This window comes from Hydrocarboniphaga sp. FW305-C-57 (assembly GCF_058783045.1).
Genome location: NZ_JBYSYG010000006.1, coordinates 225,688 through 283,358 on the forward strand (window position 1 = coordinate 225,688; position 57,671 = coordinate 283,358).

At 65.4% G+C, this 57,671-nt stretch carries 44 protein-coding genes (2 of these 44 only partly in view); 25 read left to right on the forward strand and 19 right to left on the reverse strand.

Annotated elements, in window-relative coordinates; all coding sequences use genetic code 11:
* On the forward strand, positions 1-109 hold the 3' end of the coding sequence (gene htpG / locus AC3WUM_RS14335; RefSeq protein ID WP_492411014.1) for a molecular chaperone HtpG. Its footprint begins 1,760 nt before the window's first position; only the last 109 of its 1,869 coding nucleotides appear in the window; its start codon lies off the left edge, out of view; its stop codon occupies positions 107-109.
* A 92-nt stretch (positions 110-201) separates the two neighbouring features.
* Here the strand turns inward: htpG and AC3WUM_RS14340 are convergent, their stop codons facing one another.
* On the reverse strand, positions 202-876 hold the full coding sequence (locus AC3WUM_RS14340; protein ID WP_007187407.1) for a response regulator: 675 nt from the start codon (positions 874-876) through the stop codon (positions 202-204).
* Positions 873-2,270 (reverse strand): sensor histidine kinase, encoded by a 1,398-nt coding sequence (locus AC3WUM_RS14345; protein WP_492411015.1) that lies wholly within the window; start codon positions 2,268-2,270, stop codon positions 873-875. Before AC3WUM_RS14345 ends, AC3WUM_RS14340 begins: the two co-directional genes overlap by 4 nt.
* 133 nt (positions 2,271-2,403) lie before the next feature.
* Here AC3WUM_RS14345 and AC3WUM_RS14350 point away from each other — a divergent pair, with 133 nt between their 5' ends.
* Entirely contained in the window at positions 2,404-3,606 is a 1,203-nt protein-coding gene (locus AC3WUM_RS14350) for a DUF3047 domain-containing protein (RefSeq protein ID WP_492411016.1), read from the forward strand.
* Positions 3,607-3,707: 101 nt separating this feature from the next.
* Here the strand turns inward: AC3WUM_RS14350 and AC3WUM_RS14355 are convergent, their stop codons facing one another.
* From AC3WUM_RS14355 to trxB, 3 genes are all read right to left on the reverse strand, one after another.
* The gene (locus AC3WUM_RS14355) at positions 3,708-4,184 is read right to left on the reverse strand and encodes a C40 family peptidase (protein WP_492411017.1); all 477 of its coding nucleotides are present in this window, start codon (positions 4,182-4,184) and stop codon (positions 3,708-3,710) included.
* Positions 4,184-4,792, reverse strand: coding sequence for a glutathione S-transferase family protein (locus AC3WUM_RS14360; RefSeq protein ID WP_492411018.1), 609 nt, complete (start codon positions 4,790-4,792; stop codon positions 4,184-4,186). Before AC3WUM_RS14360 ends, AC3WUM_RS14355 begins: the two co-directional genes overlap by 1 nt.
* 157 nt (positions 4,793-4,949) lie before the next feature.
* The gene (gene trxB / locus AC3WUM_RS14365; protein WP_492411019.1) at positions 4,950-5,903 is read right to left on the reverse strand and encodes a thioredoxin-disulfide reductase; all 954 of its coding nucleotides are present in this window, start codon (positions 5,901-5,903) and stop codon (positions 4,950-4,952) included.
* Between the two features lie 220 nt (positions 5,904-6,123).
* Between trxB and AC3WUM_RS14370 the strand changes: the two genes are divergently transcribed.
* From AC3WUM_RS14370 to AC3WUM_RS14410, 9 genes are all read left to right on the forward strand, one after another.
* Entirely contained in the window at positions 6,124-7,299 is a 1,176-nt protein-coding gene (locus AC3WUM_RS14370; protein WP_492411020.1) for a PQQ-dependent sugar dehydrogenase, read from the forward strand.
* A 143-nt stretch (positions 7,300-7,442) separates the two neighbouring features.
* Positions 7,443-8,729, forward strand: a complete 1,287-nt coding sequence (alaC, locus tag AC3WUM_RS14375; protein ID WP_492411021.1) for an alanine transaminase — start codon at positions 7,443-7,445, stop codon at positions 8,727-8,729.
* Positions 8,726-10,036: a homoserine dehydrogenase gene (locus AC3WUM_RS14380; protein WP_492411022.1), complete on the forward strand. Its 1,311-nt coding sequence runs from the start codon at positions 8,726-8,728 to the stop codon at positions 10,034-10,036. The genes alaC and AC3WUM_RS14380 overlap by 4 nt, the downstream gene beginning before the upstream one ends.
* 70 nt (positions 10,037-10,106) lie before the next feature.
* Complete coding sequence (thrC, locus tag AC3WUM_RS14385) at positions 10,107-11,240, forward strand: threonine synthase (protein WP_492411023.1); 1,134 nt, start codon at positions 10,107-10,109, stop codon at positions 11,238-11,240.
* Positions 11,241-11,440: 200 nt separating this feature from the next.
* Entirely contained in the window at positions 11,441-12,022 is a 582-nt protein-coding gene (locus tag AC3WUM_RS14390; RefSeq protein WP_492411024.1) for a CvpA family protein, read from the forward strand.
* Between the two features lie 19 nt (positions 12,023-12,041).
* Complete coding sequence (gene purF / locus AC3WUM_RS14395) at positions 12,042-13,562, forward strand: amidophosphoribosyltransferase (RefSeq protein WP_492411025.1); 1,521 nt, start codon at positions 12,042-12,044, stop codon at positions 13,560-13,562.
* A gap of 197 nt (positions 13,563-13,759) precedes the next feature.
* A complete protein-coding gene (locus tag AC3WUM_RS14400) occupies positions 13,760-14,980 on the forward strand; it encodes an O-succinylhomoserine sulfhydrylase (RefSeq protein ID WP_492411095.1) in 1,221 nt (406 codons plus the stop codon).
* Between the two features lie 230 nt (positions 14,981-15,210).
* On the forward strand, positions 15,211-15,507 hold the full coding sequence (locus AC3WUM_RS14405) for an SWIB/MDM2 domain-containing protein (protein ID WP_492411026.1): 297 nt from the start codon (positions 15,211-15,213) through the stop codon (positions 15,505-15,507).
* 127 nt (positions 15,508-15,634) lie between these two features.
* The gene (locus AC3WUM_RS14410; RefSeq protein ID WP_492411027.1) at positions 15,635-16,423 is read left to right on the forward strand and encodes a ferritin-like domain-containing protein; all 789 of its coding nucleotides are present in this window, start codon (positions 15,635-15,637) and stop codon (positions 16,421-16,423) included.
* 6 nt (positions 16,424-16,429) lie between these two features.
* On the opposite strand, the gene AC3WUM_RS14415 is transcribed toward AC3WUM_RS14410, so the two are convergent.
* The 4 genes from AC3WUM_RS14415 to dusA are packed head-to-tail and all read right to left on the reverse strand — an operon-like array spanning position 16,430 to position 19,337.
* Complete coding sequence (locus AC3WUM_RS14415; protein WP_492411028.1) at positions 16,430-17,158, reverse strand: UDP-2,3-diacylglucosamine diphosphatase; 729 nt, start codon at positions 17,156-17,158, stop codon at positions 16,430-16,432.
* 27 nt (positions 17,159-17,185) lie between these two features.
* Positions 17,186-17,698: a peptidylprolyl isomerase gene (locus tag AC3WUM_RS14420; protein ID WP_492411029.1), complete on the reverse strand. Its 513-nt coding sequence runs from the start codon at positions 17,696-17,698 to the stop codon at positions 17,186-17,188.
* The gene (locus tag AC3WUM_RS14425) at positions 17,695-18,309 is read right to left on the reverse strand and encodes a peptidylprolyl isomerase (RefSeq protein WP_492411030.1); all 615 of its coding nucleotides are present in this window, start codon (positions 18,307-18,309) and stop codon (positions 17,695-17,697) included. Before AC3WUM_RS14425 ends, AC3WUM_RS14420 begins: the two co-directional genes overlap by 4 nt.
* Positions 18,309-19,337, reverse strand: a complete 1,029-nt coding sequence (gene dusA, locus AC3WUM_RS14430; protein WP_492411031.1) for a tRNA dihydrouridine(20/20a) synthase DusA — start codon at positions 19,335-19,337, stop codon at positions 18,309-18,311. The genes AC3WUM_RS14425 and dusA overlap by 1 nt, the downstream gene beginning before the upstream one ends.
* A gap of 256 nt (positions 19,338-19,593) precedes the next feature.
* Here dusA and AC3WUM_RS14435 point away from each other — a divergent pair, with 256 nt between their 5' ends.
* Complete coding sequence (locus tag AC3WUM_RS14435; protein WP_492411032.1) at positions 19,594-20,514, forward strand: hypothetical protein; 921 nt, start codon at positions 19,594-19,596, stop codon at positions 20,512-20,514.
* The gene (locus tag AC3WUM_RS14440; protein ID WP_492411033.1) at positions 20,511-21,554 is read left to right on the forward strand and encodes an ELM1/GtrOC1 family putative glycosyltransferase; all 1,044 of its coding nucleotides are present in this window, start codon (positions 20,511-20,513) and stop codon (positions 21,552-21,554) included. Before AC3WUM_RS14435 ends, AC3WUM_RS14440 begins: the two co-directional genes overlap by 4 nt.
* A gap of 72 nt (positions 21,555-21,626) precedes the next feature.
* On the opposite strand, the gene AC3WUM_RS14445 is transcribed toward AC3WUM_RS14440, so the two are convergent.
* From AC3WUM_RS14445 to AC3WUM_RS14470, 6 genes are all read right to left on the reverse strand, one after another.
* Positions 21,627-22,988, reverse strand: coding sequence for a heavy metal sensor histidine kinase (locus AC3WUM_RS14445; RefSeq protein WP_492411034.1), 1,362 nt, complete (start codon positions 22,986-22,988; stop codon positions 21,627-21,629).
* Positions 22,985-23,674 (reverse strand): heavy metal response regulator transcription factor, encoded by a 690-nt coding sequence (locus tag AC3WUM_RS14450; protein ID WP_492411035.1) that lies wholly within the window; start codon positions 23,672-23,674, stop codon positions 22,985-22,987. The genes AC3WUM_RS14445 and AC3WUM_RS14450 overlap by 4 nt, the downstream gene beginning before the upstream one ends.
* Before the next feature lie 22 nt (positions 23,675-23,696).
* Entirely contained in the window at positions 23,697-25,115 is a 1,419-nt protein-coding gene (locus AC3WUM_RS14455; protein WP_492411036.1) for an efflux transporter outer membrane subunit, read from the reverse strand.
* Between the two features lie 653 nt (positions 25,116-25,768).
* Positions 25,769-28,915 carry an efflux RND transporter permease subunit gene (locus AC3WUM_RS14460; RefSeq protein WP_492411037.1) on the reverse strand — a complete coding sequence of 1,049 codons (3,147 nt, stop codon included), beginning with the start codon at positions 28,913-28,915 and terminating at the stop codon, positions 25,769-25,771.
* Between the two features lie 2 nt (positions 28,916-28,917).
* Positions 28,918-30,057, reverse strand: coding sequence for an efflux RND transporter periplasmic adaptor subunit (locus tag AC3WUM_RS14465; RefSeq protein WP_492411038.1), 1,140 nt, complete (start codon positions 30,055-30,057; stop codon positions 28,918-28,920).
* 526 nt (positions 30,058-30,583) lie between these two features.
* On the reverse strand, positions 30,584-31,555 hold the full coding sequence (locus AC3WUM_RS14470) for a tRNA dihydrouridine synthase (protein WP_492411039.1): 972 nt from the start codon (positions 31,553-31,555) through the stop codon (positions 30,584-30,586).
* Between the two features lie 561 nt (positions 31,556-32,116).
* Between AC3WUM_RS14470 and AC3WUM_RS14475 the strand changes: the two genes are divergently transcribed.
* Together AC3WUM_RS14475 and AC3WUM_RS14480 are read left to right on the forward strand one after the other, a co-directional pair.
* Positions 32,117-32,398: a DinB/UmuC family translesion DNA polymerase gene (locus tag AC3WUM_RS14475; RefSeq protein ID WP_492411040.1), complete on the forward strand. Its 282-nt coding sequence runs from the start codon at positions 32,117-32,119 to the stop codon at positions 32,396-32,398.
* Positions 32,399-32,459: 61 nt separating this feature from the next.
* Positions 32,460-32,639, forward strand: coding sequence for a DUF4113 domain-containing protein (locus tag AC3WUM_RS14480; RefSeq protein WP_492411041.1), 180 nt, complete (start codon positions 32,460-32,462; stop codon positions 32,637-32,639).
* Positions 32,640-33,037: 398 nt separating this feature from the next.
* On the opposite strand, the gene AC3WUM_RS14485 is transcribed toward AC3WUM_RS14480, so the two are convergent.
* The 3 genes from AC3WUM_RS14485 to AC3WUM_RS14495 form a co-directional block, all read right to left on the reverse strand.
* The gene (locus AC3WUM_RS14485) at positions 33,038-36,448 is read right to left on the reverse strand and encodes a thrombospondin type 3 repeat-containing protein (protein ID WP_492411042.1); all 3,411 of its coding nucleotides are present in this window, start codon (positions 36,446-36,448) and stop codon (positions 33,038-33,040) included.
* Positions 36,449-37,317: 869 nt separating this feature from the next.
* Complete coding sequence (locus tag AC3WUM_RS14490) at positions 37,318-39,147, reverse strand: TonB-dependent receptor (protein ID WP_492411096.1); 1,830 nt, start codon at positions 39,145-39,147, stop codon at positions 37,318-37,320.
* Positions 39,054-40,274 carry a TonB-dependent receptor plug domain-containing protein gene (locus tag AC3WUM_RS14495; protein WP_492411043.1) on the reverse strand — a complete coding sequence of 407 codons (1,221 nt, stop codon included), beginning with the start codon at positions 40,272-40,274 and terminating at the stop codon, positions 39,054-39,056. The genes AC3WUM_RS14490 and AC3WUM_RS14495 overlap by 94 nt, the downstream gene beginning before the upstream one ends.
* A gap of 328 nt (positions 40,275-40,602) precedes the next feature.
* On the opposite strand from AC3WUM_RS14495, the gene AC3WUM_RS14500 reads away from it, so the two are divergent.
* From AC3WUM_RS14500 to AC3WUM_RS14520, 5 genes are all read left to right on the forward strand, one after another.
* Complete coding sequence (locus tag AC3WUM_RS14500) at positions 40,603-41,253, forward strand: c-type cytochrome (RefSeq protein ID WP_492411044.1); 651 nt, start codon at positions 40,603-40,605, stop codon at positions 41,251-41,253.
* The gene (locus AC3WUM_RS14505) at positions 41,250-42,536 is read left to right on the forward strand and encodes a cytochrome c (protein ID WP_492411045.1); all 1,287 of its coding nucleotides are present in this window, start codon (positions 41,250-41,252) and stop codon (positions 42,534-42,536) included. The genes AC3WUM_RS14500 and AC3WUM_RS14505 overlap by 4 nt, the downstream gene beginning before the upstream one ends.
* A gap of 138 nt (positions 42,537-42,674) precedes the next feature.
* Complete coding sequence (locus AC3WUM_RS14510) at positions 42,675-43,712, forward strand: hypothetical protein (protein WP_492411046.1); 1,038 nt, start codon at positions 42,675-42,677, stop codon at positions 43,710-43,712.
* Positions 43,713-43,841: 129 nt separating this feature from the next.
* Positions 43,842-45,221, forward strand: coding sequence for a glutathione-disulfide reductase (gene gorA / locus AC3WUM_RS14515; RefSeq protein ID WP_492411047.1), 1,380 nt, complete (start codon positions 43,842-43,844; stop codon positions 45,219-45,221).
* A gap of 117 nt (positions 45,222-45,338) precedes the next feature.
* Complete coding sequence (locus AC3WUM_RS14520; RefSeq protein WP_492411048.1) at positions 45,339-47,831, forward strand: membrane-bound PQQ-dependent dehydrogenase, glucose/quinate/shikimate family; 2,493 nt, start codon at positions 45,339-45,341, stop codon at positions 47,829-47,831.
* A 604-nt stretch (positions 47,832-48,435) separates the two neighbouring features.
* Here the strand turns inward: AC3WUM_RS14520 and AC3WUM_RS14525 are convergent.
* On the reverse strand, positions 48,436-50,664 hold the full coding sequence (locus tag AC3WUM_RS14525; protein ID WP_492411097.1) for a glycoside hydrolase family 3 N-terminal domain-containing protein: 2,229 nt from the start codon (positions 50,662-50,664) through the stop codon (positions 48,436-48,438).
* 190 nt (positions 50,665-50,854) lie between these two features.
* On the opposite strand from AC3WUM_RS14525, the gene AC3WUM_RS14530 reads away from it, so the two are divergent.
* The 5 genes in view from AC3WUM_RS14530 to AC3WUM_RS14550 are tightly spaced (at most 51 nt apart) and all read left to right on the forward strand, a layout consistent with a single transcriptional unit that may run on beyond the window.
* A complete protein-coding gene (locus AC3WUM_RS14530) occupies positions 50,855-52,147 on the forward strand; it encodes a glucoamylase family protein (protein WP_492411049.1) in 1,293 nt (430 codons plus the stop codon).
* Positions 52,148-52,149: 2 nt separating this feature from the next.
* Positions 52,150-53,490 carry a glycoside hydrolase family 15 protein gene (locus tag AC3WUM_RS14535; protein ID WP_492411050.1) on the forward strand — a complete coding sequence of 447 codons (1,341 nt, stop codon included), beginning with the start codon at positions 52,150-52,152 and terminating at the stop codon, positions 53,488-53,490.
* The gene (locus AC3WUM_RS14540; RefSeq protein ID WP_492411051.1) at positions 53,490-55,289 is read left to right on the forward strand and encodes an ABC transporter ATP-binding protein/permease; all 1,800 of its coding nucleotides are present in this window, start codon (positions 53,490-53,492) and stop codon (positions 55,287-55,289) included. The genes AC3WUM_RS14535 and AC3WUM_RS14540 overlap by 1 nt, the downstream gene beginning before the upstream one ends.
* Positions 55,286-57,550 (forward strand): CocE/NonD family hydrolase, encoded by a 2,265-nt coding sequence (locus AC3WUM_RS14545; RefSeq protein ID WP_492411052.1) that lies wholly within the window; start codon positions 55,286-55,288, stop codon positions 57,548-57,550. Before AC3WUM_RS14540 ends, AC3WUM_RS14545 begins: the two co-directional genes overlap by 4 nt.
* Before the next feature lie 51 nt (positions 57,551-57,601).
* A protein-coding gene (locus AC3WUM_RS14550; protein ID WP_492411053.1) for a type II toxin-antitoxin system RelE/ParE family toxin crosses the window boundary here: on the forward strand, positions 57,602-57,671 show its 5' end (the start). The gene runs 209 nt beyond the window's last position; 70 of the gene's 279 nt are visible here — the first part of the coding sequence; its start codon is at positions 57,602-57,604; its stop codon lies beyond the right edge, outside the window.

Below are 57,671 nucleotides of genomic sequence, written 5' to 3' on the forward strand. Positions count from 1 at the left end.
TCAGGCGGTGCTCGCCGAGGGCGGCCAGCTCGACGATCCGGCCGGCTTCGTCAAGCGACTCAACAAGCTGATTCTCGGCCAGGGCGGCGGTCGCATCCTGCTGGGTTGATTGGCTTGGCCTGAAACTGAAAACGGGCGCTGCATGCGCCCGTTTTTTTATCGCAGCGGGGCTTCGATTGGCTTATCGCGTATCGGCAGCTTTCACGGTGACGGGCGCGCCGGCGCATTCCCCAGGCCGCAGGACATGGCGAGCTGGGCCAGTTCTATATCGTTGCTCACCTGCAGCTTGCGCTTGATCTGGTAGTGCAGGTTCTGCACGGTCTTGGTACTCAAATGCAGCGCCTGGGCGATGCGTTCCACGCTGTGCAGGTCCACCATCAGCAGCAACACGTCGAATTCGCGCGGCGTCAGTTCTTCGAGTGGCGAGCGTCCACCGCATACGCTGGCAAGGGCCAGCGCCTGCGCGATATCCGGGCTCAACACCTGGCGCCCGCCCATCACGTCACCGATGGCGCGCAGCAGCACGTCGGGCGTGCTGTTCTTGGTGACGTAGCCCCAGGCTCCCGAGCGCAGCGCCGCGAGCGCGAAGTCCGGCGATACATGCATGCTGAACACCAGTACGCGCGCCGAAGGTTCTATCAGCAGCACGCGCCGGATGGCATCCAGGCCGCTGGCGCCCGGCATGGTGATGTCGGTGATAAACAAGTCGGGACGGTGCTCGCGATACAGGCGATAGGCTTCGTCCGCATGATCGGCTTCGGCGACCACGCTGACTTTTCCGTGGCGTTCCAGCAGATGCCGGTAGCCGGCACGGACCACCGCGTGATCGTCCGCCAGCAGGACGCGCCAGGGTTGCGGGGTTCCGGGGCCGCTCATGCCGGGTTCCCGGCGGGCAGGCGGGCGCAGACGTCGAATCGTGACGCCGTCGCCTGGATCTCCAGGCAACCGCCGAGCGAGCGCAGGCGTTCTTCCAGCAGCTGCAGGCCCATGCCGCTGCCACGGCTGACGATTCGGTCGCCAGGGACATCGTTGCTGACACGGGCTTCCACGCCACGGGGACCGCAGTGCAGCGCGATCTCGGCGCGCTGGCTGTCGCCCGCATGGCGCGCGATGTTGCTCAGGCATTCCTGCATCACCCGGTACAGGCAAAGCGCCTGTTCGCCGCCAATGCCCGCCAGATCATGGCCGGCAGTGGCCAAGTGCAGCTGCGGACGTCCGCGCAGACGCGCGCGCCAGCCGGTGCCGAGATCGTTGAGCGCCGAGACCAGTCCCTGCTGTTCGAACAGCGGCGGCCGGACGCGCAGCAGCAGGCTGCGCAGGGCCACCTGGGTCTGCTCCACCGTCTGATCGATTTCTTCCAGATCGTTTTCGTCCATGGCCTCGCCGTCGCCGATGCGCATGCGCAGCAGCGCGACCGCCACCGCGGTAGCGGCGACGGACTGGCCGACTTCCTCGTGCAGTGCGTGGGTCAGTTCGCGGCGCTCGTCCTCCTGGATGCGGATCAGTTTGGAGGTGAGCTGGTCGCGCAGGTCCGAGGCCTGCTTCAACCGCAGTGCCAGCTGCCGTACGCCGTCGGAAATGTCGCGGAACTCGCGAACCTGATAGCGCGGCAGCTGCTCCGGCACGGGCACGCCGCTACCGGCGAGGCGATCCAGTGCCGCGACGATCTGGCGGGTCGGGCTCAGCGCGTGGCCGATCATCCAGAACACCAGCGCGTCCAATGCGATGATGGTGAGTGCTGCTAGGCCGGAGAGTTTGCGCACGGTGTTCCACTCGGCGTCGAACAGGCGCTGCGGGTCTGGCGTGAAGCGTGCGGTGCCGGCGGTCTGGCCCCAAAGCCGTACCGGCCGTTCGAGCGTGGGCGCGACCGGGATCAGCCCGGCAAGCCAGCGCGGCAGGCGGTGATGTGCGCGGGTGGCCGGCTCGGTTTCGCAGCCATGTTCGTCTTTGCGCCCGTTCATCGCGACATAGCGGATGCACAAGGGCTCCGGCATGGCGGCGGCGATGCGCGAAAGCTCCGGGGAACGCTCGCCGGCCGCCGCCGCGGTCATCTGCCAGGCCAGATCGAGCTCCATGTGCTGTGCCAGTCGGTCCGCGCGCTGCTCGAGTTCGCTGCGGGTGCGGCTGGCGGCACTGGCGATCACGGCGAGGCTGACCGCGGCCCAGCACAGCAGCCCGAGCAACGTCATGCGTATCAGTAGATGCCACTTCAGGCTCATGTCTGCTTCCTCTTCTGCAGCGATCCCGCTCGCCCGGCGCCATTGTTTCATGTGATGTCGCGTCTGCCGCGACATCGGTTTCACGCGGGCAAATTGCCCGGCATGCGGGAGTCAGTTTTCGGTAGCGGCCTTCGGGCGGCGATCACTATCGTGCCGACACCAAGACAAGACGGAGGAGCGGGCGATGACATTCGTTTCAGGAGGAAGGCACGGCCGGTTGCGGGCAGTTTGGCTGGCAGTTTGGCTGGCGGTCGCTGCGGGTTCGGCGCAGGCGGCGGTGCCCTTGAGCAAGACCACGGTCGAGGCATTCGATACCCAGTTCAGGCAGGCCGTCGCGCCGCTGGCGGGCAAATCCGTACGTGATGCGAAAGTGCTGCAACTGAGCGCCGACGTCGACGGCTGGCTCGACACCGGAATGGCCCTCGACGCGGGCGACCGCGTCACGATCGTCGTCGGCGGCACGGTATGGCTGTCGCGTGCCTACCAGCTCGGCCTGGATCAGCCGCTGGTGGCCTGGGCGCGTATCGGTGCGCGGGGACCGGTTTTCCACGGAACGCGCCATACCGATACGTTCACCGCCGATCGTGGTGGCACACTGCAACTCAAGACTTTCCCGACGCGCTGGCTGAGCCGCGACGGACGTTACCTGCCGCAGCCCCAGCCCTTCAACGCCGATGGCGGCGGAACCGTCAGCGTGGGGCTGATCCGCTGGACACGGCAGGCCGATCCGGTGCAGGCACTGGCCACGCTGGATGCGGCTTCGGCGCCCTGGGTGCAGGCCGAGCGGGAACGCCTGGCGCATCCGCCCACCGTGCCGGCGGGCTGGTCCTACCTGTGGGAGCTGGGTCCGGCGGAAATCTTCCACGAGCGTTCGGCCAACGGTGACGGCGGCCCGCGCAGACGCATGGACGTACACACGCAAGCGGACGTCGCCATCCTTCAGCGTCCCACGGACCAGGCGCTGACGGACGATCTCAAGCTGTCCTGGCGCTGGAAGGTCGACATGCTGCCCGGGCTTGCCGCGGAAGACACGGCCGCCACGCACGACTACCTGAGCATCGCGGTGGAGTTCGACAACGGTCGCGATCTCACCTATCTGTGGAGCCGTAAATTGCCGGCGGGAACCCACTTCGCCTGTCCGCTCGAGGCCTGGGCGGATCGCGAGACCCACATCGTGGCGCGCAGCGGCGAAGCCGAACTCGGCCGCTGGCTCAGTGAGGAACGCTCGCTGCTGAAGGACTATGCCAAGGCCGTCGGCGGTCCTCCGCCCAAGCGTGTGGTTCGCGTCTGGCTCATCGCCAACAGCGTGTTCGGCCGTGGAGAGGGCAAGGCGGAATTCGGCGACATTCGCCTGGCCACGCCCAGTCACACGGCGACGGTATGGTGAGGTCCGGGCGCAGCCTGGCTATCGGGCGACTTTAGCCGTCGTCGAACGGGCGGCAGCATCCTGAAGGGTGTTGCCGCAGTCTCGCGCTTCGGGGTTTCGTTCTAGGGGATTACGCGAACCGCATTGACGAAGCGCTTCTCCCACCACGGATCGCCGACGCTCGCGACGATCACGGTGCGTCCGGTTGCCGGTGCATGCACCGCCTCGCCGTTGCCGAGATAAATGGCGACGTGATCGACGTTTCCGCCGCTGCGGCCGAATCGGTAGAACAACAGATCGCCCGGCTGGGCCTGGCTGATCTTGATGGTCCTGCCGGCGTCGTGCTGCTCGCGCGTCGAACGCGGCAGGCTCACGCCGGCCTGCGCGTAGACGTAGCGCGTGAGCCCGCTGCAGTCGAAGCCGTCCGGCGTGGTTCCTCCGTAGCGATACGGCCGGCCGATCTGTCCCGTGGCTTCGAACACGATGGTCTGACGCGTGTCGCTGATCTGCGCCGGAATGTCGCCGCCGCCGAAACCCGCGCAGCCCGCCAGCAGCATCGCCAGTGCGATGCCGAGCCAGATGCGTCCGGTCTTCAACATCAAACCGGCGGGGCGGTGAGCTGCATCGACGGACGCTGGGCGAAGTTCGCGTACCAGGCAGCGAGCGCGTCGCGGCCGGTTCTCCACTCGATGTAGGGCAGGCGGAAGTCGAGATAGCCCAGCGCGACGCCGATACTCACTTCGACCAGGCTCGGCGCCTCGACCTCGAAGCTCGAAGTCTGCTGTTCGAGCAAATCCAGGGCGCGGCTGATCAGCGCGGCCTGGCGATCGAGCGAGGCCATGTAGACGATGCTTTCGGGCCGGCGTTTTTCCATCACCGTGGCGACGCTCGCATCGATGATGCCGTCGGCCGTGACCTGGCAGCGCAGTGCCGCCCAGCGCTTGCTTCCACGCGGCAGGCCGGTGAGCCCGCGGCCGCGCGTGAGCAGGTATTCGGCGATCAGCGCCGAATCGGGGAGCACCTCGTTGCGCTCGGTGACGAGCACCGGAATCTTCGACAAGGGATTGACGGCCAGCAGTTCCTCGGGCGAGGAGTGCGGATCGACGTGGATTTCCTCGATCAGATCGGAGAGCCCAAGCTCTGCTGCGATGACCCGGACCTTGCGCACATACGGCGACGTCGGGCTGCAATAGAGCTTCATCTTCATGCGGTAAGTCCGTAGGGCGAAAGCAGAAGGCTGACCGGCGCACGCGTTTTTGACAAGCCTCCTTTCGGTCGTAGCGCGGACGGTCGAGTTCCGCCGCGCGCCGTCCCTCAAATGAAAAAGCCCCGGGAGTGCCGGGGCTTCGGGTGCGGCGTGACGGCTACTTGACGTCGAGCTTGTCGAGGTAGCGCTCGGCATCGAGCGCGGCCTGGCAGCCCGTGCCGGCACTCGTGATGGCCTGGCGGTAGATGTGGTCCATGACGTCGCCGGCCGCGAACACGCCCGGAACGCTCGTCGCGGTCGCATCGCCTTCGGACCCGCTGTGGACCTTGATGTAGCCGCCGTTCATGGTCAGCTGGCCTTCGAAGATGCCGGTGTTCGGCGAATGCCCGATGGCAATGAACACGCCGCTCAGCGCGATGTCGCGCGTTTCGTTGTTCTGCACGTTGCGCACGCGCATGCCGGTCACGCCCGAGCTGTCACCGAGCACTTCGTCGAGCGTCGAATTCCAGATGATCTCGACCTTGCCCTCCTCGACGCGCTTGTTGAGCTTGTCGTGCAGGATCTTCTCGCCCTTGAACTTGTCGCGGCGATGCACGACGGTGACCTTCCTGGCGATGTTGGCGAGGTAGAGCGCCTCTTCGACCGCGGTGTTGCCGCCGCCGATCACGGCGACTTCCTGGTTCTTGTAGAAGAAGCCGTCGCAGGTCGCGCAGGCGCTCACGCCCTTGCCGCGGAATTCCTGCTCCGATGGAATGCCGAGGTACTTGGCGCTCGCGCCGGTGGCGATGATCAGCGCATCGGCCGTGTACTCGCCGGCGTCGCCGCGCAGCTTCAGCGGCTTGCTCTTGAGGTCGACCTCGTGGATGTGGTCATAGATGAATTGCGTGTCGAAGCGCTCGGCATGCTTCTGCATGCGCGCCATCAGGTCCGGGCCGAGCAGGCCTTCGACGTCGCCGGGCCAGTTGTCGACCTCGGTGGTGGTCATCAGCTGGCCGCCCTGTTCGAGACCCGTGATCAGCGCCGGCTTGAGGTTGGCGCGAGCGGCGTAGACGGCCGCCGTATAACCGGCCGGGCCGGAGCCGAGAATGATCAGGCGATGATGCTTGCTCATCTTCTTCTGCCTTTGTTTGTTCGATTGTTGAGGTTGCGGAATATGGGGGCTTCGAGCGCGGACGCAATGGTCGCGTCGGGTGCAAATACGGTTACTGTTGCGAACGGACGGTCGTCGCCGCCGGGTCGGCCCGCATTCTAGCGCTGCCGACTCGGGGCGAAGGTTTCGGCGACCGCGAACGCTCACTGGTTCTTCGGAAAAACAAGCATAGGGATTGGCCATGAATCTGTTGCGCAAGACTTCCTCGCTCGCCGCCGTCGCCGGCGTCGTTTTCGGCCTGGCGTTCTCGTGGAGCGAGACCGCCGCCACCGCGGCGGCGCAGCAGGCGCCCGGGGCCGAGCTCAGGCTGCCGCCCGGGTTTTCGATCGAGGTCTGGGTCGACGAGGTGCCGAACGCACGCACGCTCGCGCTCGGTGACAAGGGCACCCTGTTCGTCTCCTCCCGCGAGGCCGGCAAGCTCTACGCGCTGAGCGACACCGATGGCGACGGCCGCCCCGATCGCAGGATCGTGCTCGCCGAAGGGCTCAACCGGCCGACCGGCCTGGCGTTCCACGACGGCGATCTGTTCGTCGCCGAGATCGACAAGCTCTGGAAGCTGCCGGGCATCGAGTCCAAGCTCGATCACCCGCCCAAGCCCGTGACGATCCGCGCCGACCTGCCCGACAAGACGCATCACGGCTGGCGCTTCATCGACTTCGGGCCCGACGGCAAGCTCTATCTGGCGATCGGTGCGCCGTGCAACGTCTGCAAGCCCGAGGCGTTCACGGCCGGCGGCGACAAGCTCGAGTTCGCCTCGATCACGCGCATGGACTCCGATGGGCGAAATTGGGAAGTCGTGGCGCGCGGGGTGCGCAATTCGGTCGGCTTCGGCTGGCATCCCAAAACCAGGCAGCTCTGGTTCACCGAAAACGGTCGCGACATGCTCGGCGACGACACCCCGTTCTGCGAACTCAACAAGCTCAGCAAGACCGGTGAAGATTTCGGCTTCCCGTACTGCCACGCGGGCACGGTGTCCGACCCGGATTTCGGCAAGCAGGGCAGCTGCTCGTCCGCGACCGCGCCGGTGGCGCTGCTCGGTCCGCACGTCGCGCCGCTGGGCCTGGAGTTCTACACGGGCACGCAGTTTCCGGCCGAATACCGCGGCGATGTCTTCGTCGCCCTGCATGGCTCGTGGAATCGCAGCCGGAAGAACGGCTATCGCGTGCAGCGCGTGCACCTCGACGGCGATCGCGTCGTGGGCCAGGAGCCCTTCGTCGAAGGCTGGTTGCAGAACCAGAACGGAAACGAGTCCGTCAGCGGCCGCCCGGCCGACGTGCTGCAGGCGCCCGACGGCTCGCTGCTGATCTCCGACGACCTCGGTGGCCGCATCTGGCGCGTGCGCTACACGGGCAAGTGAAGCAGGCTGCGATTGCGCGCGTGCCGGGTCGGAAAAGATTGATTTGAAAGGAGCGGCGCGCGACTCGATAATACGCGCCCTCATTTTCCGCCCCGGGTAATCACCCAGAGCGTAGCCAGTTCACCCACCACCCACCTAAAGCCGTGAAAACCAACTTCCCACGCATTCAGCGTCTGCCGCCCTATGTCTTCAATATCGTTGGAGAACTGAAGGCCGCAGCCCGAGCTCGTGGCGAGGACATCATCGATTTCTCGATGGGTAATCCGGACCAGCCGACGCCCAAGCACATCGTCGACAAGCTGGTGGAAGCTTCGGTGCGCGGCACCGACAGCGACTACGTGCGTCCCGAGCTCATCGACGAAGACGGCACGCACACGCATCGCTATTCGCTGTCCAAGGGCGTTCCGCGCCTGCGCCGGGCGATGGCCCGCTGGTACAAGACGCGTTACGACGTCGATCTGAACCCGGATTCCGAGGTCATCGCGACGATCGGCTCCAAGGAGGGCCTCGCGCACCTGGCCTTCGCCACGCTCGCCCAGGGTGACGTCGTGCTGGTGCCGAATCCGGCCTATCCGATCCACCCGTACGGCGTCGTGCTCGCGGGTGCCGACGTCCGCCACGTGCGCTTCACGCCCGAAGTCGATTTCTTCGAAGAACTCGAGCGCGCGGTCAAGGAAACCTGGCCGGCGCCGAAGATGCTGATCCTGAATTTCCCGGGCAATCCGACCGCCCAGTGCGTGGATCTCTCGTTCTTCGAGAAGGCCGTGGCGTTCTGCCGCGAGCACGAGATCTGGCTCGTGCACGACCTCGCGTATGCCGACATCGTGTTCGACGGCTACAAGGCGCCGTCGGTGATGCAGGTGCCGGGTGCCAAGGACGTGGCGGTGGAATTCTTCACGCTGTCCAAGAGCTACAACATGCCGGGCTGGCGCGTCGGCTTCATGGTCGGCAATCCCACGCTCGTCAACGCGCTCGCGCGCATCAAGAGCTACCTCGACTACGGCATGTTCACGCCGATCCAGGTCGCCGCGATCGCCGCGCTCGAAGGCCCGCAGGACTGCGTGGCCGAGATCTGCGAGATGTACCGCAAGCGCCGCGACGTGCTTTGCGATGCACTCAACGCGGCCGGCTGGCAGGTCGAGCGTCCGAAGGCGACGATGTTCGTCTGGGCCAAGATTCCGGAAGCCTTCCGCCATCTCGGCTCGATCGAGTTCTCCAAGCTGTTGCTGAGCGAAGCCAAGGTCGCCGTTTCGCCGGGCATCGGCTTCGGTGAATACGGCGACGATCACGTGCGCTTCGCGCTGATCGAGAACGAGCACCGCACGCGCCAGGCCGTGCGCGGCATACGCAAGCTGTTGCAGAAGGGCGCGCCCAAGGATTCATTGAATCCGGCGCCGGCCGTAGAACCCGTCGTGGAGAAAACGTCGTGAGTGTTGCACCGCTGCGTGTCGGTCTGCTGGGGCTGGGCACGGTCGGGCAGGGCGTCATTCGCGTCCTGCAGCGCAACGCCGACGAAATCACGCGACGCGTCGGCCGCCCGGTCGTCGTCACGCACGCCTCGGCCCGCGACACGAGCAAGGCGCGCGAAGTCTCGCTCGAAGGCATCACGATCGTTTCCGATCCAATGGACATCGCGGCCAAGGCCGATGTCGACGTCGTCGTCGAACTGATCGGCGGCACCACCTACGCGCGCGAACTCGTGCTCGCCGCGATCGCGCGCGGCAAGCCTGTGGTGACCGCCAACAAGGCGCTGCTCGCGCTCGAAGGCAACGCGGTGTTCAGCGCTGCGCGCGAGAAGGGCGTGCTGGTCGGTTTCGAAGCCGCAGTGGCCGGCGGCATTCCGGTCATCAAGGCGATACGCGAGGGCCTGGCGGGGAACCGCATCGAAGCGCTCGCCGGCATCATCAACGGCACCTGCAACTACATCCTCACGCAGATGACCGAGAAAGGTCAGGCCTTCGCCGATGCGCTCGCCGATGCGCAGCGCCTCGGCTACGCCGAAGCCGATCCGACTTTCGACGTCGAAGGCGTCGACGCGGCGCACAAGCTGACGATCCTCGCGAGCATCGCCTTCGGCATGCCGCTGAACTTCGATGCGGTGGCGGTCGAGGGCATCACCAAGGTCACGCCGCAGGACATCAAGATCGCGCAGGCGCTGGGCTATCGCATCAAGCATCTGGGCATCGCCAAGCGCACCGACAACGGTGCGGAGCTGCGCGTGCACGCGACGCTGATTCCCGAAGACAAGCTCATCGCCAAGGTCGACGGCGTGCTCAACACCGTGCTGCTGCAGGGCGACGCGGTCGGCCAGATGGGTCTGTACGGCCGTGGCGCCGGCGGCGATGCGACCGCCTCGGCCGTGGTCGCCGATCTCGTCGACGTGGCGCGCTCGATCGGCGCCGAATCCAGGCATCACGTCCCGGCGCTGGCCTTCCAGCCCGAGGCCGTGCGTGCGCTGCCGGTGCTGCCGCTCTCCCAGGTGGCGAGCGCGCATTACCTGCGCATCAACGTCGCCGACGAGCCCGGCGTGCTCAAGGCCATCACCGCCATCCTCGCCGAGCTCGGCATCAGCATCGAAGCGATCCTGCAGAAGGAGCCGCGCGGTGGCGAGGACGCGACGGTGGCCGTGATCACCTCGGTGATTCCGGAATCGCGCTTCAACGAGGCCGTCACGCGCGTGCGCGGTCTGCCGTTCGTGCGCGAGGACATTTCGCGTTTTCGCGTCGAGCATTTTTGAACTTCCTGTTCAAGCCGAGGCCATCCCTGGCCTCGTTTTTCAAAACAAGCAGTCTGCTAGTAGAACTTCCATGACCCGCACCATCACCCGCTACAGCGGCCTCGTCGAACACTACCGTGCCCGTCTTCCGCTGACCGCCGATACGCGCGCGATCAGCCTCGCCGAAGGCCGTACGCCGCTGATCAAGCTCGAAAACCTCGCCAGGGAGATCGGCTTCGAGGGCGAGCTCTACGTGAAGTTCGAGGGCCTCAATCCGACCGGATCGTTCAAGGACCGCGGCATGACCGTGGCGGTGACGCAGGCCGTGCACGAAGGCGCCCGCGCGATCATCTGCGCCTCCACCGGCAACACCTCGGCCGCCGCCGCGGCCTACGCGGCGCGCGCCGGCATCACCGCGTTCGTGCTGATTCCGGAGGGCAAGATCGCGCTCGGCAAGCTCGCCCAGGCGGTCGTCCACGGGGCGGTGGTCGTGCAGATTCGCGGCAACTTCGACGACGGCATGCGCCTGGTCAAGGAAGTGGCCGAAACCTCGCCGGTGGCCATCGTCAATTCGATCAACCCGTTCCGCCTGCAGGGCCAGAAGACGGCCGCCTTCGAGATCGTCGAAGCGCTCGGCCGCGCTCCGGACTACCACTGCATCCCGGTCGGCAACGCCGGCAACATCTCGGCGCACTGGATCGGCTATTCCGAAGTCTCGGGCTTCGAGACCGCGGCCAACGTGCTGACCGCCGAGCTGCGCGGCTACGACCGCAGCAAGCTCACCGACAATCGCCCGAAGATGGTCGGCTACCAGGCCGCGGGCAGTGCGCCGTTTTTGCGCGGCGGCCCGGTGCGCGATCCTGAGACCGTGGCGACCGCGATCCGCATCGGCGATCCGCAGTCCTGGGACCTGGCCTGGGCGGTGCAGAAGGAATCGGGCGGCTGGTTCGACGAATGCGTCGATGCCGACATCCTCGCGGTCCAGCGTCGCCTGGCCGAACTCGACGGCGTGTTCTGCGAGCCGGCGTCGGCGACCTCGCTGTGCGGCGCGATCCGCGACATCAAGGCCGGCAAGATCGCGCCGGGCTCAACCGTGGTCTGCACGCTGACCGGCAACGGCCTCAAGGACCCGGACATCATCGTCAAGGGTGGCCTGCAGGGCGTGGTCGAAGTGCCGGCCGAGCGCTCGGCCGTCGAAAAGGCCCTGCTCGCCCGCCTGGGCTGAACGGCCCCGCCGCTCTCATTCCACGGCCGCCGATCCTTCGACGGACTCGCTTCGATGTCGAATCGCACAGCCCCTTCGGCAGCCGCCGAAGGGCAGGGCCCGGGCGTTCCTGTCTACGCCCGCGTGAACCGGATTCGTGACGCTGACCTCGGTTTGAGTTCAACACAGTGTAAAATGCGTCTTCGCTGCAAGTCGGACGCATGATGATCTGGGTGGATTACGGCATCCTGGCGGTGTTGCTGGTATCGGTCATCGTCGGGCTGGTGCGTGGCTTCGCTCGCGAGGTCCTCGGGCTCGCGACCTGGGTTCTCGCGTTTTGGCTGGCCCTGCGCTTCGCCGCCCCGTTCGGGCACTGGCTCGAAGCCTTCATCAGCGTTCCGTCCGTTCGCAAGATCACCGCCTACGCGCTGCTGTTCCTCGGCGGCCTGCTCGCTGGCGGCATCGTCACCGCGCTGATCGTCCGCGTGATGCGCAGCAACGACGGCATCTCGTCGATCGATCGCACGCTCGGTGGCGGCTTCGGCCTGCTGCGCGGCGGGCTCATCGTCGGCGCCTTCATCCTGCTCGGCAGCGTGACTTCGCTCAAACAGGATCCCTGGTGGTCGCAATCGACGCTGATCCCGCGCTTCGCGTGGCTCGCCGACGGCTTGCGGACCCTGATTCCCGAGCGCTGGATTCTGCAGATTCAGTCCACAGATTCAGAACTGCCCGCCGGCTTGCCGGACGAGCAGCCCGACGGCTCGCGCGAGGGCGCGCCCGTCTCCGGTACGACATCCCTTTAGGTTCATCCCCGAGGTCATCATGTGCGGCATCGTCGGCATCTACGGCCACAACAGCGTCAATCAGGAACTCTACGACGCCCTGACCATGCTCCAGCATCGCGGTCAGGATGCGGCGGGCATCATCACCAACGAAGGCACGCGCCTGCACCTGCGCAAGGAAAACGGCCTCGTGCGCGATGTCTTCAACAAGGATGAGCACATGATGCGGCTGCGCGGACCGGTGGGCATCGGCCACGTGCGCTATCCGACCGCTGGCGCGAGCAGCTCGGCCGAGGCGCAGCCGTTCTATACCAACATGCCGTTCGGCATTTCACTGTCGCACAACGGCAACCTGACCAATGCCGAGGAGCTCAAGCAGGAGCTGTTCGCCGAAGATCGCCGCCACCTCAACACCGAATCCGATTCCGAAGTGCTGCTCAACGTGTTCGCGCACGAGCTGCTCGTGCAGAGCCGCATGAAGCTCACGGCCGAAGACATCTTCGCCGCCGTCTCGGGCGTGCATCGCCGCTGCCGCGGCGCGTACGCGGTGGTCGCGATGATCAGCAACTACGGGCTCGTGGGATTTCGCGATCCGTTCGGCATCCGCCCGGTCTGCTACGGCTCGCGCGATACGCCGAATGGCAAGGAATACATGATCGCCTCCGAGTCGGTCGCGCTCGATGCGCTCGGCTACGAATTCCTCGACGACATCGCTCCGGGCGAAGCGATCTACATCGACATGGAAGGCAAGCTGCATCGCCGCCAGTGCTCGCACAACCCGATCTATTCGCCGTGCATCTTCGAGTACGTCTACCTCGCGCGCCCGGACTCGGTGATCGACGACATCTACGTCTACAAGGCGCGCCTGCGCATGGGCATCAAGCTCGCCGAGAAAATCCTGCGCGAGTGGCCCGAGCACGACATCGACGTGGTGATTCCGATCCCGGACACCTCGCGCGTGGCCGGCGCCGAGCTTGCCGCGCGCCTGGGCGTGAACTATCGCGAAGGCTTCATCAAGAACCGCTACATCGGTCGCACCTTCATCATGCCGGGCCAGGCCCAGCGCAAGAAAGGCGTGCGCCAGAAACTCAATCCGGTCGACGTCGAATTCCGCGGCAAGAACGTGCTGCTCGTCGACGACTCGATCGTGCGCGGCACGACCTCGCAGGAGATCATCCAGATGGCGCGCGACGCGGGCGCCAAAAAAGTCTATTTCGCCTCGGCTTCGCCGCCGGTGCGCTATCCGAACGTCTACGGCATCGACATGCCGACCGCGAGCGAACTCGTCGCGCACGGCCGCACCGTGCCGGAGCTCGAAAAGCTGCTCGGGGCCGATCGGCTGATCTTCCAGGATCTCAACGACCTCGTCGAAGCGGTGCGCCACAAGCATTCGCAGATCGAGCGCTTCGACTGCTCGGTGTTCACGGGCGAATACATCACCCAGGACATCAGCGCCGAATACCTGTCTCAGCTCGAGCTGTTCCGCTCCGATGCGGCCAAGCTCAAGCGCTCGCGCGGTCCGCAGTCGGTCATCGAGCTGCAGAACGCGGGCGTTGGTTGAGGCCTATGCACGCTTGACCCCACGTAAACGCGAGTCCTAGACTCGCGCCGCGCCGATTTGAACCCTGCTTGCGGGCGCAGCGATCGAAGTTCGAAAGAGCTTCTTCGCAAATAAATTCGGCTAAACGGACAGCAGGCCCGTTTTGCTTTTTGAGCAGCGGGCACCGTGGTGCCCATGCGAAGAGAACCGCCATGAGCATCGACGATCAAGACCCCTTCGATTCCGCCGATCCCAGTGAAAGCTGGGGTTTCGGCACGCTCGGCATTCGCCACGCGGAGCTGCGTGGCCCCGAACGCGAACACTCGCCGGCGATCTATCCGACGTCGAGCTATATCTACGGCAGCGCGGCCGAAGCGGCGGCGACCTTCCTGGGTCAGCGCGAAGGCAACGTCTACAGCCGGTTCACCAATCCGACCGTGCAGGCCTTCGAAAAGCGGCTCGCGCGCATGGAAGGCGGCGAGGCCTGCGTCGCCACCGCGAGCGGCATGGCGGCCATCCTCACGCTCGTGCTGACCACGCTCAAAGCGGGCGATCACCTGCTCGTATCGAAAGGCCTGTTCGGCTCGACGATCAATCTGTTCAACAACTACATCGCCAAGTTCGGCATCGAGATCGGCTACGCGACGCTCAGCGATCTCGAATCCTGGCGCGCGGGTTTCAAGCCGAACACCAGGCTCGTCTTCGTCGAAACGCCATCGAATCCGCTGACCGAGCTCGTCGATATCGAAGCGCTCGCCGAGCTCACGCACGAGCACGGCGCTGCGCTGGCGGTCGACAACTGCTTCCTGACGCCGGTGTTCCAGCAGCCGCTCAAGCTCGGCGCCGATTACGTCGTGCATTCGGCGACCAAGTTCATCGATGGGCAAGGGCGTTGTCTCGGCGGCGCGATCGTGGGCGATGCGCAACGCGTGGGCAAGGACGTGTACGGCTTCATGCGCACGGCCGGACCCTGCCTTTCGCCTTTCAACGCCTGGGTTTTCCTCAAGGGACTCGAAACCCTGTCGGTGCGCATGAAGGCGCACGAAGAGAGCGCGTGCCGGCTCGCGCAGTGGCTCGTCGAACAGCCGCTCGTCGCTCGCGTGCTGCATCCTTCGCTCGCCTCGCATCCGCAGCACGACCTCGCCAGGCGCCAGCAGAAGGGCTTCGGTTCGATCGTTTCGTTCGAAGTCAGAGGTGGGCGCGAAGCGGCCTGGAGTGTCATCGATGCGACGCGGTTGTGCTCCATCACGGGCAATCTCGGCGATACGCGAACCACGATCACGCATCCGGCGACCACTACGCACGGGCGCATCAGTGAACAGCAGCGCGCAGAAGCGGGGATTACCGAAGGTTTGATCCGCATCTCAGTAGGTCTCGAAGACATCGAAGACCTCATTACCGATCTGCGACAGGCGTTTTCGCGCGTCAAAGGCTTTTAAGGCAAGTCTGGTCGCTCTTGCATGAGGGTTTGGGCTTCGGATATCGCGCGCAGGCGATCCGCCGTTGCCCTTAGAGCGTATGCGAAACATTGAAAAGCTTGCGCTGAAGCGGCCGGATGCGTTATCCAGTGCGTGTTTTTTAGCGCAAGCCAGCACTCCCGTGTAAGCTTGCGCACCGCTACGCGGTTCCCCCCAAGAATTTGATACCCCGCTCTAATAAGGAGATTTCAATGGCCAGCACCAAGCAAGGCGACGGCAAAGCCACCAAAAAGGCTGCTCCCCGTGGTGGCATTTCGCAGACCGTGACGCCGAGCTCCCAGCTCGCCGAGGTCGTCGGCTCCGCTCCGATCACCCGCGCTGACCTGACCAAGAAGGTTTGGGAATACATCAAGAAGCACAACCTGCAGGACGCCACCAACCGTCGCGCGATCAACGCCGACGCCAAGCTCAAGCCGATCTTCGGCGGCAAGGACCAGGTGACGATGTTCGAGATGACCAAGCTGGTGAACCAGCACGTCTCCAAGTAAGCAGCGGTGTTCTCGAAGCGGGCCGCAAGGCCCGCTTTTTTGTTGCCCGACACATCGCTGATACATCAGCTGACACCTCAGCCGATGTATCGCGCGAGTCCCGATTCGTCCGCGGCGTGACCGACCGATGAAAGATGTTTCATCCATCGAAGCCATACGGCTGGCGCTGATCGAGTGCGAGCCCGCGGTCAAATGCGCGATGGTCGCCGCGATCGGTGAACTCGATGCGGACATCGCGCATCAGCCGCGTCCGCAAGCCTGGCAGCCCGGCCGTCCGCAAAGCCTGCAACTGGTTTCGCCGCGCGACGTGCCCGTGCGTGGGCTCGGCAGCGATGCCGGGCGCGCGGCCCTGCTGCATGCGGTCGCGCATATCGAGTTCAACGCCATCAATCTCGCGCTTGACGCCTGCCTGCGTTTCGCCGGCATGCCGGCGCCGTATTACGAGGACTGGCTCAGCGTCGCGAAAGACGAGGCGCGTCACTTCACGATGCTCGCCGAGCGGCTCGCGATGTTCGGTCATCGCTATGGCGACATTCCCGCGCACAACGGGCTGTGGGAAGCGGCCGAGAAAACCGCGCACGACGTGCTCGCGCGCATGGCGCTGGTGCCGCGCGTGCTCGAAGCGCGCGGGCTCGACGTGACGCCGGGCATGATCAATCGGCTCAACGAAATGCGCGATGCGCAGACCGTCGCGATCCTGCGCGTGATCCTCGACGAGGAAGTACGCCACGTCGCTATCGGCACGCACTGGTTTCGCTGGCTTTGCGAGCAGCGTTCGCTCGAGCCCGATGCGACCTTCCGCAGGCTGCTCGCCGAATCCGACACGCGAATCCGCCCGCCCTTGAACTGGCCGGCACGACAGGCAGCGGGCTTCAGCCGTGGCGAATTGCCGCCCGAGCTGCTTGCGGGGCTCTGAGGCCTCTCAGCTCGCTGCGAGTTCGACGCGCTTGCAGCCTTCGCGCGTGACTTCGAGATATTCGCGGCTGTGCTCGCGCCAATCGGCGAGCACGATGCGCTCGCATGCGCGACCGTCGACGAGCTCGCGATGCACGTCAGGCCGGTGCGTATGCCCGTGGATGATGCGATCGACACCATGGTGCCGGAAGCTTTCGCTGACGGCCGCGTCATTGACGTCCATGATCGCCATGTTCTTGCGCGTCTTGGCGCTCCTGCTCTCGCGGCGCAGGCGATCGGCGATCGCACGCTTGACGCGTCCCGGAATGCGCAGGAACAGCCACTGCACGAAGCCGTTGCGCGAGAAGCGGCGCCAGCGCTGATAGCCGACATCGTCGGTGCAGAGCAGATCGCCGTGCGTGAGCAGCGTTCGACGGCCTTCGATCTCGACCACGATCGGATCGCTCAGCAAGCTCACGCCAGAGGCCTCGGCGAAGCGCTCGCCGACGAGAAAGTCGCGATTGCCGTGCTGGAAGAACACGCGCACGCCCGATTGCGCGAGCGCGCGCAGCGCCGCGACCTCGTCGCCGTACTGCGCAAGGCCGTCTTCGTCGCCGATCCAGGCTTCGAAGACATCGCCGAGCAGGTACACGGCCTCGGCCTCGCGCGCCGGGCCTTGCAGAAACCGCAGAAAGTCCCGCCGCAGCGTCGACGTGCCTGCCGGCAGATGCAGATCCGACAGCAGCAGCGTCGTCACGACGGCGGGACTTCCGGCAGCTGGTGCTTAAGCGAGCTTGGCCGACTTGATGACGACCGGCGTCACCGGCACGTCGCGGCCGAACGGACGGATCGCGCCCGTGGGCGTCTCGGCGATCTTGTCGACCACGTCGAGGCCTTCGGTGACGTTGCCGAACACCGCGTAGCCCCAGCCGTCCTGGCCCGGGTAGTCGAGGAAATCGTTGTCGCCGTGGTTGATGAAGAACTGCGAGCTCGCCGAATGCGGATCGCTCGTGCGCGCCATCGCGATGCTGCCGCGCTTGTTCTTGAGACCGTTCTTGGCTTCGTTCTCGATCGGCGCCTTGGTGCGCTTCTGCGCGTACTGCTCGTCGTAGCCGCCGCCCTGGATCATGAAGCCGCGGATCACGCGGTGGAACACCAGGCCGTCGAAGTGGCCGCTGTTCACGTAGTCGACGAAGTTGGCGACGGTCTTCGGCGCCTTCCCGGCGTCGAGTTCGAGCGTGATGTTGCCGAGCGAGGTTTCGAGAAGAACCTTCACGGGCTGGGTCGAATCGGTCATGGTTGTCTGCTCTCTTCTGGAGGGGTATTGGGGGCGGGGCTCAGCAGCACCGCCTTGTTGATGATGACGGGCGTTTTCGGCACGTCGCGGGGAAACTTGCCGCTGCTGCCGGTCGGCACCGAGGCGATCTTCTCGACCACGTCGAGGCCTTCGCTCACCTGGCCGAACACGGCGTAGCCCCAGCCATCGAAGCTCGGATAATCGAGCTCGACGTTGTGCTGAAGGTTGATGAAGAACTCGCTGTTGGCCGAGTTCGGATCGGCTGCGCGCGCCATCGCGATCGTGCCGGGCAGATTCTGCAGGCCGTTCTTCGATTCGTTCGAGATCGACGGCCGCACGGGTTTGCGCTTGAGTTTGGCGTCGAAGCCGCCGCCCTGGATCAGGAAGCCCGGAATCACGCGGTGGAACACCATGCCGCTGTAATAACCGCGCTTCACGTAATCGAGAAAATTCGCGACCGACTTCGGCGCCTTGTCGGCGTCGAGCGTCAGCACGATGTCGCCCATCGAAGTTTCGAGCTTCACGCGCGGCGCATCGACAGCCAGGGCGCTCGTCGATGCGAGCAAGCTCAGCGACACGAACAGCTTCAGTCCGCGAAGCACGCAGCGCATCAGGCCGCCACCGCATCGCGCTGCGGGCGCGCGAGCGCAACCGCCGCCTGAAGCACGCGCAGATCCGCGCCGGGCTTGTGCGCCTGTTCGGACAAGTGGCGACGAAACGCGCGTCCGCCGCTCTGTCCGCGATACAGCCCGAGAATGTGGCGCGTGATGCGATTGAGCGTGGTGCCGCGATCGAGTTCGCGCTGTACGTAGGGCAGGTAGGCCTCGATGATCGCCTCGCGCGTCGGCGGTTCGACGTCGCCGACTTCGAACAACTCGCGATCGAGCTCGGCGAGCGTGTAGGGATTCTCGTAGGCCTCGCGGCCGAGCATCACGCCATCGACGTACTGCAGATGCTCACGGCACTGGGCCAGCGTGCGGATACCGCCGTTGATCAGCACGGTCAACTGCGGAAATTCCTGCTTGAGCCGGTAGACGTGCTCGTAGGTCAGCGGCGGAATCTCGCGATTCTCGCGTGGCGACAAGCCCTGCAGCCAGGCCTTGCGCGCATGCACGATGAAGGTCGTGCAACCGGCCGCGGCGACGGTTTCGACGAAGCCGCGCATGAAGGCGTAATCCTCGCTGTCGTCGATGCCGACGCGATGCTTGACCGTCACCGGCAGGCGCGTGGCCGAGCGCATCGCGCGCACGCAAGCGGCGACACGATCGGCCTCGCGCATCAGGCAGGCGCCGAAACGGCCTTCCTGAACGCGATCGGACGGGCAGCCGCAATTGAGATTGACCTCGTCGTACTGCCACTGCTCGGCGAGTTCGGCGCATCGCGCGAGCGCATCGGGCTCCGAGCCGCCGAGCTGCAGCGCGAGCGGGTGCTCGCCCGCGTCGAAGCGCAGATGGCGCTCGACATCGCCGTGCAGCAGCGCGCCGGTGGTGACCATTTCGGTGTAGAGCAGGGCGTGCGGGGCGAGCAGGCGGTGGAACGACCGGCAATGCGTGTCGGTCCAGTCCATCATCGGCGCCACCGAGAGCCGGTGAGCCGGATGAGACGCCGACCCCTGCGGATTTTGCTGCTGCGAATGCACCGTCGCCGGTCCTGCCTGAACGAGAAGGGCGTGATTTTATGGGCTTTTGCGTTCGCCCGCCCCCGGGAGCGAAAATGCCGGCCCCTTTCAATGGTTCTCCCATGCGGCTGCTCGTCGTCGAGGATGATCGGCCGATCGCCCCGAGCGGCGAGTGCAAGGGCCTTCGAATCCCTTTCGACCGCCTTACGAAAAGCTCTCAGCGGCGCCGTAGCGGCCGGATTTACAATGACTTGCTCAAAGCTCAGGGACCGGACCCATGGCCGACCGCGCGGTATACATCCATAGCAACGCCAAGCAGCTGATCGGCGCGCTGGTGGCCCAGCACTCCTTGCGCCGCAACAGCGCCGCACCTGGTCGCTTCGACGTCGAGATCATCATGGCCGAGGATTTCGAGTTCCTGCGCAGGCAGGAGGGCAAGACCTATCTGCGCGAAGGCAAGCGCGTCATCTGGACCAACGACGACCTGCAGTCGTTCACGCCGTTGCGCTTCGCGGTGCCGGCGCTGCGCGGCTACCAGGGCCGCGCGGTGCTCATGGACCCCGACATCTTCGCGGTGGGCGACATCAACGAGCTGCTCGACGCCGACATGGGCCAGGCCTCGCTGCTCGCGCGCCGCATGGCGGCCGACGGCCGGCGTCCGCTGCATTACGCCTCGAGCGTCATGCTGCTCGACTGCGCCCGGCTCAGGCACTGGGACGCCGAGGCCGATTTCCAGAAGACTTTCGACGGCACGGTCGACTATCGCGACTGGATGTGGCTGCTCACGCAGCCCGCGGGCTCGATCGGAACCTTCGGCGACGAGTGGAACGACTTCGACCACCTGGACCAGAACACCAAGCTGCTGCACAACACGCACCGCCGCACGCAGCCGTGGAAGACCGGCCTGCGCGCCGATTTCACCTCGCGCGGCACCACCTTCGGCAAGCGCCTCGGCATCAAGGCGCGCAAGGCGCTCGCCGCGATCACGGGCGGCAGCCCGACCGGCTATTACTCGGCGCACCCGGACCCGGCGCAGGAGCGCTTCTTCTTCGGCCTGCTCGGCGAATGCCTGGACAACGGCAGCATCAGCCCCGCGCTGCTCGAAGCCGAGATCAAGCGCGAGCACGTGCGTGCGGACGCGTTCGAGCTCGTGCGCAAGGCCGGGCGAAGGCCGGCTCCCCAGGCGGAGGCTGCTTGAGCGGTGCCAGTGCGCGCCCGGTCTGGGTGCTGCTCGGCCGCCGCGCCGGCGACAACAATCAGGTGATCGCCGCGGCGCAGGCCCTGGGCCTGCCGTTCGAGACGATTTCGCTCAAGTTCAAGGGGCCCGCGCTGCCGAACGTGCTGCTCGGGGCCAGCCTGCATTCGCTGGCGAATCCGCAGGCGATTCCGGCCGGATCGCCGCGCCTCGTGCTGAGCATCGGCCGGCGTTCTCCCGCGGTCGCGCGCTGGATTCGTGCACGCTCGGGCGGCGCCACCAAGCTCGTGCATTTCGGCCGGCCGTGGGGAAGGGCGCAGTGGTTCGACCTCGTCGTCACCACCGCGCAATACGGGCTCGAACCGGCGCCGAACGTCATCTGCAACGCGCTGCCGTTTTTGCGGAAGCGCGAAAGCAGCGAGCTGCCCGCCGCGTTGCGCGAGCGACTCGAGGCCTTGCCGCGGCCGTGGACGGTGCTGCTCGCGGGCGGCAACAGCCGGCCGTACCGCTTCGGGACGGAGGTCGCGCGCGCGCTGGCCGACCGCGCCAACGAACTCGCGCAGGCCGCGGGCGGCAGCCTGCTGTTCCTGCGCAGCCCGCGGACTCCCGAGCCCTGCGCGCAGCTGATCGCCGGGCGCCTGCGCGGCCCGCATTACGTCTACGAGCCGCAGCGCGACGAAAACCCCTATCTCGCGCTGCTCGATCGGGCCGATCGCTTCATCGTCACGAGCGACAGCGCGCTGATGGTGGCCGAGGCCTTGTCGACCTCCAGGCCAGTGCAGGTGTTTCGGCTGCCGCGCGAGCCCGACTGGCGCTATCGCTTCGTCTCCGGATGGAGCGCGCTCGCCACGCACAGCGCGCTGCTGCGCGCGCCGCTGAAATGGCTGCAGCGCAACGGGCTCATCACCTCGACGCGCGAACTCGAAGGCTATTACCAGCGGCTCGACAGCGTGGGCGCGTTTTCGAAAGCCGGAGCGGCGGCGGCGGTCGCGCGCACCGAATGCGAGCGCACGATCGCGCGCATGCGCGGCCTGCTGGCTTAGCTGCCGGGAATCGTAAAAGCGGCGCCATTGTCGGGGCCATGTGCTTCTACGAATCCCGTCTCCGGGCCAGCGTCAGCTCGCCGCGAGCGTGAAGCCGAAGGTATTGATGCCACCCACGCTGCGAGCGAACACCGAGCCGCCGTGCATGGTGGCGATCGCGCGCACGATCGCCAGGCCCAGGCCGTGGTTGTCGCGGCTGCCGCTGCGCGCGCTGTCGAGCCGGTAGAAGCGGTCGAACAGCCGCGCCAGGTGATCGTCGGCGATGCGCGGGCCGGAATTGTGCACGGCCACGCGCACGCCGCTCGCCTCGCTCGCGATCTCGGCGACGATCTCCGAGCTGCGCTCCGAGTGCTGCACCGCGTTGATCAGCAGGTTCGTCATCGCCCGGCCGAGCAGGGCGGTCTCGACCGCGATGGTCGCGTCGCCGTCGATGCGCACCTGCACGCCGGCATCGTCGAGCACGAAGTCGAGATACTCGACGGTCTTGGCGATCTCCTGCGCGAGCGAGACCTGGACGCGATCGCGCGCGCGCTGGCCCTGGTCGGCGCGCGCGAGGAACAGCATGTCGTTGACGATCGCGCGCAGGCGCTCGAGCTCCTCGAGGTTCGATTGCAGGGTTTCCTCGAGCTCGCCGGCCCCGCGTTCGCGCGACAGCGCGACCTGGGTCTGGCCGATCAGATTCGTCAGCGGCGTGCGCAGCTCATGCGCCGCATCGGCGTTGAAGCCTTCGAGCTGCTGATAGGCCGATTCGAGACGGTCGAGCGCGCCGTTGAACGAGGCCGTGAGCTCGGACAGCTCGGGCGGCAGCCCGCCACTGTGCAGGCGCTGCGAGAGCTTGCTCGGGCTCAGGCTGCGCGCCTCGCGCGCGAGGTGTTCGAGCGGGCGCAGCGAGAAATGCGCGATCCAGTGGCCGAGCATCGCCACCAGCAGCATGCCGGCGATCGAAACGCCGATCAGCGCGTAGGTGAACGAGTTCATCGTCTCGATGTAGCGGCCCTTGTCGACCGCCGCGACGAAGCGCACCACCGTCTTGCCGTCGGTGAGCGTGAGTTTGCGCGTGAGGATGCTCAGCGGCGCTTCGTGGCCTTCGAGATGAATCTCGCCATAGCCTTCGTTTCGCGCCATTTCCATGAGCTCGGGCGTGGGCTTGCCGTAGCGAAAGCCCGGATCGTCGCCGAGCACCCAGTAGCGGGCGCTGCCGTTGTCGGGCGTCACCGCATCGAGCCGCGTCACCGCCAGATGCCAGCGCGCGGGCTCGCCGTTGCGCACGATGACCGGCGTGTAGAGATCCATGCGCCGCGTGAGCTCGGCGCGTTCGCTGCGGTCGAGCTCGCGCTGCAGCACGCCGTGCAGCACCACGCCGAACAGCACGAACACCAGAAAGCCGGTGGCCGCGAACATGATCGCGAGGCGGCGCGAGATCGACAGCCTCACGCGGAGTGCTCCTGCGGCTCGCGGACCTCGAGCACGTAGCCCATGCCGCGGATGGTGTGCAGCAGCTTCTGCTTGAACGGATCGTCGAGCTTGCCGCGCAGGCGGCGCACGGCCACTTCGACGACGTTCGCGTCGCTGTCGAAATTGACGTCCCAGACCAGCTCGGCGATCACGGTCTTGGACATGATCTCGCCCTGGCGGCGCGCGAGCGCGGCGAGCAGGGCGAATTCCTTTGCGGTCAGGTCGAGCCGCTGTCCCGCGCGCCAGGCCTTGCGCGCGAACAGGTCGATCTCGAGATCGCCGATGCGCAGCTGCGACACCGCGGCCTGGCGTCCGCGCCGCGTGAGCGCCTGCAGGCGCGCGATCAGCTCGAGGAACGAGAACGGCTTGACGAGGTAGTCGTCGGCGCCGGCCTGCAGGCCGAGCACGCGGTCGTCGATGCGGTCGCGCGCGGTCAGCATGATCACGGGCGTCTGCTTGCGCAGGCGCAGCTCGCGCAGCACCGACAGGCCGTCGAGGCCCGGCAGCATGACGTCGAGCACGATCACGTCGTAATCGATCTCGATCGCCAGATGCCGGCCGCTGATGCCGTCGGTGGCGAGATCGACCGAGTAACCCTGCTCGCTCAGGCCGCGCTGCAGATAGGCGGAAGTCTTGGGCTCGTCTTCGACGATCAGGATCTTCATACGCCTGCGAGTATGCCTGGACTCAGGATTGGGGCGGCGAGTGCTTCGGCACCACACCCATGGTCTGGTACAGCGTCACGAGCCGCAGCGACACATCGGCCGAGGCCGACGACCAGTCGCGCTCCGCGTCGTAGAGGCTGCGCTCGGCGTCGAGCACGTCGATCATCGACAGCAGGCCCTGCGCGTACTGCGTGCGGGCGATCGCCGCCGCCTTGCGCGCCGCATCGGCCGCGTGCCCGAGTTCGGTCTGGCGCAGCTGGCCCTGCGTGTAGAGCACGATCGCCGTCTGCGTTTCCTGCAGCGCGGTGCGCACCGACGATTCGTAGGCCAGATAAGCCTGTTCCTGGCGCGCGTCGGCGACGTCGATCGCGGCGCGGATGCGGCCGAAATCGAACAGCGGCGTCAGCAGGCCGGCGCTGATCGACCAGGTGTTGGTCGAGCTCTTGAAGATGTCGCTGGCGTCGGTCACGCCGATGCCGATCAGCGAGGACAGCGTGAGCTGCGGATAGCGCAGCGTGCGCGTCGCATCGAGCGTGGCGGCCGCCGCGACGAGCCGGCGTTCGGCCGCGCGCACGTCGGGACGCTGGCCGAGCACCTGCGTCGGCGTCATCAGCACAGACAGCGCATCGGTGGTCGGCAGGCTGTCGGACGAGACTTCGCGCGGCAGCAGGGCTTCGAGCGCTTCGGGCGTCGAGGCCGTGAGTCGCACCAGGCGATGGAACGCCGATTCGGCCTGCTCGTGCGCCTGCGGAACCGCGGCGCGGATGGTGGCGAGCAGCGAGTTGGCGCGCTCCACGTCGAGCCGCGAGCCCATGCCCTGGCCGAAGCGGGCCTGGGTAATGCGCGCGGTGCGCGCCTGCGCCTCGACGGTCTTCTCGGCCAGCGATTGCTGCACGCGATAGAGCCGGTACTCGAGATAGCTGCGCGCCACTTCGGCGAGCACGGTCAGACGCACCGCATCGCGATCGGCCTCGCTCGCGAGCAGGTTGGCCACTTCGGCGCGCTGCTGCGAACGCAGCCGGCCGAACAGGTCGAGCTCCCAGTTCACGGTCGGGCCGATGCTGGCCGATTCGCGCAAGCTGCCGCCGAGCTGCAGCGGACGGCCGCGCGTGAAATCGGCATCGAGATTGAGCTGCGGAAGCAGGGCGGAGCGCGCTCCGGCGCGCGAGGCGCGCGCCTCCTGCACGCTGGCCTCGGCGCTGCGCAGATCGAGGTTGCGCGCTTCGGCGCGCTTGATCAGCTCGTCGAGCACCGGATCGCCGAACAGCGTCCACCACGCGGCCGAGCCGTCGGCCGTGAGCTGGGTGACGTCGCCGGCCGGAGCCTCGCTCCAGCTCGCCTGCAGTTCCGCGCTCGGCAGCGTCCTGGGCGTGCTCGCGCAACCCGCGAGCAGTACTGCGGCTGCGGCGAGGCAAAGCAAGGCTGAGCGACGGAGTTTCATGTTCGATCGAGTTGAAGAGCGGCTGCCCCGGCCGCTTTGCAGGAGTCTTCCCCAGTCTCCTCTCCCACTTGTGGGCGAGGGTGGTCTGAAGGACAGGGAGAGGGGCTGCCGGAAAGGTGCGCTCCCTGTGCAGACGCCCCCTCTCTCCCCCGCTGCGCGGGGACTCTCTCCCGCAAGCGGGAGAGAGGAACGGCAAGGCAGGCGCGCCCGGCCGCTTTGCAGGAGCCTTGCCCAATCCCCTCTCCCACTTGTGGGCGAGGGTGGTCCGAAGGACAGGGAGAGGGGCTGCCAGAAAAGTGCGCTCCCTGTGCAGACGCCCCCTCTCTCCCCCGCTACGCGGGGACTCTCTGCCACAAGCGGGAGAGAGGAATGACAAAGCAGGCGCGCCCGGCCGCTTTGCAGGAGTCTTGCCCAATCCCCTCTCCCACTTGTGGGAGAGGGTGGTCCGAAGGACCGGGAGAGGGGCTGCCGGAAAAGTGCGCTCCCTGTGCAGATGCCCCCTCTCTCCTCCGCTGTGCGGGGATTCTCTGCCGCAAGCGGGAGAGAGGAACGGCAGGGCAGGCGCGGTTGCGCGTCGGCTCCGGACATCCCCGATCCACCGGCGCCCTGGAGGGCGAGAGGTACGACACCCGTAAGCTGATTGCGCACGGAGCTCATCGCACGGTCTCCGGCGTGGTGCTCGCGCCGACCATGCCGTCGGGCACCTCGCGATGGAACAGCCGATCGAGCGCCAGGTAGACGACCGGCGTCGTGAACAGTGTGAGCAGCTGGCTCAGCAGCAGGCCGCCGACGATCGCGAAACCGAGCGGCTGTCGCAGTTCCGAGCCCATGCCGAGGCTGAACATCAGCGGCACCGCGCCGAGCAGGGCGGCGAGCGTGGTCATCATGATCGGACGGAAGCGAACCAGGCAGGCCTTGTGCACGGCCTCGCGCGGCGACAGGCCCTCCTCACGCTGCGCATGCAGCGCGAAATCGACCATCAGGATGCCGTTCTTCTTGACGATGCCGATCAGCAGCACGATGCCGATCATCGCCATGATCGAGAAATCGAAGCCGAAGGCCGACAGCATCCAGATCGCGCCGATGCCGGCCGAGGGCAGCGTCGACAGGATCGTCAGCGGATGCACGAAGCTCTCGTAGAGCACGCCGAGGATGATGTAGACGGCGAGCAGCGCGGTGAGGATCAGCACGGGCTGGCTCGCGAGCGAATCCTGGAAGGCCTGCGCATTGCCGCGGAAGCTGCCGCTGTACTCGGTCGGCATGCCGATCTCGGCCTGCAGCGCCTGCACCATGTTGACGACATCGCCGAGCGCATAACCCGGCGCGAGGTTGAACGAAATGTTCGCCGACGGAAACAAGCCATCGTGCGCGATCGACAGCGGCCCTGCGGCGGTCGGCTGGACTCTCGCGAGCGCCGACAGCGGCACCATCTCGCCGGTCAGCGGCGAGCGCAGGCGGAAGTAGTCGAGGCTGTCGATGCGGCCGCGCAGCGCCGGATCGATTTCGAGGATGACCTTGTACTGGTTGGTTTCGGTCTGGTACTCGCTGATCTGGCGCTGGCCGAAGGCATCGTAGAGGGCCTGGTCGATGTCGGCGGTGGACAGGCCGAAGCGCGCGGCGGCGGCGCGATCGATGACGAGCTTGGTGACGGCGGCGCCGAGCTGCAGATCGCTCGAGACGTCGCGGACCATCGGCGAGGACTTCATGCGATCGACGAGCAGGTCGGCCCAGCGCGCGAGGCCGTCGCTGTCGGGGCCTTTGAGCGCGTAGAGGAATTGTGCGCGACCGCCGCGGCTGCCGACGTTGACCTCCTGGTTGGTGCGCAAAAACAGCTGGATGCCCGGAACCTGCGCGGCCTTCGGGCGAATGCGATCGATGAACTCCTCGGAGTTCACGTCGCGATCCTCGATGTCCTTGAGCGAAATCCAGAAGCGGCCGGTCGACACCGACGTGCTCGAAAAGCCCGCGCCGACCGCCTGGATCAGGCCATCGACGGCCGGATCGGCGAGCAGGATGTCTTCGAGCATCTTGTTCTTGACGAGCATGTCCTCGTACGAGACGTCTTCGGCCGCCTGCGAAGTGCCGAGCACGAAGCCGGTGTCCTGGATCGGGAAGAAGCCCTTCGGCACCATCACGTAGCTCGCCACCGCCATGGCGACGGTGATCGCGAACACGCCGAGCATGATGCGCTGGTGCTCGAGCGTCCACACCAATCCGCGATCGTAGAGCGCGATCAGGCGCTCGGAGAATCCGCCGGGTTTGTGTTCCGGAGCGGATTTCATGAAGCGCGAGGCGAGCATCGGCGCGAGCGTCAGCGAGGCGACCACCGAAATGAGGATCGCGGCCGTCAGCGTCAGCGAGAACTCGCGGAACAGCCGGCCGATGGTGCCGCCCATGAACAGCAGCGGGATGAAGGCTGCGATCAGCGAGAAGCTGATCGTGACGACCGTGAAGCCGATCTCGGAGACGCCCTTGAGCGCGGCCGTGCGCATCGGCTCGCCGGCTTCGAGATGACGGTGAATGTTTTCGACGACGACGATGGCGTCGTCGACGATGAAGCCGACGCCGACGATCAGCGCCACGAGCGTGAGGTTGTTGAGCGAGAAGCCCAGCGCGTACATCGCCGCGGCAGTCGCCACGAGCGCGACGCTGAGCACCGAGGCGACGATCGCGGTGGCCGACAGCTGGCGCAGGAACAGGCCCATGACCATGATCACGAGGCCGATCGTCACGCCGAGCGTGATCTCGACCTCGTGCAGCGAAGCGCGCGTGGTGCGCGTGCGGTCGGACAGCAGTTCGAGTTCGACGCCGGCCGGCAGCAGGCTGCGCAGGCGTGGCAGCTCGGCAATGATGCGATCGGCCACTTCGATCAGGTTCGCGCCGGGCTGGCGACGCACGATCACGCCGACGCCGCGTTCGCCGTTGATCCAGGCCGCGAGGTAATCGTCTTCCGAACCCGTGGTGACCTTCGCCACGTCGCCGAGAAACACCGGCACGCCGTTGCGATAGCTGACGACCAGGCCCTTGTAGTCGTCCGGATTGAAGATCTGATCGTTGGTCGCGATCGTCGAGATGCGCTGCGAGCCGTAGAGCGCGCCCTTGGCCTGGTTGACGCTCGCATTGCGGATCGCGGTCCGCACGTCGGCGAGCGTGAGGCCGAAGGCGGCGAGTTTCTCCGGAGCGGCCTGGATGCGCAGCGCCGGCTTGCGCAGGCCATTCAGGTCGACGACCGCGACACCTTCGATCTGCGAGATCTGGCGCGCGATCAGCGTCTCCGCGAGATCGGACAGTTCGATCGGCGTGAGCAGCTCGGACTGCATGCGCAGCAGCAGGATCGGGCCATCGTTCGGATTGACCTTCTTCCAGGTCGGCAGGCTCGGCAGGTCGGACGGCAGGCGCGCGGTGGCCGCGTTGATCGCGGCCTGCACTTCCTGCGCGGCGACGTCGATGCTTTTGCCGAGCGTGAACTGCAGCGTGATGCTGGTGCTGCCGAGCGAGCTGCTCGAGGTCATGTCGGTGATGCCCGGCACGCCGGACAACTCCACCTCGAGCGGCGTGGCGACCGACGAGGCCATCGTCTCGGGGCTCGCGCCGGGCAGCTTGGCGCTGATCTGGATCGTCGGCAGATCGATCTCGGGCACCGCGGCGACCGGCAGCTGCGGAAACGCGAGCACGCCGAGGAACAGGATGCCGAGCGTGAGCAGGACCGTCGCGATCGGGTGGTCGATGAACCAGCCCGACAGCCCGGGCCTGGAGAGTCCCAGCTGAGCCCGGCTCGGTTGCAGATGGGAATCGGACATCGTCAGTCAGCCGCCTTGTTCACGGCGGCCTCGACCTCGCGCACCTGCGAGCCGGCCTTGATGCGCGAATAGCCGTCGATGACGATGCGATCGCCAGCCGCGAGGCCTTCGGTGACGACGACGATGCTGTCGTCCTGGAACGAGGTCTTCACCGGAACCACCTCGGCCTTGCCGTCCTTCACGCGGAACACGTATGCGCCGTTGAGGCCGTGGCGCAGGCTGCGCACGGGCACCACGAGCGCCTTCGGGAACTGGCCCGTGAGCAACTGCACGGTGACGAACTGGCCCGGCCACAGCGAGCCGTCGGCGTTCGCGAAGTCGGCGCGCAGGCGCACCATGCCGGTGGTCGGGTCGACCTGGTTGTCGATCGTCGCGAGCTTGCCTTCGGCGAGCTGGGTGCCGGCTTCGCGCGTGTAGGCCTTGACCGGCGCGGCGGCGCCGTCGAGCAGCGGGCGCAGCGTCGGCAGCAGCTCCTGCGGCAGGCTGAAGATGACCGAGATCGGGGTGATCTGGGTCACCGTCACGAGGCCTTCGGCATCGTTGGCGCGAACCAGGTTGCCGGCGTCGACGCGGCGCAGGCCGACGCGGCCGTCGATCGGCGAGACGATGCGCGTGTACGAGAGCTGCACCCTGGCGGTGGCCACCGCGGCCTCGCTCGAGCGCACGGCGGCGCGCAGGCGCGCGACCGTGGCGGTCTGCTGCTCGACGATCTGCACCGAGACCGCTTCTTCCTTGAGCAGGTTGCCGTAGCGCACCTGATCGAGCTCGGCCGACTTGAGCTGGGCCTGGTTGCTCGCGAGTTCGGCCTCGGCCTGCATCAGCGCGGCGGCATATTCGCGATCGTCGATGCGGGCCAGCAGATCGCCGCGCTTGACCATCTGGCCTTCGCGGAACAGCACTTCGGCGAGCACGCCTTCGACCTGCGAGCGCAGCGTGACGGAGTGCAGCGACTGCACCGAGCCGATGCCGCTGGTCGACTGCGGAACGTCGCGCAGCTGCACGGTTTCGAGCCCGACCGGAATCACCGTCGGCTTGGCGGTGGGCTCGGTCTTCGCTGCGCCGAAGAACCACCAGGCAATAGCGGCCAGAGCGAGCAACACGCAGGCGAGCAACACGGAGCGCTTGCGCAGGGCGGCGGTCATCGATTCATCCTGAAGGAGGCGCCGCACGCTGCGGCGAGGCTAAAAGTAAAGCAATCCGATGGACTTCGGACTGACACAAAGCTTACGGCGTCGTCAGCAAGTTTTCGTGGGCGCACAAGCCCTTACGAAGCTTCTCCATGGACGCGCGGTCAGGCCACGTTGATCCAAGTCTGACTATGGGGGGCTGGCGCGGGGCCAGCAAATGAAATGCGGATGGGGGCGTATAACCGGGGGTTATTGCCGTCCATCGATGACCGCGCAGACGGAGCCGAGGGTGACTCGATGGAGGGTGCGCACTTTCCGGGCCGCCCCTCACCCGTCCTGACGACCTCACCACAAGACGACCTCACCACAAGACGAGCTCACCCAAGACGAGCTCACCCAAGACGACTTCATCGCGAGGTGACTTCACCTCAAGCGGGAGAGGGGACAAGCGAGCGGAATTGTGCTTTTCCTCTCTCCCGCTTGCGGGAGAGAGTCCCGCGTAGTGGGGAGAGAGGGTCCGCTTGAAAAGACGAGCGCTCTCTCAGGCCACCCGCAGCCGTGTCACATCTTCCAAGCCGAGCACGATCCGATCGATCTCCACACAATCGGTCTCGCGGCGCACTCGCGCAAACAGCTCGGCGGCCTCCGCGTAATTGCGCGCCAGCCAGTTGAGCCACTGCTTGATGCGCCCGGGCGCATACATCGCCGGCAGCTTTTGCCGCTGCCGGGTCCAGAAATACCGGACCAGCGGCAGCAGCTCGTCCCAGCCCATCGGCCTGTAGTCGCGGCCCTCGCGGTCGGCGCGAATCTGCAGGGCGAGGTCGGGGCAGGCGACGAGCCCGCGGCCAAGCATGAAATCCTGCATGCCGCTGACCTGCCGGCAGCGCCGCCAATCCTGCAGGTTCCAGATTTCGCCATTCGCGTAGACCGGCCGCGCGATCGCCTCGCTGATGCGCGCGATCCATTCCCAGTGCGCAGGCGGCTTGTAGCCATCGGCCTTGGTGCGTGCGTGTACGACGATCTGCGCGGCTCCGCCGTCGGCGAGCGCGTGCGCGCAGTCGAGCGCCAGGCTGGTGTCCTCATAGCCCAGGCGCATCTTGGCGGTAACGGGAATTTCGGCCGGAACGCTGCGCCGGACTTCACGCACGATCGCATTTAGCAGCTCGGGTTCCTTGAGCAGCACCGCGCCGCCGCGCGACTTGTTCACGGTCTTGGCCGGGCAACCGAAGTTCAGGTCGATCACGGGCGCCCCGAGCGTGCAGGCGAGCGCCGCGTTGTCACCGAGGCAGGTCGGATTGCTGCCGAGCAGCTGCACGCGCAGCGGCGTGCCGGCGCGCGTGCGCGAGCCGTGCTTGAGCTCGGGTCCGAAGCGATGAAACACCGCAGGCGGCAGCAGCTGCTCGTTCACGCGCACGAACTCGGTCACGCACCAGTCGATGCCGCCGACCCGCGTGAGCACGTCGCGCAGGATGTCGTCGACAAGGCCTTCCATCGGCGCGAGAGCGAGTTGCATGGGAGCTGCGTGAAAAACGGGCGCGCATCGTAGCTTGGGAGCAACCGGGCTGCACCCGCAGCTGCGCCCTAACCGCAGCGAAAGAGTCCTGAACCTGTTCCCATGCACCTCGAAGCTGCATGGCTTGAGTACACAAGCTGTACGGCAGAGCCCTTGGGCTCTGGCTATGCCCCATTGAGCTGCACGCTGGAAGCTTGAGAACTGTCGCGAAACAGGTTCCGGGCTCCAAGCGAGGAGGTCTGGACCTCCGCCGTACAGGTCCGGACCTGCCAGCGTGCAGTTATATGGTGCATCGATACAGTTCCCGAGCTTTACGGGAGCACCCGAGAAGTGCAGCGCTGAAGGTGGGGAGCTCTATGGAACAGTTTGCAGTTCTGGAGTGAATCGGGCAGCGGATATGACTGGATTGAGCAAGTCGCAGCGGACTCTTGTTTCAGGACTTTACCTTCGACAATGAATTGGGCATCTCCAATCAATGCGAAGGGGCCCGGAGAGCTAGGACGAAATCGCTGCGTGATTTCGACTGTTTCAGACATGCCCGGCGCCCATACCGAGACCACAATGACGTCTGACTTCGTCGACGAGCTGCGCCGGGCCGTGCTGACCTATGTCAGCCGCGCCGCAGAGCGCTTGCGCGAGCAGCAGCTGCTCGTCGGCGCACTGTATGTCTTCGTCGAAACCAATCCCTTCCGCGAGGATCGCTGCCAATACTCACGCGGCATTACGATTCAATTGCCGCACGCCACCGACGACACACTGATGCTCGCTGTGTATACGCGGGCCGCTATCGACAGGCTAACGCGCCGGCTTTCAGTACAAGAAGGCCGGCACCATGCTGACTGAACTGCGACCGCCGCGGGAACGCCAGCGCACCCCTGTTTGAAGACGAGGCGACGCGCGCCAAGTGCATCGCCTCACTGCCGCGCTCGACAGCGTCAACGCGAAGGCTGGCCCCGACAGCTTGGTCGTCGCTGGCGCCGGGACATCGAGCGGGAACGCCGCTGGAAGATGCAGCGACAGCGGCTCACGCCGCCCCACCACGAGCTGGGACGACTTGCTGGCGGCCAACGCTTCCGCGAGTTAACCCCGGCTTTTCTAATGCTCGTTGATAGTAGCCGCCAGCAGATGATCCAGCGTGCAGGGTAGATGGTGAAAGGCGCGTTGACGAAACCCCGCCGAGTCATGACTGCCTCCGGCATTATCCGGGCGGTTTACTGTCCGACTGCCCCGATCGGCGTACACGCCGATAGATCACGTAGAAGACAATGCCAATGACAGCACCTTCCAGCATCAACAGGGAACCTCCGATTCGACCGGAGCCACCGTGGGTCCCAGTACCTCCCCCCGCTGGAATCGGTTCGCCCGTGATCAGGAAGTATGTACCGTAAGTGATCAGCAGCACTGCGACGGGGGGTAGGAGCCACAACCTCCAACTCAACTTCGATTCACTTTTCATCGTTCTGCTCTCCTAATCCCTAACGATCAAAAGCAACCCTGCTCAGCCATAACCTGCTCATGCGTTTTGCCGGGATAGTAAAAGTATTGCCAACCCACCAGCGTGAAGTCGTACGAGCCGTAGTCAGTAGGGCAAGACACGGTTACCTGCCGCCACTCATACTCCACAGGCTGCGACTCCTTTTCGCCTCGTGCGACGGTGATTTCCATCGTGTCGCCTGGGCCGTGGCTATCAACTCCACCAATGACTGCCGTCAATCCTGGAAAAACCAATGAGATGCCGTCCGGATCGATATTGGTTGGTGACAGGAATTCTTCCTCGCCCGTGGAAATTTTGATATGGACCAATGGCGGCGACTCTACGTTGTTGGTGTCGACCACATACCAGAACCCAGTCCCGGTCATCCGCATCGGAAGTCCAAGCCCCACCCAGGCCCAGGAATTAGCATCGCCGTCCGGTTTGATGTCATGAATACGAAGGGGCCACTCAACTGCGAAGCGTACCTTCGCTGGTATCGTCGCAAGGTCGTACAGGGCCTTGGAGGTGTCCGAGGCGGTTGATCCGAGATCCAGCACGACCGATATGATGTTGAGATATGGAGTCAAGCGCTTCAAGGCCACCTTTCGCAGCAGTTCCGGGTCCGCTACGGCTCCAGCCAGTACTTGATAGATCGGCCCTCGCTGAGATACATCATCTACGATCTGGCTGAGGATCAAGCGGGCTGCGCCTGCGTAGTCGCCGTTGGCGATGTTCGAAGCCACTGCCATATGCAGCGATGGGTAGTAATAGAGACCTGCGCAAATGGCATCGAAAAAAACGTGACCAGGCAACCCGAGAACGGCGGACAGCCACGGGGTCATGATCTGCGAAAGGATCGTCCGCGTCGCTGCATGAATGGCGGGATCGGTGTCGATCGCGGCATTGAACGATGCCCCTCCAGACCCGCCAGCGATCGATTTGACCAGATCGATATCTACATCCCGGAATCGCGGCTGATGGAAGTCCTCCTTTTCTTTGGCGGCATACGATCCGTTCACGACGCTGATCAGCGGGTCTTGTGGCTGTACCAATCGGGGATCGAGCCAACTGGTCGCATGCCCCAGCACTTCGTCACCTGTCTCTCGGTTGAGCATTCGTACCGAGTAATAGAGAGAAGTATCGTTGCGCACGCCGACGTCACCGGTGGGTTTGTCGTCCTTTTCCAGTGCATAGACTTCTAGGTCGAATTGCGCCACAGGCGTGATCGTGGGTAACTCCTCAGTCGATGCCGCCTTTGCTCGAACTGCTTTGGGGGAAGCCAAGCCAAGACGGCTCTGGTTGGGCGTACCGATCTCCGCCGCCACTGCGGATACGGCATCGCTCAGAACGGCTTTTTGAGTCGGCGTATCAAAGTCAGGGAGCTTTGCGTCAGCAGCCAGCGCATTTTCAATTAGCGTTTTCAACGCCTGCACGGCGGCCAGCGCTGCAACCTGGGCCCTTAGCGTGCAAGCCTTCTCGAGATCGATCCCGCCGATCGCCATCAACGGCATAAGCGCCAAGGAAACCGCGGTCGTTTCCACATTGAGGACCGGCGCAGTGTCACCCATCGAAACCAAGCCGCTGAGTACCGTCTCTTCGTCGTCTATTGATGTGCTCGCTGTCGCATATAAACAGTCACCATTCGTCCGGAATGCCGCGCTGCCAGAGGAAGACGCCGGCGCAACATAGTCGCCGTCGGACAAGAGATGGAGATCCGTCACCGCCAAAGGGGCAGCGCTTGGGAGTGAAAGTACCAGCGTGCCATTTCGCGCAGTACTAAATGCTTGCAGGTTGCTGGCGGCGCCTTCACTGAGCACTTGAACAGTACCTTGCAGCGATGTCGCCGACAGTGCGGCGGTGATCGTCGTTGCATTCTGAACCACTGCACTGGGCACAACCTCGCCATCGACGAGCAAGCTTGCAGCGGTGCCGAAGTGATCACCCTTGACGGTCAGCGCAACATTTCCGGTGCCAAGTACAGACACTACTTGACCAATCAACGGCGCATCGTGCGCCAGTATCTTGAGCCCCAGTACATTGGACGACACCAAGCCATCCGTGACGAGCAGTCCCACGGTATCGTCCGCTGCCCAAGGTAGGGTGGGCATGAATGTACCGCTTGAAGTGCTCACCGCGATGTTGGCGATGCGTGAACGGCCGGCGGCGGTGAATCCCAGGTTCTCGGCGACGACGACAAACGTCGGCGTTCCCAGACTTGCAACGTTGTCAGCTCTTATCACGAGAGCATCACCCGCCCTTCCTACTCCTGCTACGAAATTTCCATTCGAGTCCAAGATGCCGGCTTTGATCAGATAGGGACTGTTTGCTGTCCCGGCGGCAAAGCCTGCCACTGGCAGCAAGCGATCCGGATCGTTGACGTCCAGCACAAGGTCGCCGTCATCGTCCAGATCGCGCCAATCAGGAATGCTGTCCTTATCGGTGTCGACGTAGTTTCCGGGTGACGATCCTCTTTCGACCGAGTCCAATATCAGGTTGCCATCAGAGTCTGTGTCGACATAGTTGGGCAAGTCGTCGCCATCCAGATCGTCCGTGCCCTCCACCGCATCCGGAATGCTGTCGTTGTCGGAATCCTTGTCGAGCCAGTCCGGGATTTGATCGCCATCTCGATCGAACAACGCTGGCGACGACGACATTGCAACGGTGAGTTCGGCCAAGTCGGAGATTCCATCCGCGTCTGCATCCAGCGCGTCGACCCGAAGACCAAGCGCCTTTTCGAGTTCGTCGGGAACAAGATCGCCTTCCGAATCGACAAAAATCTGGATCGAATACGACTGCGGATAAATCGCATCAGCTGATGGGCGGATAACGAGATAGTCGTCTGCCGATCCTCCATAGTCTGAAGCGTAGTAGATATTGCCCGGCAGAGCCGACGAATACGCGAGGGCTTCCGCTCCGTTCTTGGGCTTGTAGGTTCCGAGCAAGGACTGAATCGGACCGCCACTGGCATCAATCAGTGACATGTCGACGGCGGAACTGACAGTGGCGCGATAGGCGATGGTCCAAAATACGAATTGACCCGGAGGGATCGTGGGAAAAGGTGGGCGCTTGATAACGTCTACGTCCAGTGGCCCATCGAGCGTTCCTTGGATGGTGATTGGCCATGATTCGGGGACCACGTCAGCATCGATTACGGTGTCGTTGGGCTCGCTCTCGGTGAAGGTGACTTCCGCCCAGCGCGCCGGATCGAAGGGAAACGCATCGTTCTGGTCGAGAACGCTGTCGCCGTCTTCATCGGCATCGGCGAAATTGCCTATCCCATCGCCATCCGAATCGAGGAACTCCCCCGGATCATTCGGGAACGCATCACTAGCATCCGGCAGTCCGTCATCGTCGGCGTCACCTTCCGACTTCGCGGCCGTTCTCAATGCGCTGGCGAGGCCACCAGGAGGCCCTGGCATCGCAAATAGTCCCGCCTTCGGCCGCTCCAATGAAGAAACCCCGTCTGCGGATGTTGGGCCGGACGATGGCTCGCTGCAGGACTGAGTTAGACAGCCCAGCACCACTACAGCCACAAATTTCGCTATGTGAGACATACGATCCCCCTTCCCTGGATTGCGCCACACTACACTGCAACGTTCGCTTGATGGCCCTCTATTCGGCCGCAATGCAGCCAAGCGGGCGCACCGGCCAGACGAGTGGCCGTCAGCGCTAATATTTGGCTGCAGAACGCGACCGACGACACGCTGATGCTGGCCGTCTACGCGCGCGTGACCATCTAACGCCTGTACCGGCTGGTGACGTTCTTCTCTCGGCGCTCAAGCACGCCGATGCTCGCCTCGCGCGCCTCGGCGTGCTGCTTGTCGACGCTGTTGGAGATGGCCAGGGCCGAGAGTTCGCAGAAGTCCGACCAGACCTAGTGCGGACGATGCCGATGGGACTGCTCGCGGACGAGCTGGATGAGCTGCTTTAGATGAGGATATTGATGCTGGCGCACGGGGCGACTCCGATCGACGCAGGCGGATTGCCTGCGCGTGGGTTCGGCACGCCGCAGCCCAGCGGTGGAAGACTCACCGCCGGCGACTCGCTAAGGGGCCGCCAAGCTGCAAGGTCTTCGCCGCTGGGCCCGTTGTGATGAAGTACGAAGGACAGGCAATCCCCATTAATGGATGCGTAAGCTTCCTCGTCAAACAGACCATTCAGAAGTAGAAATTCTGGCGAGTTGTTTGACGGTATTCGACGGTGTTTTGTCGTCGAGTGGCACATGGCTGACCTTCAGATACAAGCCAGAATAACATCGAAACCAAAGCCCGGGTCGTCGTACTCCGGGCTACAGCCGATACCGCAACCCCAACGCGAAAGTCCGGCTGTAGAGCTGCGAGTCCTGGTTGAACAGCCGGCTGTCGCCGTAGTACGTGCTATAGATTTCGTTGGTCAGGTTGGTCGCGTCGAAGGTGACTGTGAAGTTTGGGTTGATGTCGTAGGCCAGCTGCAGGTCCATCGAGGCTTCGCCCGACGAATAGGTTTCGCTTGGCATCGAGCAGCAGTAGTTGTAGCCGGTCAGGAACTTGCCGCGATCGACCCACGAAAGACGCGAGCTCACGCCGTAGCGCTCGTAGGCGAGCGTGACGCTGTAGGCCCAGTCCGATACGCCGGCGACGCGGCTGTTGCGGGTGTCGGTGACTTCGGTGGCGTCGTCGGGATTGCCGTAGACCGGATCGCGCGATTCGCTGTCGATCCAGGTGTAGTTGGCCTGCACGCCGAAGCCCTTGAGCACATTCGGCAGACGATCCGGGAACCACTGGAAGCCGAGTTCGGCCCCGTTGAGCTTGCCCTTGCCGGCGTTCTCAGGCGTCGTCAGCACGTAGTTGCCGTTGAGTTCGGGTGTCCGATCGCTGACCTGGAGGCTGCGATTGACGTTGGTGATGAAGCCGTCCACGTCGCGCCAGAACAGCGTGCCGAAAATGCTCGAGCTCTTGCTGAAATACCACTCCAGGCTCAGGTCCAGCGTCTGCGCTTCGACCGGGTCGAGATCGGGATTGCCGCTCGCCGCATAACCGAAGGTCGCGCCCGTGGAAGTCGCCGGGTTGAGCACCATCGCCGGATTGAGCTGCGCGAAGCCCGGCCGGCCGATGGTCTTGCCATAGGCCAGTCGCGCGATCACGTCGGCCCGCGGCTTGTAGCGGATCACCGCGCTCGGCAGCGCATCGGTGCGGCTGGTCTTGAGTTCGCTCGGTTCCCAGTCCTGTTGCAGCGTGTTGTAGCCGAGATCGGATTCGGCGCGGATCACGCGCAGGCCGGCCTGGCCGTCGAAGCCGCCGATGCCGGTCTGCACGTCGAAGTCGGCCATCACGTAGCCCGCGTAGGTGTTCTCGCGAATGTCGAAGTAGTTCGCGGGATCGAAGGCCGGCGCGCCGTTGAAGCCATACATGGCGCGGCTCGCGGCGACGTTGGCGAGCAGGTAGCGGTAGTCGCCTGTGAGCCATTGCGAGGGGTAGTTCGCTTCGCCAGAGAAGAAATTGCCGGGCGTGGTCTCGTCGCGATCGGGATTCGATGCGAGCGAGGGATCGCAGCTCGCGACAGCCTCGCAATTGGCCTGCTGATTGCCGCTGCGCGATTTCGCATCATGCCGATCGTAGCGAACGCCGAAGCGAATCTTTTCGAGCACGCCGTAATCGACGCGCCAGTCGCCGTCGGCGGTCCAGGTCCAGGCGTCGCCTTTGTTTTTGGTGATGCTGTCGTAGTACCAGGTGTAGCGCCATTGGTTCGGATCGCTCAGGTCGGATTCGTCGATGCCGTCTGTCGCGGGATCGTCGAGGAACTCGAGTGATGGTGTGCCCTTGCCGTCTGCGTTGAAGGCCACGTCCGCTCGATAGCGTGTGCCGTCGAGATTCTGACCCTGCGACAGCTGCGTGTACTTCGTCGTCTGGTAGATGGCTTCTGATTTCAGCGTGAAGGCGTCGGCGAGCTGCCATTCGCCGCCGAGCGCGTACATGTAGTTGTCGGTCTTGGGCCGGGTCGCGTTGACGTTGGTGTAGAGGGCTGGCGCGTCGAGGTAGTTGCGGCTCACGACGTTGCTGCCGTCGTAGGTGTCGAAGTCCTGATACCGATCGCCATTGGTGAACGCGAACAGCTGCGAGTTCGCATCCTTGCCGCGCAGTCCGAAATAGAAGGCTCGAACAGATACTTCGACGTCTCGTTCGGCGCCCATTGCAACGCGATGTTGCCGGCCGGGCGTTCGCGCTCACCATATTTGTCGAAGCCGCCCATCGCGTCGCGCAGCAGCAGGTATTCGGTCGGCGTGCCGTCGACGTCGATCGTCGATCCCGGCGTGGTCGATAGCGCGGTGCCGCGATTTATGATGCGCGTACCGTCGGCGTTAAATTCCGGAATGCGATCGCCTGTCGCCGCATCGTAGGGATCGAGCGAACCGGCCCAGGTGGTCTGGTCCCGAAAGCGCAGGCGCTGATACGACACGTTGACCAGCGCGCCGATTTCGCCGATGCCGGTGTTCCAGCGATTGCTCAGCAGTGCGCTGACGGTCGGATCGGTGGTGTCGCCTTCCTCGCTGTGGATGCCGCGCGCCGACAGCACGAGCTTGCTGCCATCGAAGTCGAACGGTCGCTGCGTGCGCACGTCGATCTGGCCGGCGACGCCACCTTCGATCATGTCGGGCGAGCGCGTCTTGTAGACATTCACGCCGCCGAGCAGGCTCGCCGGAATGTCGGCGAGCGCGATCGAGCGATCGGTGGCCGTGAACACCTGGCGTCCGTTGAGCGTGGTGCTGATGTCGTTGAGCCCGCGGATGGTGACGTTGTTGGCTTCGCCGCTGTCGCGACCGCCGACCTGGATGCCGGTCACGCGCTGCAAGGCTTCGACCGTGTTGTTGTCCGGAAACTTGCCGATATCGACCGCGACGATCGCATCGACGAGCTGCTTGTTCTCGCGCTTGATGTCCATCGCGCGGCCGAGGCTTCCGCGAATGCCGGTGACGACCACTTCGGCGACGCCGTGGTCGCCCGCGGGTAGGATCTGCTGCGCGGCTTCGACAGGCGCTTCGGTTGCCGATTCGTCGGAAGGCTGCGCTTGTGAATCCGCCTCCAAGCTCGGCTCGGCAGCCGGCGTTGCAGCGGGCGCTGGCTGCGCTTGCGGAGTCGGGGCTTCGAGCTGCGCGAGCGCATGACGCGGCAGCAGTGAGAGCAGTAGAGCGGCAGCCGAAGCGGTGGCGACGGATTTGACCTGTGCGCTGCTGGCACCTGGGCGGCCGTGATGGCCTGGGCATGACATATCCGGATCTCCTTTCCCGGTAGATGTTCCGTTGTGCGGGAGTCGGCCGTGGCCGATCGGTCGCCAGTTCCTGGCCTCCCGGCAGCGCGTGCGGATCGATCGGTAATCGAGTCGCTGGAGCATCCTTGCTCGCGCGTCGCTGCAGTGCTGCTACGCACTTTCGCCCGAGTATGGGTAGGCCGTCGCCATATGGGAAGTCATCGCAAGGCTGACAGGCCTGTAGTCCTCATCGGCGGCGTTCAGCTTGAGTCAGGGCAGCGGCAGTTGCGATCATGTGGCCATGCCTAGCCATCGCCAGCTGATCGCTGTTCTCCTGTTCGCGCTTTGCATGGGCGCCGTGCAAGCGCAGAGCCTGCAGTTCGACAGCACCGCCCAGCGCGCCAAGCCCTGCGAGGCCTGCCATGGGCCCGAGGGCAGGGCGACGCCGGATGGCTGGTATCCGCGCATCGCGGGCAAGCCGGCGGGTTATCTGTTCAACCAGCTCCTCAACTTTCGCGACGGTCGCCGGCACAACGCGGCGATGGCCTACATGGTCGATTTCCAGCGCGAAGAATTCCTGCGCGAACTCGCCGATCACTTCGCCGCGCAGGAACTGCCGTATCCGGCTCCCATGCATGTCGAGCGCGATGCGGCCGTGCTCGAACGCGGTCGCAAGCTCGTGCGCGAAGGCGACGCGTCACGCGACATCCCGTCCTGCCAGGCCTGCCATGGCGAGCGCCTGACCGGGCTCGCGCCCGATGTGCCCGGGCTCGTGGGCCTGCCTTACGACTATCTCGTCGCGCAGTTCGGTGCCTGGCAGACAGGCAGTCGCCGCACCGTCGCGCCCGATTGCATGAGCACGATCACGCATCGCCTCACGCCGGCCGATGTCGCGGCCGTTGCGGCGTTCCTGGCGACCACGCCGGTACCGGCCGACTCGCATCCGCAATTGCAGAGCCAGGCGCTGCCCGAGCGCTGCGGCAGCGTGGGCCTGCAATGAAGCGTTCGACGATCGCGGCGATCGCCGCCGCAGCAGCGCTGGTCTGCGTCGCGCTCGTGGTGCTCGCGTATCTCGGCTTGCGCCATGACGAGGTCCACGCCTCGCAAGCGACACGGGACGCGGTCGCGCAGATCGAACGCGGCCGCTACCTGGCCGTGCTCGGCGATTGCAAGGCCTGCCACACGCTGCGCGGCGGCCAGGCCTACGCGGGCGGGCGCGGAACGCCGACGCCGTTCGGCACTTTCTATTCGCCGAACCTGACGCCCGACGCCGAAACCGGGCTCGGCAACTGGACTGCGGACGATTTCTGGCTGGCCTTGCACGAAGGCCGATCGAAGAACGGCAAGCTGCTGTATCCGGTGTTTCCGTACACCAACTACACCAAGATCACGCGCGCCGATTCCGATGCCCTGTTCGCGTATCTGCGCTCGCTGCCCGCGGTGCGCGCGCCGGCTCGCGAACACGAACTGCGTTTTCCGTACCGGTATCGCGCGCTGCTGATCGCCTGGCGCGGATTGTTCTTCCGTCCGGGTGTCTACGAGCCCGACGATGCGCAGAGCGAGCTGTGGAATCGCGGCGCCTATCTCGTGCAGGGGCTTGGTCATTGCAGTGCCTGCCATGAGGCGCGCAACGCGCTCGGGGCCGTGCAGTCGTCGGACAATCCCTCGGGCGGACTCGTGCTGTCGTGGTATTCGCCGTCGCTGCACTCGGTCGAGGAGGCCAGTGTCGCGGACTGGAGCGAGGACGACGTGATCGCATTGCTCGGTGCCGGAAAATCGCGCGATGCGAGCGCATCGGGGCCGATGGCCGAAGTCGTCTTCGAGAGCCTGCAGCACACGAGCGAAGCCGATCTGCGGGCGATGGCGACGTACCTGCGCGCCTTGCCGAAACAGCCCGTGCCTCCACAGAAGGCTTATGTGCGCGTGCCGCAGCCGAGCGTCAAACCAATGATGGAGCGCGGCGCCGAGCTTTACCGCACGCATTGCGCCGATTGCCATGGCGATGCAGGTGAAGGCCAGTCGCCGGTCGCACCAGCCCTGGCCGGTAACCGCGCGCTGTCGATGAGCTCGGCGGTCAACAGCATTCGCATCATCCGCTTCGGTGGCTACGAGCCCGGCACCGAAGGCAATCCGCGTCCGTTCGGCATGCCGCCGTTCGGCACCCGGCTCAGCGACGAAGAGATCGCCGATCTGCTCACCTTCATTCGGGCGAGCTGGGGCAACCGCGGTCGGCCGGTGTCGGAAACCGAGGTGCGCGAGCATCGGAATCTGGACCGCCAATGAACGTGGAAAGCGTCTAACTATTTGATGTTCAATGGCGAATTTTTAGGGAGCATTCAGGCGGAAACGCGCAGCATCCGTTCCAGCAACACACAGAGTCGCATAGCGACAAGCCTCAACTCAGGAACGGAGACGCTCACCATGAATCGCAAGTTTCTTCTTGCTCCGCTGATCGCCGCTTCGATGGCGACGTTCAGCGCCCAGGCCGACAACGCGCTTGGCCTCCAGGGCCTCGGCTCGCGCAACGGCGACAGCAACAACTTCAGCGCGCTGCGCGCCAATCGAGCGAACGCCGTCAATGCATCGCGAGCCGATTCGCTGACGAGTGCGCGCGCCGATTTGCGCGAGCGCATCGCCGATCGCGCGGATGCACGGGCCGACGCGCGCGAAGACCGCATGGACAACAGCCGCGCGCGCGAGCTGCTCGATGGCGATCGGGTCGACAACCTGCGCGAGGCCGCACGCGACCGCCGCGAGAATGCGCAGGAGCGCCGCGAAGATCGTCGCGAGGACCGCCGTGCCGCGGGCCGCGATGTCGCGCGGCTGAATGCCGCCGATAATGGCGACAGCGCGCTGCGCGATCGAATCCAGGATCGCCGTGCGTCCTTGCCGGGACTCGAAGAGGCCGACGCGAGCGCGCTGCGCGACCGTCTGCCGCAGGTAACGACGGACAGCGATCGCGATGGCGACACGCGTACACGCACGCTCACCGTCGCCGGCCAGAATGGGGATTTCAAGATCACCAACGTCGTCGAAGCCAAGCGTCCCGATCCCTCGGATCGCAGCTCGGGCGAGCGTTCGCTCGATCGAACGCTCAACATCGAGAACACGCTCGAAGGCAGCCGCGAAACCAGCGGCGGTGCGCTCGCCCAGCGCGATTCGAGCTCGAGCTTCAAGCGCACGTCCTCGCTGAACTTCGATCGTAGCGGCGAGGTCAAGGCCCGCACGGACGATGCTCCGCGCAGTCGTTCGGTCGAGAATCGCCTGGCGATGCAGACCTCGGGCGAGAGCAGCCTCAGGATCAGCGGAAACGGCTCGGACGACGGCGATATCGAACGCTCCAACAACAACAGCCTCGGGTTCACGCGCACGAGCAGCAGCGAGCGCAGCGGCCTCGAACGTGCCGACCGTAGCAGCGATATCGACTACGACTTCGATCTCGGCAACCGCGGTTCATAACCCAGAGGAGGAAGCCCTTCGACTCCGGTACGCGGGGCCAGTCCCATGACCGGCCAGTTGGATAAAACGCATTGTCACCGTCGACCTCGTCTTCGGTGACAATGCGTTTTTCATGGCCGGAGTTGCCTCATGGCTTACGACGTCGATTTGTTCGTGATCGGTGCGGGCTCGGGCGGGGTGCGGGCCTCGCGGATCGCGGCGCAGCTCGGAGCGCGCGTGATCGTCGCCGAGAACAAGCAGCTCGGCGGAACCTGCGTGAACCTCGGCTGCGTGCCGAAGAAGATGCTCGTCTACTCGGCCTCGTACTCGGACGACTTCGAGCAGGCCGGCGCCTACGGCTGGTCGCTTGGTGAACCGAGCTTCGATTGGCCTACGCTGCTGGCCAACAAGAACCGCGAGATCGCCCGGCTCAATCGCATCTACGGCGAACTGCTCGACAAGGCCGGTGTGCAGACGGTGCATGGAACCGCGCGCCTGCTCGATGCGCACACGGTTCAAGTCGATACGGCGGCGGGGCCACAACGCTACAGCGCCGAGCATGTGCTGATCGCGACGGGTTGCGAGCCCCAGCTGCCCGGGATTCCGGGAATCGAGCATGCGATCAGCTCCGATCAGGCTTTTCATCTGCCGCGGCTGCCCCGGCGCGTGATCGTCGCGGGCGGCGGCTACATCGCCACCGAGTTCGCGGGTGTCTTTCATGGACTCGGCGCGCAGGTCAGCCAGCTGTATCGCGGCGATCTGTTCCTGCGTGGTTTCGACGACAGCGTGCGCCGGCATCTGCGCGAGCAGCTCACGCTCAAGGGCCTCGACCTGCAGTTCAACGCCGACATCGTTCGCATTGAAAAGCGTCCCGACTCGAGTCTCGCGGTGCAGCTCAACGACGGCCGCGTGCTCGATGCGGACTGCGTGCTGTTCGCGACGGGCCGGCGACCGCGGCTTGGAGGGCTAGGGCTCGAGAACACGCGCGTGCGGCTCGACGAGCGCGGCTTCATCGCCGTCGATGCGCGATTCCGCACCGACGAGCCTTCGATCCATGCGGTCGGCGATGTGATCGGCCGCGTGCAGCTCACGCCGGTCGCGCTCGCCGAAGGCATGGCGCTCGCACGCTCGCTGTTCAAGCCGGAAGACTATCGGCCGCTCGATTACACGCTGATCCCGACCGCAGTTTTCAGCCTGCCGAACATCGGCACGGTCGGTTTGACCGAAGCGGCGGCGCGCGAGGCGGGTTTCGAGTTGCGCGTGTTCGAAAGCCGCTTCAAGCCGCTCAAGCTCACGCTGACCGATTCGAAGGAAAGCACCTTCCTGAAGCTCGTCGTCGATGCGCGCAGTGACCGCGTGCTGGGCTGCCACATGGTCGGGCCCGATGCGGGCGAAGTGATTCAAGGGCTCGCGGTCGCGCTCAAGGCCGGTGCGACCAAGGCGATCTTCGACGACACCATCGGCATCCATCCGACCACCGCCGAAGAGTTCGTGACGATGCGTACTCCGCTTGCGGATCGGCCAAGCTGAATCGCGGCTTCAGCTATCGCTCACGCTGCGGGTCCAACATTCGCCGCTCGGCGCAGGCAAGCGCCACCGCTTGTTCATTCGCAGGCGTTTGCGCAGGGAACGCAGGAGTCGCATGTCATGAATTTCGTGCTGGGTTTGCTCGTCTTCCTCGTGGGTCTGGCGATGGGGGTGGGCGGGGCCTGGCTGCTCGCGCTCGAAGGCTCCGCTTATTACCTGCCGGCCGGCTTGGGCCTGATGGTTTCAGGCGTGCTGCTCATGCGCCGGCATCGGGCCGGTGCCTGGGTCTACTGGATCGTACTCGCGGCGACCGTAGTCTGGAGCGCCTGGGAATCGGGCCTCGATTACTGGCGCTGGGTGCCGCGCCTGGGCCTGCTGCTGGGTCTCGGCATTCTCGTCGCCTTGCTCGCGCCGTGGCTGCGCAATGGTCCGAGGCTGCGCAGCGCGTGGCCGCTCGCGGGCGTCTTCGTCATCGTCTTCATCGCAGCGTTCGGGCTTGCGTTCCTGCCTTACGGCGTGACCAGCGGGCCGGCGGTGCCGAGCGCTTCCGAAGGCCAGTCGGTGGCCACCGACGCGACGCCGGGCGGCTTCGTGCAGCCGGCGACGCAGGCCGCGGCCCAGGATTGGGCGGCCTATGGCGGTAGCAACCAGGCCACGCGCTATTCGCCGCTGGCGCAGATCACCAAGGACAACGTCGCGCAGCTGCAGCGCGCATGGATGTATCGCACGGGCGATCTGCCCGAACATCGCTGGGGCGCGGAAACCACGCCGCTCAAGATCGGCGACAGCGTCTACCTGTGCACGCCGCACAACATTCTGATCAGCCTCGACGCGAGCACCGGCCAGGAGCGCTGGCGCTACGACCCGAAGGTGCCCGAGTCCGCGATTCCGTACACGGCGGCCTGCCGCGGCGTTTCGTATTACGTGAAGCCGCCCGCGCAGACGCTGAAGACGAGCGAAGACTCCACCGAACCGAGCGCTGAAGACACCACGCTGGCCGCGACGCCCGTGACCAACGATGTGCAAGCGCCGTTGACGCCGCTGCCGGTGACCCACGGCGAAGCCTGTGCGACCCGCATCATCTCGGGCACGCTCGACGGCCGCGTGATCGCGGTGGATGCGAGAACCGGCCTGCCGTGCAGCGATTTCGGTAACGGCGGGCAGGTCGACATCAAGGAGGGCATGGGCAGCACGCCGGCCGGCTACGTGTCGATCAACTCGCCGCCGACCATCGTGCGCGGCGTGATCGTGACGGGACACCAGGTGCTCGACGGCCAGCGCCGCGATGCGCCGTCGGGCGTCATCAAGGGCTTCGACGCGGTCACCGGCGAGCTGCGCTGGGCCTGGGACATGACGCATCCGGAATGGAACGGCCTGCCGCCAGCCGGCGAGATCTACACGCGCGGAACGCCCAACATGTGGACGATCGCATCGGCCGACGAGCAGCTCGGTTACGTCTACCTGCCGATGGGCAATTCGGCGGGCGATTACTGGAGCAGCTCGCGCACGCCGGCCGAAAGCCAGTACGCCACCTCGCTCGTCGCGCTCGACGTCACCACCGGCAAGCCCGTGTGGAATTTCCAGACCACGCACATCGACGTCTGGGATTACGACCTCGGCTCGCAGCCCGCGCTGATCGATTTCCCGGTCAACGGCAGCAAGGTGCCCGCGGTGATCCTGCCGAGCAAGCAGGGCGATGTCTACGTGCTCGACCGTCGAACCGGCGAGCCGCTCGTCGGTGTCGAGGAGCGCCCGGTTCCGGGCGGTGGCGTCGAGCCCGAGAAGCGCAGCAAGACGCAGCCGTTCTCGACCTACCACACGCTCGCCCGGCGCGATCTGAGCGAAGCCGACATGTGGGGCATGACGCCGCTCGACCAGCTCGTGTGCCGCATCCAGTTCCGCAGCGCGAGCTACCAGGGCATCTACACGCCACCGACGACCGACCGGCACTCGATCGAATATCCCGGCTACAACGGCGGCTCCGACTGGGGCGGCGTGGCGATCGATCCAAATCGCGGCGTCATGATCGCGAACTACAACGACATGCCGAACTACAACCGCCTGGTGCCGCGCGAAGAAGCCGATCGCTACGGCTGGAAGCCACGCGAGGAATTGCCGACGCCCGATACAGGCGGTGCCGAGGGCCAGGGTGACCCGCAGGCCGGCACGCCGTACGCGATCGACGTCGACGCGGGCTGGCGGCTCAAGTTCACCAAGCTGCTCTGCAAGCAGCCGCCTTACGGCGGCATTCGCGCGGTCGATCTCGCAAGCGGCAAGACGCTGTGGGACCGGCCGTTCGGCAGCGCACGCGGCAACGGGCCGTTCGGTATCCGTTCGGGATTGCCGATCGAAATCGGCACGCCGAACAACGGCGGCGCTGTGGTCACCGCAGGCGGGCTGATCTTCATCGCGGCCGCGACGGATGACCTGATTCGCGCGATCGATATCGAAACCGGCGAAACGGTGTGGCAGGACGCTCTACCGGCCGGCGGGCAAGCGACGCCGATGATCTACGAGAGCCAGGGCAAGCAATATCTCGTCATCGTCGCGGCCGGGCATCACTTCATGGAGACGCCGGCTGGAGATTATGTGATCGCGTATGCCTTGCCATAGGCGGTGTCGCGCTTGAAACAGCAGTTGCGTGCACGGCTTGCTTTTCCTCTCTCCCGCTTGCGGGAGAGAGTCCCGCCGAAGGCGGGGAGAGAGGGGCTGTTCGACTAAAGAGCGCACTTACCAGGCTTTCCCTCACCCGGTCCTTCGGCCCACTCTCTCCCGCGAGCGGGAGAGGGGACAAGGCGGCTGAGCGTCATTTCGAAGAGACGCCGGCCGGGATTATGTGATCGCGTATGCCTTGCCGTAGACGCTGTCGCGCTTGAAATAGCAGCTGCGTGTGCGGCTGGTTTTTCCTCTCCTCTCTCCCGCTTGCGGGAGAGAGTCCCGCCGAAGGCGGGGAGAGAGGGGCTGCCCGACTAAAGAGCGCACTTACCAGGCTTTCCCTCACCCGGTCCTTCGGACCACCCTCTCCCGCAAGCGGGAGAGGGGACAAGGCGGCTGAGCGGCATCTCGAAGAGACGCCGGCTGGAGATTATGTGATCGCGTATGCCTTGCCGTAGGCGGTGTCGCGCTTGAAATAGCAGCTGCGTGTGCTGCTGGTTTTTCCTCTCTCCCGCTTGCGGGAGAGAGTCCCGCCGAAGGCGGGGAGAGAGGGGCTGCCCGATTAAAGAGCACACTTTCCAGGCTTTCCCTCACCCGGTCCTTCGGACCACCCTCTCCCGCACGCGGGAGAGGGGACAGGCAGATTGCTAACCAGCTGCAGCGTCTGCACCAGCAGCTTCGCGCGCTCCGCGCTCGGCCCAACCAGAATCTCGACCTCGCCGTGCTCGAACACCGGCTTCAATGCCGCATCGAGAAAGCGCAACTCGCTCGCAGCCACTTCGAGTTCCACGCTGCCGCTTTCACCGGCTTGCAGCGCGATCTTCGTGAACCCACGCAGTTCGAGCAGCGGCCTCGCGACACTCGCGACCTTGTCGCGCACGAACAGGAACACCGTCTCTTCCGCTGCACGCTGGCCCTCGTTGACGAGATCGACCGTCACGCGAATCGTATCGCTCTCGGTGACGCGCTCGGGCGTCACGCGCAGATTGCGGTAGACGAAGCGCCCATAGCCGAGCCCGTGTCCAAATGCATACAGCGGCTCGTTGCTCACATCGAGATACTTGCTCGTGTAGAAATCGTCGGCGTTCATCGGCCGGCCGCTCGGGCGCTGGCCGAAGAAGATCGGTACCTGGCCGAGCGCACGCGGCCAAGTCATCGGCGTGCGGCCGCTCGGCGAGGCCTTGCCGCTGATCAGGTCGGCGATCGCGTTGCCGGCTTCGGTGCCGAGGAACCAGGCCGCGAGGATCGCATCGGCCTTGGCGTCGATCTCCGGAATCACGAGCGGGCGGCCCGAGAACAACACGACGATGACCGGCACGCTGCGCGCGCTCGCACGTTCGAACACGCTCTCGGCGAGCGCGCGCTGATGCGCGGCGAGTTCCGGATACGCGCGGCTCGCGGCTTCGCCGCTCTGGCGCACGCCTTCGCCGATGCAGAGCACGACGGCGTTCGCGTCGTCGACGAGCGCCGTCGCGGCGGTGATACCGCTGCGCTCGTCTTCGAGGATCGGAACGCCGGCCGCGTAATCGATCCGCGCCGCCGGCAAGGCGGTCCGCAGGCCCGCGAGCACGGTCGTGTTCGGCTCGTGTTCGCCGGCCGCCCACCAGCAGCCGCACATGTCGTAGCCCGCGTCGGCGAGCGGACCGATCACCGCGATGCGCTGCGTCGATGCCGGCAAGGGCAGGGTGTCGTGCTCGTTCTTGAGCATGACGACCGAGCGTGTGGCGACATCGCGTGCGAGCGCGCGCCGGTCGACGAGCGCCTGCGGCGCTTCGGGCGTCGAGCCACGGCGATATGGATCGTCGAACAGGCCGAGCTTCTCCTTGAGCTTGAGCACGCGGCGTACGCAGGCATCGATTTCGTCCATCGTCACGAGCCCGCGTTCGAGCGCGACCGGCAGGCCCTTGCGATAGGCGTCGGCCATCATGTCGATGTCGACGCCGGCCTTGAGCGCGAGCGTCGCGGCTTCGACGAGATCGGCCGCGACACCGTGCTTGATCAGTTCGCCGATGGCGTTGTAATCGCTCACGAGCACGCCGTCGAAGCCGAGTTCGCCGCGCAGATAGTCGCGCAGCAGCGGCACGTGCGCCGTCATCGGAATGCCGTTGAGATCGGTGAACGCGGGCATGATGGTTTCGACGCCGGCCTTCACGGCCGCTTCGAACGGAGGCAGATGCACTTCGCGCAGCGTGCGTTCGGAGATGTCGACCGAGGCATATTCACGGCCCGCGTTGACCGGACCGTAAGCGGCGAAGTGCTTGGCGCAGGCGGCGAGCGCGTCCTTGGACGACAGATCGTCGCCCTGGAATCCGCGCACTTTGGCCTCGGCGATGCGCGAATTGAGCCAACCGTCTTCGCCGCCGCCCTCGGCCGTGCGGCCCCAGCGCAGGTCGCGCGAGACGTCGAGCATCGGCGCGAACGTCATCGCCAGGCCATCGGCCGCGCCTTCCTTGGCGGCTTCGCGCGCCGTGCGTTCCCATAGCAGCGGATCGAAGCTCGCGGCTTCGGCGATCGGCAGCGGAAACAGGATGCGATGGCCATGAATGATGTCGAGGCCGATCAGCAGCGGAATGCCGAGCCGCGTCTGCTCGACCGCGATCTTCTGCATTTCGTGGGTCGGGCCGGGGCCGACCATGTTGAGCAGGTTGCCGACGCTGCCGTCCTTGATCGAGTCGGTGGAGTCTCCGACGATGATCGGCCCGGTGACCGCGTAACCGGAGGCGGTCATGGTGAGCTGGCCGAGTTTTTCGGTCAGCGTCATCTGGCTCAGCAATTGTTCGATTCGGCTCATGCGCGCATCGTCCTTGAGTGTGTCGTGCGGTATTTCGTCCATGATAGGCCGTCGTGCCGGCCCTGTGGCGCAGACAGCGCAGGCTCATGAGGATCGCGTAGAGATCATGTGCTCTGCATTAATATTCGCAGAATCGAGTCGTGCTTCGAGCCCGCAGCGGGCCGACTGACAGAACAACAAGGAGTAGCCATTGAGCTCAGCGGATCAGCAGACCAGCGTCGAAAGCTTGCTCTCGCTCGATGACGAAGCCCTCATCGAGGCCGTGCAGAGGCAGACCTTTCGCTTCTTCTGGGAGGGCTCGCATCCGCAGAGCGGCCTCGCGCCGGACCGGCGCACGATCCGCGCGGCCGACGGCCGCGAGCCCTTCGACGATCTGGTGGCCATCGGCGGCTCGGGTTTCGGCGTCATGGCGATCATCGTCGCGGTCGAGCGTCAGTGGATATCGCGCGAGGCCGCGGTGCAGCGAATCAACGCGATGCTCGACGTGCTCGTGCGTGCCACCTGCTATCACGGCGCCTATCCGCATTTCATGAACGGTGCGACCGGGGCGACGATTCCGTTCAGTCGCAAGGACGACGGCGGCGATCTCGTCGAAACCGCCTTGCTGCTGCAGGGCCTGCTGTGCGCGCGTCAATACTTCACGCAGGACGTTCCGGCCGAAGCCTCGATCCGCAATCGTATCAACTGGATCTGGGACGACATGGAATGGACCTGGTACCAGCAGGACGGCCGCAAGCTGTTGTATTGGCACTGGAGCCCGAACAACGGCTGGGGCATGGATCACGAGATCCACGGCTGGAACGAATGCCTGATCGCCTACGTGCTCGCGGCGGGTTCGAATCGCTATCCGATCGATCCGGTCGTCTATCACCGCGGCTATGCGAGCGGCCGCGATTTCATCAACGGCAAGACTTACCACGGCATCGAACTGCCGCTCGGACAGCCTTACGGCGGCCCGCTGTTCTTCGCGCATTACTCGTTCTGCGGGCTCGATCCGCATGGCCTGCGTGATCGCTACGCAGACTACTGGGACTTGTGCTCGCGTCACGTGCGCATCAACCGTGAGCATTGCGTGATCAATCCGGGCCAGTTCAAGGGCTATGGCGCGGACTGCTGGGGCCTCACGGCGAGCGACGATCCGGACGGCTATTCGGCTCATGCGCCGGACAACGACAACGGCACGATCTCGCCGACCGCCGCGCTGTCGAGCCTGCCGTACGCGCCTGCCGAGGTCGTGCAGAGCTTGCGTGGTTTTCTTCGCCGCTACGGCGACAAGGTCTGGCAGCGTTACGGCTTCGTCGATGCTTTCAATGAAGGACGCGACTGGTTCGCCGACACCTTCCTCGCGATCGACCAGGGGCCGATCGTGGTGATGATGGAGAACCATCGCACCGGCCTGCTCTGGAAGCTGTTCATGAGCGTGCCCGAAGTGCAGACCGGCTTGCGCCGGCTCGGTTTCAGCAGCCCGTACCTGGGTTCGTGAGCATGAGCGGAAAATCGCCCGAACCTTCGTTGGAGCAGTGGATCGAGCGGCAATATCGCGACTCGGCGAGCGCGATGCTGCGCAGCTTCTCGGCCATCGATCTGGTCAAATCCCGGCCCGGCTTCGGCACGCAGGTTCGTGCCGCGAAGGGTTCGATCATCGCCTCGCCGGTGCTCGGCGCCTACGATCCCGACCCGGATTACTTCTTCCACTGGTTCCGCGATTCGGCCGTCGTGATCGAATCGCTGCGCCTGCTCTACGAGGACCGCAGCATCGGCGACGAGGCGATCGCGCATCTGCGCGACTTCGTTGCGTTCAATCTGTCGCTGAATACGCTCGATGGACGCAGGCTCGTTGACGATAAAAGCTGGCGCGGCAAGGCGGCGGCCGATTTCGTCAAGTTCCTGCGCGACGACGAAGACCTCGCGCAGGCGCATGGCGAGGCCGTGGTCGGCGAAACGCGCGTCAATCCGGATGCCACGCTCGATATTTCGAAGTGGGCGCGGCCGCAGCACGACGGCCCGCCGCTGCGCGCACTCGCGCTGCTCGGCTGGGTGAGCGCGCATCGTCTCGACGACAGGCTCGCGGCCGATCTCGCAGCGCTGATCACCGGCGATCTCGACTTCACGATGCGGCACTGGCGCACGCCCTCGTACGACATCTGGGAAGAAGAGCGCGGCCTGCATTACTACACGCTGCGCGTCTCGGCCGCCGCGCTCGAGCGAGGCGCCGGCTGGCTGCGCAGCCGCAACGAGCCCGAATTCGCGCTGGCCTGCGCGACCGAGAGCGCGGCGATCCGCAAGCTGCTCGACAGCTACTGGCTCGAGGACGCCGGGCACTTCCGCTCGCGCGTGCTGAGCTCGGGCGAGCGATCGAGCAAGGAGCTCGACATCGCGGTCATCCTGTCCGCGATCCATGCACCCGACGGCGCGCAGCAGCATTCGGTGCACGATGCGCGCATGCAGTCCACGCTCGGCGAACTCGAAGCCCTGTTCGACCGGCTCTACGCGATCAACCGCGATCGCCCGGCAGGGCGAGGCGTCGCGATGGGCCGCTACGAAGGCGATGTCTATTACTCGGGCGGCGCCTACTTCTTCTCGACGCTCGGCGCGGCCGAGTTCTGCTACAAGGCGGCGCCAGGCTCGCCCGACGCGCAGAGCTGGATCGATCGCGGCGATGCCTTCCTGCAAACGGCGCGCGCCTATACCGGAGCGCAAGGCGAGCTCTCCGAGCAGTTCGACCAGAACAGCGGCGAGCAGACTTCGGCCAAGCATCTGGCCTGGAGCTATGCGGCGCTGATCTCGACCGTCGTCGCACGCCGCGCCGCGCTGGCGGCTCGCTGATGGCGAAAGCCAAACGAAAATCCAGGGACGAGGCCGACGATCTCGTCGCGGCCGAAATGGAGACGGTCGCCGAGTCCGGGCTCGGCAAGCAGCTCGGCCTGATCCTGCAGGCGCTGCGCAGCTCGGCGGTCGCCAAGGTGCTGCTCGTACTGATCGTCTCGCTCATCGTCGTGGTGCTCGCGACGGCTTATGGACAGGTGTATCTGAACCGCTGGAACCAGCCGTTCTACGATGCGCTCTCGCGCCGCGATCTGAAGGATTTCATGACGCAGCTCGGCGTGTTCTTCATCATCGTCGGCTGCCTGCTCGTGCTCAACGTGGTCCAGCGCTGGATCGTCGAGCACCTGAAGCTGCGCCTGCGCGAAGGGCTCACGCGCGATCTGATCGACCGCTGGATGCAACCGCGGCGCGCGTTCTGGCTCGCGAACTCCGGGTCGATGGGCGCCAACCCGGACCAGCGCATGCAGGAAGACGCGCGCAAGTTCACCGAGCTGTCGGCCGATCTCGGCGTGGGCCTGCTGCAGGCGACGATCCTGTTCGTGACCTTCGCGGGCGTGCTCTGGGGCCTGTCGACGGACTTTTCGTTCCGCATCGGCGACGCCGATTACGCGGTGCCGGGCTTCATGCTCTGGGCCGCGATCGCCTACGCACTGATCGGATCGCTGCTGAGCTACTGGGTCGGCCGCAGCCTGATCGGCAGCAATGCGGAGCGCTATGCGCGCGAGGCCGATCTGCGCTTCGCGCTGATGCGCGCCAACGAGCATCTCGACGGCATTTCGCTCGCGCGGGGCGAAGCCGACGAAGGCCGGCGCATCAACCGCTATCTCGACGACACCTTGCGCTCGATGCGCAGGCTCGCGACCGAGCATACGAACCTGACCTGGGTCACTTCGGGCTTCGGCTGGATCACCAACATCGCGCCGACGCTCGTCGCGGTGCCGCTGTACTTCACCGGCAAGATCTCGTTCGGCGGCCTGATGATGGCCGCAGCGGCGTTCACGCAGGCGCAGTCCTCGCTGCGCTGGTTCGTCGACAACTTCAGCACCATCGCCGATTGGCGCGCGGGCCTGCTGCGCGTCGCGAGCTTTCGCCAGGCGCTGCTGATGGAGCAGGGGATCGACCAGATCGAGCGGCGCATCGCGTACGTGCAGAGCCCGGACGAGAGCTTGAGCATCGAGAGCCTGCAGGTCGAAGCGCAGAGCGGTCGCGAGCGCGTCGAGGAAAGCCCGGTGCGCATCGAGGCGGGCCGGCGCGTGATGGTGAGCAGCGCGCCGGGGACCAGCAAAACCATGCTGTTCCGCGCGCTCGCCGGGCTCTGGCCCTGGGGCTCGGGGCGCATCGAGATGCCGAGCGTGGAGACGATCTTCTACGTGCCGCGCGGCACGCCGTATCTGCCGACCGGCAGCCTGCGCGAAGCGCTCGCGTATCCGGACTCGGCCGCAGCGTTCGAGGCGCCGCGCTACACCCAGGCGCTCGAACGGCTCGGGCTGGCGCGGCTCGTTCCGCTGCTCGACGAGACGCGGCGTTGGGATCGCGAGCTCAGCCTGGACGAGCAACTGTGCCTGGCGTTCGCGCGCATGCTGCTGCAAGCCCCGGCCTGGGTGCTCATCGACGATGCGTTCTCGGTGCTCGAGGAAGAATCGCTGGCTCGCGTGGTCGATCTGCTGCGCAACGAGCTTGCATCGACGGGCGTGGTTCACATCGGCGGTGCGGTACAGGGACAGGACGCCTTGTTCGATCGCAGCCTGCACCTCGTCAAGATGCCGGGCCCCGCGATCGTGGCGGACGAAGCGCCATGAGTTCCACGCTTCGCGTGTTATTGACGACGGGCCTGCTCGCGCTGGCGATGCCGGCGTGGTCGCAGATGCAATCGCAGCAACAGCAGGCGCAGGAGCAGATGCGCCTGCAGATGCAGGCCCAGCTCAATGCCCGGCCGCAGAGTTTCGAGTTCCAGACGCCGGCCGGCGTCGCCGACCCGAAGCTGCGCGAGACCATGCGCGACCTCGCGGCGCGCGTGCTGCCGGTGTACCAGGAGAAAAGCATCGATCGCTATCTGTCGACGATCTCGATGCTGCAGCTCGTCGCCGCGAATTACCCGGCGGCCTACGAGTCGCGCAAGGCGCTGCTCGACCGTCGTCGCAAGCTCGATGCCGGCAAGCCGATGGCGCGCAGCGTGGTACTCGATCTCTATGCACTCGCCCGAGCGAATGAAGTCAACGACAAGCTGTCGTTCAACGAGGCGTTTTCGCGGGCGTATCGCGAGGTGGCGTCCAAGCTCGGCGATCGCGATGCCTTCGTGCTCGGCAACTGGATCGCCTCGCCACTCAGCACGTTTCGAACCGATCTCGAGAATGCGTTCGCACGCACGCGTAAAGACCGCGAACTCGATCTGGCCACGGCCATCGATCTCGTGCGCATCTACCTGGCCTACGACTCGCAGCGCAGCTTCATCACGCTGGCTCCGGCGCTGATGGCCGAGGACGATGCGCGGCGCTATCTGATCGAAGACTCGGTGCCGATCAAGGCCGCCGCGGGCGTGACGATCTACGCTCGCCTCGTGCGACCGAAGGCGCCGAAAAAGCCCTTGCCGGCCTTGCTCGAATTCACTCTCGATCCAGGTGCCGACGATGCGCGCGCGCGCGCGGCGCGCGGCTATGTCGGCGTCGTCGCCTATACGCGCGGACGCGGAGGCCCCGCCGATGCGAAGGCGAAGCCGATCGAGGTCGTGCCGTTCCAGCATGACGGCGCCGATGCGCGAAAGCTGATCGAGTGGATCACGCAGCAGCCCTGGAGCGACGGCCGCGTCGGCCTCGTCGGCAGCGGCTATTCGGGTTTCGCGGCCTGGTCGGTCGCCAAGAAACTGCCGGCCGCGGTGAAGGCGATCGCGACGACCGATGCGATGGCGCCCGGCATCGATTTCCCGACTCAGGGACGCATCGCGCACACCGATGCCTTGCGCTGGATCGTCGAGCACACGCAGCCGGCGGCCGTGATCGCGCAGCAGCAGGCGCGCTGGAACGAGATCGACTTGAACTGGTATCGAAAGGGTCGTTCGTACTGGGTTTTCGATCGGCTCGCGAAGCTGCGCAGCGACCTGTTCCGCACCTGGATCACGCATCCGAGCTATGACCGCTACTGGCAGAACCGCCTGCCGTTCGAAAAGCAGTTCGCACAGATCGGTGTGCCGGTGCTGACTTCGGTCAGCGAGCATGGCGACGGCATCGCCGCGCTGTACTACTTCGGCGAGCATCGCCGCTACCGGCCCGATGCGGATCACAGCCTCGTGATCGCGAGCGAGAGCCTCGACCAGAGCGAGCTGCGGCTGCAGTGGTTCGATCACGTGTTCAAGAACGCTGGCGAGCCGTCCGCGATCAAGGATCGTGTGAACGTACAGCTCGATGGTGGTGACTGGCGGCATGCGGCGTCGATCGAAGCGCTCGCAGCCTCGCGGCTGAGCCTGCACCTGGCCGCCGGCGGGAGCGCGGAACGCCATCGGCTCACGGATGCTGCCGTGCCTGGTGACGGCTACATCGAGCAGAGCGTGCCACTTGCCGACCGCAGCGATACGGCGCAACCGTGGACGACGATCGCCGACGGCAAGCAGCTGCGCCTGCGCCATGCGCTGGCCTTCGTCGGCGAGCCGTTCGCGCAGGCCACCGAGATCAGCGGTCTACCGTCGGGCACGCTCGATTTCGAGCTCAACAGAATGGACGTGGACCTGAACTTCACGCTGTTCGAGCAGCTCGCGAGCGGTGAGTATCGGCAGATTTCGGAGCCTTACGAATTCCGTGCGAGCTATGCGAAGGATCGCGTGCATCGCCAGCTGCTGCGCGCCGGCGAACGCCAGCAGCTCGCGTTCAGGAGCGAGCGCTTCGTGAGCGCCAGACTCGCGGCCGGCAGCCGGCTCGTGATCGTGCTCGGCGTCAACAAGCGACCCGATCGCGAGGTCAATTACGGCACCGGGCGTGACGTCAAGGAAGAGTCGATCGAAGACGCCAGGCCCGCGCTGCGGCTACGCTGGTATGGCGGCAGCCGCATCGAGATTCCGGTAAGGCGCTGAGAGAAAGTTCTTCGGCTTGTTCTATATCGGGTATCGATATAGAGTCTGCTCGTGATCAGGTCTTTCAAATGCAGGCAGACCGAGAAGCTGGCCGGGCGGCAGCGGGTCGCGCGCTGGGTGA

Bases quoted from the DNA above. Each gene is read 5' to 3' on its own strand.
- AC3WUM_RS14340 (WP_007187407.1), bottom strand. From the start codon at position 876: ATGAGCGGCCCCGGAACCCCGCAACCCTGGCGCGTCCTGCTGGCGGAC.
- AC3WUM_RS14345 (WP_492411015.1), bottom strand. From the start codon at position 2,270: ATGAAACAATGGCGCCGGGCGAGCGGGATCGCTGCAGAAGAGGAAGCA.
- AC3WUM_RS14350 (WP_492411016.1), top strand. From the start codon at position 2,404: ATGACATTCGTTTCAGGAGGAAGGCACGGCCGGTTGCGGGCAGTTTGG.
- AC3WUM_RS14355 (WP_492411017.1), bottom strand. From the start codon at position 4,184: ATGTTGAAGACCGGACGCATCTGGCTCGGCATCGCACTGGCGATGCTG.
- AC3WUM_RS14360 (WP_492411018.1), bottom strand. From the start codon at position 4,792: ATGAAGATGAAGCTCTATTGCAGCCCGACGTCGCCGTATGTGCGCAAG.
- trxB (WP_492411019.1), bottom strand. From the start codon at position 5,903: ATGAGCAAGCATCATCGCCTGATCATTCTCGGCTCCGGCCCGGCCGGT.
- AC3WUM_RS14370 (WP_492411020.1), top strand. From the start codon at position 6,124: ATGAATCTGTTGCGCAAGACTTCCTCGCTCGCCGCCGTCGCCGGCGTC.
- thrC (WP_492411023.1), top strand. From the start codon at position 10,107: ATGACCCGCACCATCACCCGCTACAGCGGCCTCGTCGAACACTACCGT.
- AC3WUM_RS14390 (WP_492411024.1), top strand. From the start codon at position 11,441: ATGATGATCTGGGTGGATTACGGCATCCTGGCGGTGTTGCTGGTATCG.
- purF (WP_492411025.1), top strand. From the start codon at position 12,042: ATGTGCGGCATCGTCGGCATCTACGGCCACAACAGCGTCAATCAGGAA.
- AC3WUM_RS14405 (WP_492411026.1), top strand. From the start codon at position 15,211: ATGGCCAGCACCAAGCAAGGCGACGGCAAAGCCACCAAAAAGGCTGCT.
- AC3WUM_RS14410 (WP_492411027.1), top strand. From the start codon at position 15,635: ATGAAAGATGTTTCATCCATCGAAGCCATACGGCTGGCGCTGATCGAG.
- AC3WUM_RS14420 (WP_492411029.1), bottom strand. From the start codon at position 17,698: ATGACCGATTCGACCCAGCCCGTGAAGGTTCTTCTCGAAACCTCGCTC.
- AC3WUM_RS14425 (WP_492411030.1), bottom strand. From the start codon at position 18,309: ATGCGCTGCGTGCTTCGCGGACTGAAGCTGTTCGTGTCGCTGAGCTTG.
- AC3WUM_RS14435 (WP_492411032.1), top strand. From the start codon at position 19,594: ATGGCCGACCGCGCGGTATACATCCATAGCAACGCCAAGCAGCTGATC.
- AC3WUM_RS14450 (WP_492411035.1), bottom strand. From the start codon at position 23,674: ATGAAGATCCTGATCGTCGAAGACGAGCCCAAGACTTCCGCCTATCTG.
- AC3WUM_RS14455 (WP_492411036.1), bottom strand. From the start codon at position 25,115: ATGAAACTCCGTCGCTCAGCCTTGCTTTGCCTCGCCGCAGCCGCAGTA.
- AC3WUM_RS14460 (WP_492411037.1), bottom strand. From the start codon at position 28,915: ATGTCCGATTCCCATCTGCAACCGAGCCGGGCTCAGCTGGGACTCTCC.
- AC3WUM_RS14465 (WP_492411038.1), bottom strand. From the start codon at position 30,057: ATGACCGCCGCCCTGCGCAAGCGCTCCGTGTTGCTCGCCTGCGTGTTG.
- AC3WUM_RS14470 (WP_492411039.1), bottom strand. From the start codon at position 31,555: ATGCAACTCGCTCTCGCGCCGATGGAAGGCCTTGTCGACGACATCCTG.
- AC3WUM_RS14475 (WP_492411040.1), top strand. From the start codon at position 32,117: ATGACGTCTGACTTCGTCGACGAGCTGCGCCGGGCCGTGCTGACCTAT.
- AC3WUM_RS14485 (WP_492411042.1), bottom strand. From the start codon at position 36,448: ATGCCAGGGCCTCCTGGTGGCCTCGCCAGCGCATTGAGAACGGCCGCG.
- AC3WUM_RS14495 (WP_492411043.1), bottom strand. From the start codon at position 40,274: ATGTCATGCCCAGGCCATCACGGCCGCCCAGGTGCCAGCAGCGCACAG.
- AC3WUM_RS14500 (WP_492411044.1), top strand. From the start codon at position 40,603: ATGGGCGCCGTGCAAGCGCAGAGCCTGCAGTTCGACAGCACCGCCCAG.
- AC3WUM_RS14505 (WP_492411045.1), top strand. From the start codon at position 41,250: ATGAAGCGTTCGACGATCGCGGCGATCGCCGCCGCAGCAGCGCTGGTC.
- AC3WUM_RS14510 (WP_492411046.1), top strand. From the start codon at position 42,675: ATGAATCGCAAGTTTCTTCTTGCTCCGCTGATCGCCGCTTCGATGGCG.
- gorA (WP_492411047.1), top strand. From the start codon at position 43,842: ATGGCTTACGACGTCGATTTGTTCGTGATCGGTGCGGGCTCGGGCGGG.
- AC3WUM_RS14520 (WP_492411048.1), top strand. From the start codon at position 45,339: ATGAATTTCGTGCTGGGTTTGCTCGTCTTCCTCGTGGGTCTGGCGATG.
- AC3WUM_RS14525 (WP_492411097.1), bottom strand. From the start codon at position 50,664: ATGAGCCGAATCGAACAATTGCTGAGCCAGATGACGCTGACCGAAAAA.
- AC3WUM_RS14535 (WP_492411050.1), top strand. From the start codon at position 52,150: ATGAGCGGAAAATCGCCCGAACCTTCGTTGGAGCAGTGGATCGAGCGG.
- AC3WUM_RS14540 (WP_492411051.1), top strand. From the start codon at position 53,490: ATGGCGAAAGCCAAACGAAAATCCAGGGACGAGGCCGACGATCTCGTC.
- AC3WUM_RS14545 (WP_492411052.1), top strand. From the start codon at position 55,286: ATGAGTTCCACGCTTCGCGTGTTATTGACGACGGGCCTGCTCGCGCTG.